Here is a 56,435-nt window from a genome sequence, read left to right as displayed (position 1 = left end):
GGCTAGGTAGTTCTTGACCAGTGTATAGGCCTCGGCCATCTTGCCTGTCCGGCTCAGCAGCATGACCTCCAGCGATCGGACTGAGAGGGCTGTCGGCTGGAGTTTTTTGCAGCGATCGAGGTATTCAAAGGCTTGCTTCATGGCTCCCATCTGGGCATATCCGCGGGCAATGTTGGTCATCAATGCCACTACGTACGGACGCGAAGCCACCACCGACTCCCAGATCCACACAGCGTTTCGCCAATCGCCCCACCGCGCAAGCTCGTCGGCGACCATGGGGGTCAGTTTTCGATAATGAGGGTTGATGTCGATGCCTTCGTTGATCAGTTCCAGCATTTTCAGTTTGGCGGGATCCCAGCGGGGGTTATTTACATCCTGGGATTGCGTAATAGTCAAGGCCAGTTTTACTGCGACGACGATTTTTCGCTCAGCAACGGCGGCCTGCTGGGATGTGTAAATCGCCAGCGCCAGGCCAAACATTAAGGTGATACCAAGTACTTTCGAATATACGGGTTTCCACGCAATGTTTTGGGCAGCGAGTTTGCCTTGAACTCCCAGCCGTGAATCGGAAGCGGCCAGAAGCGCCAGCGCGAGCGCAAATATCGCATCGGTACTGGCAAGGTGCCATGGAAATCCGATATTGCTGACGATCAAAAGCGCCAGCAAGCTGGACAGGACAAGCGCACGTTCCGGCGCTTCCTGCAACCACGCGGGCCCTCGATTCCTCAACGTTTTCCAGGCAGCCAGGCTCAGATAGCCAAAAAGGGCCAGCAGGAAAATCCAGCCCACCAGGCCATATTCGGCCAGCAATTGAAGAATTTCGTTGTGAACGTAATAGTCGGTTTCAAGCTGGGTGCCGTCAACCTGGTACAGGGGAATATCCACCTCCCAGGCGCCGGCGCCAATGCCTTTTAGCGGATGGGCCTGGATGATCCGGGACGTCGCCTTCCACATCACAAAGCGCACGCCCAGTGAGCTGTCATCCATGGAGATCGTGGCGGTTCGTTTAAAAGCCCGCTCGAATGGTGTGATGCCCCGTGCTTCTTCAATCAGTTTGGGATTTCCCGTATGGCTGAGACCCAAAGCCAGCACAGTTGTGACAAAAAACCCGCATGCCAGCGCTTTTTGATTCAGGCGCCACGAAGCGATTGGCAATTGCCGGCGATAAAGCGTTGCAATGAGCGGCAGCAAGAAAAACAGCAGGAGCCATAACGCCATGAGCGCCCCGCGGGTCCCCGTCATCATGAGCGCCACAATGACAAAGCCGTTGGTCAAGGACAGCAGGGAGATTTGCAGCGAGTCCCGCGCCCGCATCAGCAGGTAGAAGGAAAAAGGAATGGTGCAGACCGCAAATTCGGCAAAGAAGTTGCGATTGACAAAGGTGGATCCCGGATTCGGGCCTTGCGGAAAATAAGTGAAATCAAACCAGAACTGAAGTGCGGTCCACAGTGAAGCGATGAGGGCGCCCGCATGAATCCCCAGGGCCAAATGAGGCAGCCGGTCCCTTGACAGGGTATTGAGCCCCAGCCACAGCAACAGGCTGAAGACGAACCACCTGATTGCCTCCACCCCGCCGAGGTAGGCATGTGACCACAGCATGCTTGCCATGGCATAAAACATCAGCGCCAGAGGCAGCCACATGAGGGCATGCCAGCGCAGGGGTTCCTGCCGGTGGCGCTGCTGCCAGAAGAAAATCAGGCCCGCACCGATCGCCGAAAACGACACCACCATGGATTTCAGCGTGTCCTGCAGCATTTCTTCGTGGGGAACGCCAAGGGCGGGGGTAAGAAACATCATGCACGCAAGCAGGATGGCGACCCAGTTTCCCTGGGTGACCTCTTCGGGCAATGCGTTTCCCAGATCTGGGCGAACTGAACCGGCATGATCCGGCCCGATTGCCGCGTGGGCGTTTGTGGCGTGGTCCTGCTTGTCGGGGCGATTCTTTTTCTTGGCCATGAAAATCGGTCAGCTTTCTCAATCTTTGAAGCCGGCAGGATGCTCTCCCACGACCGGCGAAGCCATGATTGTCGTCTTTGTGGGCTTGCCGTTGCAGGGCTGTTGCGATGCTGTTACGCCGTTCTGGCCATTTCGATGTGGGAAATGCCGGCTTCGTCGAACGGTTGGCCGCGAACGTTGAAGCCAAGGCGGCTGTAAAAACCCTCAGCGCTACGCTGGGCGTGAAGCATGACCTCCCGATGTCCGCTCTCGCGGGCATCCTCCATGAGCGCCAGCAACAGATCCTGACCGACATGGGCGCCACGCAGCGCACGATGCACCGCCAGGCGCCCGATCTTCGCTGTGCCGTCAGCTTGCCGCACCAGTCGCCCCGTCGCGATGCCCTGCCCCAGGCCGTTGTAAGCGACGGCATGCACAGCCGTGCGGTCCGCTTCATCGCACGCCATTTCCATGGGAATGCCCTGTTCCTGCACAAACACAGTCGTGCGGATCCGGGCCGCGTCGCTGCCCAGGGTAGCCCAGTCGCCTTTTCGGATCTGAACCATGCTCTCGCCGGCCTCAAAGCGGGTTAGCAGGTGGCGCAACGCATCAGGCAGCGTTCTCGACGTTTGCGTGACGGGGTCCGCAAACACATAGATCAGCTCACAGCCAATCAGCAACTGTTCGTCCCTGAAAATTGCGCCGGTAAACGTCATCGAGGAATTGCCGATGCGCGCACACCGAAGCGCCACGTCAAGCCGATCGTCAAACCGTGCCGAGCCGTGGTACTCCACGCTCGCTTTCTTGACATACAGGTCTCCTCCCAGCTGATGCATGGATTCCTCGTAGGGCAAGGCCAGGTCGCGCCAGTAGTCGGTGATGGCGGTGTCAAAGTACATCAGGTAATGCGCGTTGAACACGATTTTTTGCATGTCCACTTCAGCCCAGCGGACCCGCAGACGGTGAAAAAACCGGAAGTCATGTCGTTTCATGGTTACGCCGTGGAGGAGTCTGGATGGAGGTTGAACGCCAGGCGCAGGGCCCGCGCCGCGTCGGCATGGGCCTGCCGCGCTTCGGGGATGATGCGCCCCATTTTGATGAACTCGTGTGTCACGCCGCGGTAGATTTCAAGGTCCACGGCGACGCCGGCCGTGCGCAGCTTGTCAGCGTACATGACGCCTTCGTCGACCAGTGGATCGCACTCTGCCAGGCCCACCCAGGCCGGCGCCACGCCATCGACATCGGGGGCGTTAAGCGGCGCAAAGCGCCAGTCATCGCGGTCTGCAGGGCTTCGCACATAGTGATTGAAGAACCAGGTGATATCAGTTTCTTCCAGCACAAAGCCCCTGGCAAAAATCCGGTGTGACGGCGTGTCCTGGTGGGCCGCACAGCCGGGGTAAAACAGTAGCTGCAGCGCCAGCGGCAGGCCCACATCGCGGGCCAGGATGGCGCACATGGCGGCCAGCGTGCCGCCCGCGCTGTCACCGCCCACGGCCAGCCGCGTGCCGTCCAGGCCCAGGCCCGCAGCCTGGGATGGCAACCACTGCATGGCATCCCAGGCGTCATTGGCTGCCACGGGGAACTTGTGGTTCGGTGCCAGCCGGTAGTCCACTGACACCACGGCACAGCCCGACAAATGGCTGAGCTGGCGGCACAGCACATCGTGCGTGGCCACGCTGCCTATATTGAAACCGCCGCCGTGAAAGTACATCAGCACCGGCAGTTTGTCTAACGAAGGCGCGTAAAGGCGTGCGGGCAAGGCATGGACGTCCCGCGCCGGAATGCGCAGCTCTTCAACCCGCCGCAGCGCGGGTTTGGGAATCTCCAGCACGCCCGCGCCGGCTTGATAGGCGGCCTTCGCCTCAGTTGGCGTGAGCGAATGAAACGGCGGTCGGTTGGCACGCGCCATGCGGCTGAGCACGTCTCGCATCGCAGGCGTCAGCAACGCCTCTGCAGAGCGGACCGCCATTATTTAAAAGACACCGATACGGGCTGCGCGCCCGCCAGACCCTGATAGGTTGCGGTGGCGGTGAGGCCGGCCTTGGGCGGCAGCAGCGGCGAGAACGATCCCAGGCTGATCAGGTCGCCCGGTTTCATGGCCAGGCCCTCTTTGGCCAGCGCGCCGGCCAGCCAGACCACGACGTTGAGTGGATGCCCGAGGATATCGCTGCCCTTGCCTTTGCCCAGCTCCACACCGCTGCCGTCTGCAAGCACAACGGTCATGTTCTCGAGGGCACTCAGCATGGAAAAGCGCTCTGCCCGGGTTGCGGGCACGGCCAAAGGTATACCGGCCACACCTAAGCGCGCACCGACATTGATGGCGCTGACCGCCGGGCCGCTAAGTTTGGGCGGCGCCTGTACCACCAGGTCAGGCAGCTCGATGAAGGGAATCACCTGATCGATCGCTTCAAGCACGTCCATCGGGGTTTTGGCCTGATTGATGGTCGCGCTCTTGACGCGCACCAGCATGTCGGCCTCAAACAGCGGACGGGCGCCAAATGCCGCCTCGACCGCCGAGCCGCTGGGCAACACCATGCCTTCGTAAAGCTTGCCCCACACGGGCTGGTCATAGTTAAAGCGTTTTTGCACCGCCGGATTCGTCAAGCCCGCCTTGTAGCCGACCACTTTGCCGTAACGTTTTTCAAGCAGCGCATTCAGTTTGGCGCGGGTGCAGGCGCCATCGGCTTCATTAAGGCCTTCCGGGTTGCTCGCAGGCAATCTGGCCGCCATCTTTTCTGCCATGTCGCTGACCTGTATGTCGCTGAGGCATTCGGCGCGGGCTTGCAGGCCCGCTATCGCCAAGGTGACCAGCATCAGGGTTTGCTTGCAATTCATGGACATCTCCAGCTATTAAAGTAAGGTCAAGCCGATTGCGGCAAGATGGACGGCACGGGAAAACCGCCCAGCATCGTACAACGCGAAAGACAGCAAAACCATGGCCTTTATCTATTACGTCACCCAGATCCAGTTTGAGTTTGGCGCCATCAAGCTGCTCAAACAGGAATGTGAGCGTGTCGGCATCACCCGCCCGCTCATCGTCACCGACCCCGGTGTCAAAGCTGCAGGCATTCTGCAAAAAGCGCTTGACGCACTGCCTGGCCTGCAGGTGGCGGTGTTTGACCAAACCCCTTCCAACCCTACCGAGGCAGCTGTTCGCGCAGCTGCGGCGCTGTACAAGTCCGCCGGCTGCGACGGCCTGATCGCCGTGGGGGGTGGCTCGGCGATCGACTGCGCCAAGGGCGTGGCGATTGCCGCCACGCATGAAGGCCCGCTCACCCGCTACGCCACGATTGAAGGCGGCTCCCCGCTCATTACAGACAAGGCGGCCCCGCTGATTGCCGTGCCCACCACCAGCGGCACGGGCAGCGAAGTCGCACGCGGCGCCATCATCATTGTGGACGACCACCGCAAGTTGGGCTTTCATTCATGGCACCTGGTGCCCAAAACAGCCATTTGCGATCCCGAACTCACGCTGGGCCTGCCCGCCAAACTGACAGCGGCCACCGGCATGGACGCCATCGCGCATTGCATGGAGACGTTTATGTCGGCCGCCTTCAACCCGCCCGCAGACGGCATTGCGCTGGACGGCCTGGAGCGCGGCTGGGCCCATATCGAGCGCGCTACCCGCGACGGCAGCGACCGCGATGCACGTTTTAATTTGATGAGTGCCTCGATGCAGGGCGCCATGGCTTTCCAGAAGGGCCTGGGCTGCGTACATTCGCTAAGCCACAGCCTGGGCGGCGTCGACCCGCGTCTGCACCACGGCACGCTGAACGCCATGTTTCTGCCGGCGGTCGTGCGCTTTAATGCCGCTGCTGAATCCGTGCAAAAAGACAACCGTCTGAACCGCATGGCGCGCGCCATGGGGCTGGCTTCAGGCAGCGACATTCCCGAGGCCATCAAGGACATGAATGCCCGTCTCGAGCTGCCCGCAGGCCTGTCGGCTATGGGGGTTCAGCGCAATCAATTCAGCCAAATCATCACTGGTGCACTGGCGGACCATTGCCACAAGACGAATCCGCGCATTGCAACGGCGCAGGAATACGAAGAGATGCTGGGAACCTCGTTGTAGGCAATTCAGGACGCTCGAGTACCGCTCGTCGCAACTTCGGTTGTGGCGACACAACCGGCCCACTCCGTCTATCGAGGCGGGCTACGGAGTCCATTCTGTCCATGTGCTTGCTGCCGGTGGTCAGCAGGACGATCTGGCCTGCCGGACCGCATTTAATTACTTTTTATAACCATAAACCAGGCAACTGGCAAGAGACTATTTACTTATTTTTTATAACTAAAAAACCACTAATCTTGCACCTGTGACTAGCGATTTCACGCAATGTTGGCATCGGCGAGCGGTGCGGCGGGAGACCGATTGGGGGTGGAGGCGTCAGGTCGATAGGCACACTTATATCAACAACCTTCAGGAGACCTGATGAAAACCAAATTGTTTGCACTTTCCGTGCTGTCGGTCGCATGTTGCGCCGCTCAGGCCCAAAGTTCCGTCACGCTCTACGGCGCGGTTGATTCCTATGTAGAGGTTGCATCCGCAGGCAATGGCAATGTGACGCGCGTCTCCAGCGGCGGGATGATGGGGTCGCGTTTCGGATTTCGTGGTTCGGAAGACCTTGGGGGTGGCCTGAAGGCGAACTTCGTGCTGGAGGCCGGCTTTCTGACAGACACGGGCGCGGGCACAGGCACGGCGACGGTCCCCACCAGCACGGTGCCTACCGGTAGCAATTACATGTTTCAACGGCTGGCCACCGTGGGCTTGAGTGGCAGCTTCGGCGCGGTCAATATCGGCCGCCAGTACACACCGCACTTTGGCGCCATGGCGGCGTTTGACCCCACGGGATTCACCATGTCAGGCGCCCTGAACTACTATGCGGGCCCGGGTGCAGGCATCAACGGTGGCAGCCTGGCTGACGCCACCACCCGCCGCGACAACTCCATCCAGTACACGACCCCCGTCATGGGTGGCTTCAAGGCAAACATCTTCTATGCCCTGGGCGAGTCAACAGGTGTGGGCCAACCCAAGTCGACCGGTAACCTCTTCAATATCTCGGGTCAGTACAACGGCAGCGCCCTGGCTGCCCAAGTCAGTTACCTGACCGAGAAGACCGTGTATCTCATCGGCAATACCGACAAATACACCGATTTTTCGATTTCCTATGATTTCGGCTTTATCAAGCCTTCCGCCATCTTTGTGCGCCGCCGGGGCGACATGACCGGCGCTCCAGCCATTGATGCTTACCAGATCGGCGCTTCGGCACCCGTCGGTGTGGGCAAACTGATTGCCACCTACGGCCAGCTCAAGAACAAGACAACCGCCAACGCGGATTCCAAGGCATTCGGCATCCGCTACGACTACCCCCTGTCCAAGCGAACCACCCTTTATGGCGGCGCCACCAAAATCAGCAACAACGCCAATGCGGGCTACACCATCAGCGGCGGCGGTGGAAGTTCGGCAGGGCTGGCGCTTAGCAGCGTGGGCCAGAGTCCTAGTTCGATATACGCAGGTATTGCGCACGTGTTCTGAGCGCATTGCGTCAGTTTGAATTCGGCCACGCGCCGAAAGGAGCCGCATGACAGCCTGTCATGCGGCTTTTTTGTTGCGGCGCCCTAGCCTCTCCACCCAAGCACACGTCCGGGCAACTTCATAAAGGATGGACCTGATTCATATCGGGGCGGCGCAGCCATTGGGCATATTCTTCCGCGAGCTGCCCGGCTTTCGATGTGGCGGCAGACCAGGCGCGTACGCGTGACGGGGTGTCGTGGCTGTAGCGAAGAAAGTCTTCACGGTCTGGCAGTTTGCCGGCTGGCAAGGTCTTGATCCATTGGGGATCCGGCGCCAGCAGCACCATGTTGTCCAGGAAATGGGTGGCACCGTGGCGCCATTTCAAACCTTTGTCGAGCCAGCCGGGCACGACCGCCTTTTGAAAATGCGGGTACAGCACCAAGCCAGGCGATGCGCCTGACGCCTGAGTCATTTCAGCGCGGTGGTAGTTCAGGTGCAGGTGGTAGTCGGTGATGCCGCCGTCCCAGTACGCACCGGGCGGTGCACCGGGAATGTTGCGAACGGAGCGGAGCACAAACGGGATGGAACAGCTGGCCTGCAATGCCGGCTGAAAATTCGCTTCGTCCATCGGAACCTGCCGCGTGCGGTAGTCGGCAGTGGCAAACGGCAAAGGTGCATTCCGGGCGGAGAACACCACACGCTCCAGCCACGCCCCCATCGCTTTGCGATGCACGCTGTTGGCAAGGAAGGCTCCCAGGTAGCCCAGGGGCGTGGCCACCTTGTGTTCCCGGCCCAGCATGTGGCGCCCTCGTGAGGTGACGATGTGCAGCCGATAGCGCGGGTTCCCAATCACCTCCCGCACCCGGTCTCCGTAAAATTCCTTCAGGTTCCTGCCAAACTGTTCACTGACAACATCGGCGGTGGGCCGCTTCTGCCCAGGCTTGAGCTCATAGTGCTGGTGGACGTAATCGCTTTCGAGACGCTGGAACCCGGCCACCGGGTTGTTCAGGCAGGCCGTGGCCATGCGCCAGGCACCTATCGATGCGCCGATCAGGTCCACCGGCTGGCTACTTTGCGCCAGCCAGGCGCCAAAAATGAAACGGTCAAGCGCACCGAGAATCAAGCCCTTCGGCCCGCCGGCCGCACCTGGGACCACGGAAATGTCCGCGGGGTTGAGACCGTTTTGCTCGATATGCCGGCGCGCCTTGGGGCCGGCGTAAATGCGGAGGGCTTGCATGAGGTTGGATTATTGCTATTATTTTGATAGCTGGTTGCGCCCGTCAGTCAAGCGCCAGAGCGTGATTTAACCCTAAAAATGATCAATTCGCATCTCTCTGGTGGCCCATTGTTGATTGCGAGCCTTATTTCTTTAGCGCCGACAGCTTGCTGAATGCCGACTCCATTGCTGTGGCCGTGGCCGGTTGCGGCGCGCCACCGCGCCCGCCGCCGAAGTTACCGCCGTAGTTGCCACCGCCGCGGCTCTGCCCACCGGGCCTCGCGCTTTCAAAGCGGTTGTCGCGCGGACCGTCTTTGCGGGCCGGTGCGGCGTCCAGCTTCATCGTGAGGCCGATACGCTTACGCGCCACATCAACCTCGGTCACGCGCACTTTCACGATGTCGCCCGTCTTGACGACTTCGCGCGCGTCGGTCACAAACTTGTTGGCCAGCTGGCTCACGTGGACTAGGCCGTCCTGGTGCACGCCGATATCGATGAAGGCGCCAAAGGCGGCCACATTGCTGACAGTGCCTTCCAGCGTCATGCCCTCTTTCAGGTCCTTGATGTCTTCCACGCCGTCGTTAAAGCGTGCCACCTTGAAGTCGGGGCGCGGGTCGCGGCCGGGCTTTTCCAGTTCAGTAATGATGTCCTTGACGGTGATCACGCCGAACTGCTCATTGGCAAACAGCTCAGGTTTGAGGGTCTTGAGCATCTCGGCGCGGCCCATCAGCTCAGCCACGGGCTTGCCGGTGTGGGCCATGATTTTTTCAACCACCGCGTAGGTTTCAGGGTGCACGCCGGTCATGTCCAGCGGGTTGCTGCTGCTGCGCAGGCGCAAAAAGCCGGCGCTTTGCTCAAAGGTCTTGGCGCCCAGGCCGGTCACCTTGAGCAAATCGGCACGGCTGGCAAAGGCGCCGTTGGCATCGCGCCAGCGCACCACCGACTTGGCGACCGTTTGCGACAGGCCCGAAACGCGGGCCAAAAGCGGCACGCTGGCGGTGTTCAGGTCCACGCCGACGCTGTTCACACAATCTTCGACCACGGTGTCCAGGCTGCGCGCCAGATCGCTCTGGTTCACATCATGCTGGTACTGGCCCACGCCAATCGACTTCGGGTCGATCTTGACGAGCTCGGCCAGCGGGTCTTGCAGGCGGCGCGCAATGCTGGCCGCCCCGCGCAGGCTGACGTCCACGTCGGGCATTTCCTGGCTGGCAAATTCACTGGCTGAATACACGGAAGCGCCGGCTTCACTGACGACCACTTTCTCCATCACCTGCTCAACCTTGGCCATGCCTTTGATCAGGTCGGCGGCGAGCTTGTCGGTTTCGCGGCTGGCCGTGCCGTTGCCGATGGCGATGAGGTTGACGCCGTGCTTTTCGCAAAGCTTGGCCAGGGTGTGCAGCGATCCTTCCCAGTCCTTGCGCGGCTCGTGCGGATAGACGGTGGAGGTTTCGACCAGCTTGCCGGTGGCATCAACCACCGCCACCTTCACGCCAGTGCGGATGCCCGGGTCCAGGCCCATCACCACGCGCGGGCCGGCGGGCGCGGCCAGCAGCAGGTCGCGCAGGTTGTCGGCAAACACCTTGATGGCGACTTTTTCGGCTTCTTCGCGCAAGCGGGTGAAGAGATCGCGCTCCAGCGAAAGGCTGAGCTTGACGCGCCAGGTCCACGCCACGGCCTTGCGGATCAAGTCGTCTGCCGGCCGGGCCTTGTGGCTCCAGCCCAGGTGCAATGCAATCTTGCCTTCAGCGATGCTCGGTTTGCCGGGCTCGGCCTGTTCGGGCAGCACCAGCTTGGCGTCCAGAATCTCAAGCCCGCGGCCTCGAAACACGGCCAGCGCACGGTGCGAAGGCACGCGGCCAATCGGCTCGTCGTAGTCGAAGTAGTCGCGGAACTTGCTGTTGTCGGCGTGGTTTTCGTCTTTGCCGGTGACCAGCTTGGAGCTGAACAGCCCTTCACTCCAGAGCCAGTTGCGCAGCGACTGCACCAGGCCGGCATCTTCTGCCCAGCGCTCGGAAAGGATGTCGCGTACGCCGTCGAGCACGGCCTGCACTGTGGTGAAGTCGTCGCCGCTTTCGTTCTTTTCGGCCTTCACAAAGGCGGCAGCTTCATCGGCGGGCACCAGCGAAGGGTCGGCAAACAGCTTGTCGGCCAGCGGCTCAATGCCGGCTTCACGCGCAATCTGGCCTTTGGTGCGGCGTCTCGGCTTGAAAGGCAGGTAAATATCTTCCAGGTCCTGCTTGGTGGCGGCAAATTCCACTGCCGCGCGCAGTTCAGGCGTGAGCTTTCCCTGCTCTTCAATGCTTTTGAGCACCGCTTCGCGGCGTTCTTCCAGCTCGCGCAGGTAACCCAGCCGGTACTCCAGTTCGCGCAGCTGGATGTCGTCGAGCCCGCCGGTGGCTTCCTTGCGGTATCGCGCGATGAAGGGCACGGTGGCGCCGCCATCGAGCAGCTCCACTGCGGTCTTGATCTGGTGTTCCTGGACTTTGATTTCTGCCGCGATCTGGCGGATGATTTTCTGCATATTGAAAGAAATGTTCAAAAGAGCTCGTAAGAAACAAAAAAATGAAGGGGGCAGATACCCAAAAGACGTGCCGGCTCGCTGCAAAACGCCGTAAATCTTGCGTCGAGGAGAAACTGACGCCAAGGGTCGGCATTGTCCCACAGCCCTGCCGCTGTTTTGCTTCTGATAATGGTCTGGATCGATAGCAATTTTTTACATTTTCAAGGGAGACCGTCATGCGAATTCGCACGATTTTTTTGGTAGTGGCGCTGCTGCTGCTGGCGGGGTTTGTAGCCCTTAATTTCGATGAGTTCAGCCGCGTGAGCCTGCTCAGCCTTGGCTTCACGACGGTCGAGGCGTCGATAGGCCTGGTCATGCTGCTTTTGCTGGTGGTGTCCACCGTGGTGTTTCTGGCCAGCACGCTCTACATACAAAGCAGCAACCTGCTGGAAACCCGCCGCTATGCGCGTGAGCTGAACACACAGCGTGAACTCGCCGACAAGGCCGAGGCCTCGCGATTTACCGAGTTGCGCAGCTACCTGGAAGTGCAGGTCCTGGCCGCGCAACACCGCGAAGCGGCCGCGGCCACTGTAATGGCTGAGCGGTTCTCCCAGCAGCAACAGGCATTGCTGGCGCGGCTGGAGCAGTCGGACAACGCGTTGGCTGCATACATGGGCCAGCTTGAAGACAGGATGGAGCGACGTGACCGGGTGATCCACCTTGAAAAAGATTCCGAAACCATGCCCCTTGTGTAGCGCGTGACCTGGCGCTGGCGCACCCGGACGGGATAAACATGCCTTTGTAAGAACCTGTGGCGTGGGCCGACCAATGGAAGTCTGCAATTACACGGGGATTTTTATGGTGCCAGCTGTCATTCCATCGCTTTTCCGGTTCGCCAGGCCGCTCGCCACGGCAACCGCCCTTTTCATGACTGCGTCCAGCGTTTTTTCCGCGCAAAACCCCTGCTCCGTCAGTTCCGGAGCCACCATCACCCCGGTGGTCGAGCTGTACACCTCGGAAGGCTGCAGCTCCTGTCCACCCGCCGACAAGTGGGTCTCCTCCCTGAAGGGCAGCGCAGCTGTGGTGCAGGCTTTTCATGTGGGCTATTGGGACTACATCGGCTGGGTAGACCGATTTGCCGCGCCGGCCTATACCAACCGGCAGCGCGAAATAGCGTCCAGGAATAATTTGCGCGGCATCTATACACCGCAGGCTGTGCTCAACGGCAAGGACTGGCCCCGCTGGGGCAGCAGCCCGCCCGACAGCAAAGAGCCTGCGCGCGCCCACATCGTGCTCAAGCAGCTCGGGCCGGACCAGTTTGAAGCCAGCGTCTCCCCGGTGCCTGCGTCGCAGGCGCCACCGTCCTGGTCGGCCTACTGGACCATCACCGAACATGGGCACAACTCGAAGGTGAAAAACGGCGAAAACGCCGGAGAATTTCTGCAGCATGATTTCGTCGTGCGCCAATACACCCAGGCAGGCGAGTACAAAAGTGGCGAAACCACCGCGCAGAAACTGTCCTTGCGCAGCATTGCCGCGACCCCGGGGCATGCGCGGCAGGTGAACCTGGTGGTGTTTGATTCACAGACCGGCAAAACCCTGCAAGCCGTGAGCCTGCAATGCGCGGCCTGAAGCCCTAACCTTCGTGCAAATCCCGCTGCGCGCGCCGCATCAGGAGCGACTACGGGTTTGCCGCACAATCATTCGATGGCCTCCGTGCAATCGCCGCATCCAGTCCCCCCTCCTCCGTTCTTGCGGACGCCTGAGGCCGCTGACTACGCGGCGCTGGGTATGTGGGTCGCCGACGCTGACAGCTGCCTGCGCTGGGCCGGTCCCAAACTGAAGTTTCCATTTGCGCCTGAGCGGCTGCCGGCACTGCTGGCTGAGCCGGGCGCCTTCAGCTTTGTACTGGCCGGTGGGTCGGCAGAAGCATTGGGATTCGGGCAGTTCTGGGTGCGTGAGGCGGGCGTTGCCCACCTGGCCCGCATCATTCTGGCGCCCAGTGCGCGTGGGCAAGGTCTGGGCTCAACCTTGTGCACCCTGCTGATGGCCCAGGCGACCTGCGAAACAGGAGCCCGGGCTTTCACGCTGCGTGTTTACCGAGACAACCTTCCTGCTCTTGCGATTTACCAAAACCTGGGGTTTTCGGCGGTGCCAGGTCTTTCGAATGACCGCATCTTTTCCATGCGAAGGGAAGCGGGCGGCGTCGTACAGTTCCCCTCTTCCTGAGCCTCGGCTCATCGCTCTTCGATAAACTGGCGTGCATTGCTGCGGCGATTGCGCCTTGCAGTTCTTTCATCTCCACGATGCTGTCGCTATTTCTTAAATGCCTGCTGGGCGCGTTGGCCGTGCTGGTCATCGCCCTTCTTTCCCGCTCACGCAGCTTTTACATCGCCGGGCTGGTGCCGCTGTTTCCGACCTTCGCACTGATCGCGCATTACATCGTGGGCAATGAGCGCTCCGCGGCTGACCTGCGCACCACGGCGCTGTTTGGCCTGTGGTCCCTTATTCCCTATGCGGTTTACCTGCTGGTGGTGTACTGGCTCAGCGTACGCGCCACGCTGACCATGACGCTGGCGTGCGCCACCCTGGCATGGGGGCTTGCAGCCGGCGCCTTGCTGATGGGCTGGAGCCGCGCCTACCCTTCTTCGCTTTAGGATGGCGGGCATGAACAGATTTAAAAAAGTGCTCCGGGCGGTCCTTCTTGCGCCCGTCGCTTTGTTCCTGCTATTCGAAGAATGGGGCTGGGAACCGCTGGCCGCCGCCTTTGCGGCCCTGGGGCGCCTGCCCTGGTGGGGGCGGCTGGAGCGTTGGATCACCCGCTTGCCGCCCTGGGCCGCCCTGCTCGCCTTCGGCGTGCCGGTGCTTGCGCTGATTCCGGTGAAGCTGCTGGCGCTTTACCTGTTCGGCCTTGGCCATGTCACTGTCGGCCTGGCGTTGATCCTGGCGGCGAAGCTCACCGGCACCGCGCTGGCCGCGCGCCTCTTTCAGCTGACCCAGCCTGCTCTCATGCAAATGCCATGGTTTGCGCGGCTGTACACCCCGTGGAAAGCCTGGAAAGACAAAATCATGGCCCAGGCTCGTGCGTCCTGGCCCTGGCGCACGGCCCGCCGTTTCAAGATGCGGATCAAGCTCGCGGGTGCGCGCTTCCTGGCCGCGCTGAAAGCCGCGTTGTCATGACAGCCAAGCCCACGGCATCCAACTGCCGCCGTTAAAAATGTTCGATTTCATCAAGCCACCGCTGTACATACGCTTGTCGCCCTACCGGTTGACGGTGCGCAATGTGAAGTCGGGCGCTTTCATTTCCGAAGTGCCAGAAATTGCGGTCTCTCGCGGCCTCAAGCCCAAGGTACTGGGCGCGGGCGACGAGGCTGCGCCGCACAAATCGAGCAAGTCCGCACAGGTCATCAATCCGTTCAGCCACCCACGCTCCATGGTGTCCGACTTCATCCACGGTCAGCAGGTATTGAAGGCCTTCGTCCGGAAACTTCAAGCCAATCATGTGCTGTCTCCCGCGCCGCGCATGGTTTTCCATCTTCTGGGCGAACCCGCGGGTGGATTTACCCAGGTGGAAATACGCGCCTTTCATGAAATGGCCCTGGGAGCCGGCGCTTCAGAAGTCACCCTATGGCAAGGCCCTGAATTGACAGACGAACAGGTGCTGTCACGCAACTACCCCTCCACAGGGCAGGTTCTGGAATGACACTCGCGGCCAACGTGGGCACCGGCGACCTGCGCGCGCTCACGCGGCAATTTCCCAACGAAGGGCGGCTTGAGCAAATTTTGCTGAGGCCCGCCCGCCGCAGCCCGGTGCAGCGCATTGCCACCGTGACGGCGCTGGCCGGCCGCGGGCTGGAAGGCGACCGCAGCGCGGCGGCAGTTGCAGTTCCCGCGGGCGGCAGCAAACGCCAGGTCACGCTGATTCAGGCCGAGCACCTGCCCGTGCTGGCTGCACTGGCCCGGTTGGGCACGGTGGATGCCGCGAGCCTGCGGCGCAACCTGGTGGTGTCGGGCCTGAACCTGCTGGCGGCAAAATCGCTTTTCAAGGACCAGGCCATGGTGCTGCGCATTGGCGGCGTGGTGCTGGAAATCACCGGCCCATGCGAGCCCTGTTCGCGCATGGAGGAAGTGCTGGGTGCCGGCGGTTACAACGCCATGCGCGGCCACGGCGGGCTGACGGCGCGTGTGCTGCAGGGCGGCTTGCTGCGCGTGGGTGATGCTGTTGTCTGTGAACCCGCCGGCCCCGACCGGGAGCCTCAAATCCAACCGCTATTGATTTGATAGCTGCTTGCGCACGGCCAGCAACGCCTGCGGCCCTATTTTCCATACTTTCAATGTCTCGGTGTCTGCCGCCCAACCGCGCACCAGCACGGGTATTTCGCTTCCCGCATACTTGTTCTTCATCCACTTTTTGGTGCAGCGGCTCTCCATGAACAAAACCTCGGTCGACAAGCAAAAAATCAAATTCCTGCTGCTGGAGGGGATTCACCCCTCTGCGATAGAGGTTCTCAAGGCCGCGGGCTACTCCAACATTGAAAGCCTGGCCGGCGCGCTGCCGGACGACGAGCTCAAGGCCAAAATCGCCGACACGCATTTTGTCGGCATCCGCTCCCGCACCCAGCTCACGGCCGAGGTGTTTACCCAGGCCGGCAAGCTGGCGGCGGTGGGCTGCTTTTGCATCGGCACCAACCAGGTCGACCTGAACGCCGCACGCGAGCGCGGCATTGCGGTGTTCAACGCGCCTTTTTCCAACACCCGCTCCGTGGCCGAGCTGGTGCTGGCCGAGGCCATTTTGCTGCTGCGCGGCGTGCCCGAGAAAAGTGCCGTGGCACACCGCGGCGGCTGGCTCAAGTCGGCCGAAAACGCCTACGAAATCCGCGGCAAGACGCTCGGCATTGTGGGCTACGGCTCCATCGGCACGCAGCTGTCGGTGCTAGCCGAAGCGCTGGGCATGCACGTGGTGTTTTTTGATGTGGTGACCAAGCTGCCGCTGGGCAACGCCCGCCAGGTGCCGCAGCTCAAGGACCTGCTGGCGCAGTCGGATGTGGTCAGCCTGCACGTGCCTGAAACCCAGGCCACCCAATGGATGCTGGGTGCGGCCGAGATCGCCGCCATGAAGCCTGGCAGCGTGCTGATCAACGCCTCGCGCGGCACGGTGGTCGAGATCGAACCCCTGGCCGAAGCTCTCAAGCAAAAACGGCTGCTGGGCGCGGCAATTGATGTGTTTCCGGTCGAACCTCGCAGCAACAAGGACACTTTTGAGTCCCCCCTGCGCGGCCTGGACAACGTGATCCTGACGCCACACGTGGGCGGCTCAACCATGGAAGCGCAGGAAAACATCGGCATTGAAGTCGCCGAAAAACTGGTGAAGTACAGCGACAACGGTACATCCACCTCGTCTGTCAATTTCCCCGAAGTGGCGCTGCCGGCTCACCCGGGCAAGCACCGCCTGCTGCACATTCACCGCAACGTGCCGGGCGTTCTGTCCGAAATCAACAAGGTGTTTGCGGCCAACGGCATCAACATCGCCTCCCAGTACCTGCAAACCAACGAGGCTGTGGGTTATGTGGTGATCGACATTGATGCAGCGCACTCCGACATCGCGCTGGCCAAGCTGGCCGAGGTGCCGGGAACCATCCGAAGCCGGGTTCTGTTTTGAACCAGGGCTGAGCGCACAGGGCGCAAGCGCTATTAATTAAGTAGCTGCTTGCGCTCTTCCTTATTGGGCTGCAGCCACTTTTCCTTCAAGAAAACGCCAAACCTACTGCGCCGGCGGAACCTGCAGACCGAGCAAGGTGGCAAGCGCTGCGGTGGGCAATGAACCTTCTTGCGACACCGTGGCGCCGGTCTGCGCGTGGGTCCCCACAATGGTTGGAATGGAAGCAAAGCCGAGCTTGGTCATGAGCTCGGTGTTTTTGGTGACGGCTTCTTTTTGCGCGTCAATATTGCTGGCGGCACTGATGCCGCCGCGCCGGGCCTGCAGCGAGGTTTCATGCTCATCCATGGCGGCCACCGGGTCGCTGGCCGCCAGCAGGGTTGCCCCTTGAGAGGTACTGGCGGCGTTGAGCAAACCGACGGGAATCCAGACAAACCGGGCCTGGGATTTCAGCGGTTTTGCCGCTTCCCACAGCGCTCCGCAATGCGGGCATTGCGCGTCAAAAAACACGTACACCGTGCGCTTGCTCATCAAGGCACCGGCCGAAAAGCCTTTGGCGCCGGCTTCGATGGCGGCCACGGATACCGGTTCGGTAGCCGCCTTTACGGGCGGGCTGCCGGCTGCGGTGCCCGGTGCGTCGTTGCAGCCGGCAAGCAGCAAGGCGGCCGCCAGAACGGCGGCCAGGGAAAGGCGGGACAGGAGTTTGGACATCATCAAAAGCCGTGAATGAAGGAGCGGCAAGGATAGCGCAGCGGCGCTACTTTGACAGCTTGCCGGCCAATTCCCCGGCCAGCATGAAGAACTCCGGTGCGCGCTGCACCGACACGTGCGTGGCGTTCATCGCGTACGTAACGCGGGTTTTGACGCCGCGCGCCTGCAGCGCCCTCACATAGGTTTCGCTGAACTGGGGCAAGGCGTTTTCGTCCTTGTTGCCGACCACGACGCTGATGAGCGCCGCCGAACCGATTTTTTCCACCTCGGTCAGCGGAGACAGGCTGCTGTCCGGCGCGCCTGCCCTGCCCGCCGGGACATTGCGCCACTTGCGCCATGCCGGTGCGTCGCAGGGACAGCCGGCCAGAAGGTAAGCGTCGGCGCTGCCGGGAAACCGGCCGGCCACCAAGGCGGCCATGGCGGCGGCGCCTGAGTGGCCCACCAGCAGTATTTTCTTGCCCGGGTTCAGGATGCGCAGGCTGTCGAGTGCGCCGGCAACGATTTCAACATTTCGGGCGGTGTAGTCATCACCGTTCGCGCCGGCCTGTCCGTCGGACGTGCCCAGATCGCTTCGGTAGCCCGGGCTTTGCATATCGATGGTGACGGCCTGGAGTTTTTCCGCGAGCATCGCGGCGGTGCCGCTGTCCGCTTTCAGGTCGGTGCGCCCGCCGTTGTCGCCGTGGAGGAAGACCACCAACACCTTGGCCGCGATGCGTTCGGGAGCCGTGCCCGGCGTGAGCTTGCGAACCACCAGGCAATGCCGGTTGTTTCCAGCCCGCACCACGCCATCCGCCGTCTTGCCGTCAGAGCATGCGGGTTGCTGGGCCCACGCAGCCATCCACGGCGAGCAGGCCAGCAACAGCCCGGCTGCCACACCCAAACTGCGCCGCATCAGGCTCCGCGCAATGCGGCCTTCAATTGCTGGCCAATTTCGGGCTTGTCGGCAAACGGATCTGTCGGGTTGCGCGCCTGCAGCACATCTTCCAGCCGGGTCTGCACCGAATGGATGGCCTTGGGGTGGCTGTAGATGTAAAACTGGTTGGCTGCAATGGCGTCAAACACCAGCTGCGCCACATCGGCGGCGGTCACCTTGCCCGAACCAACCGCCTTGCCCGTCATGGCTTGCTGGATGATCTGGCTCTTGGTCGGCTTGTCGCTGGCCAGGTCGGCCGGGCGATTGCGGTGGCTCATGCCGATGCCGGTGGCCACAAAAAACGGGCATAAGACTGAGGCACCGATCTGGTCAGTCACGAGGCCCAGGTCCTGGTACAGGGTTTCGCTCAACGCCACCACGGCGTGCTTGCTGACGTTGTAGACCCCCATGTTGGGCGGGTTCAACAACCCGGCCATGCTGGCGGTGTTGACGATGTGGCCTTGCCAGGCCGGGTCTTTCGCGGCGGCTGCGAGCATCATGGGTGTGAAGATGCGCACCCCGTGCACCACGCCCATGACGTTGACGCCCAGCACCCACTCCCAGTCCTTGACGCTGTTTTCCCAGATCAGGCCGCCCGAGCCGACGCCGGCATTGTTAAAGACGAAGTGCGGCGCGCCGAAGCGCTCGAACACCGCCTGGCCCATGGCTTCCATTTGCGCGGCGTTGGCCACGTCGAGCTTGAATGACAGCACCTGAGCGCCTGCGGCTTTCACCTCTTCACTGGCTTTGTCGAGCGCATCTTGTTGCACGTCGACCAGCACCAGGTTCATGCCCAGTTTGGCGCCCAGGCGGGCGCATTCCAGGCCAAAGCCTGAGCCCGCGCCGGTCAGCACCGCCGTTTTACCCTTGAAGTCCGTGATCATTGTTCGTGGTCCTTGATGCTTGATGCTTGATGCTTGAATGGAAAATTGTCGATGAGGCGCGCCGCTGTGGCTGTCGCTCAGGCAACTCGCAGCATTTCGATGTGCGGTATGCCGTCTTCGATGTAGGGCTGGCCGGTGTTGGCAAAACCGTGTTGCAGGTAAAACTGCTCAAGCCGTGCCTGCGCGCCTATGCGAATGGGCTGCGAACCCCATTGCTGCTGCAAGCGGCCAACGGCTTCTTTCATCAAGTGATGGCCGATGCCGCCGCCGCGCGCCGATGCGTGCGTGACCACACGGCCTATGCTGGCCTCGGCGAACTTCACGCCTGCGGCAAAGCAGCGCGCATAGGCCACCAGCTGCCCTCGCCTTGTTCCCAGCAAATGCATGGCCTGCGCGTCAGCGCCGTCCATGTCCTGAAAAATGCAAGCTTGCTCGACCACAAACACTTCGCTGCGCAGCTGCAGCACCGCGTAGAGCTCTGGTGGGGTCAGCGCGTCAAAGGAAAGAAAACGCCAGGAAATGCCGGGGTTGCTGCTCATGCCGGGGTTGCTGCCTTCAGGGTGTAGCCGATGCGCGGGAAGTGCACATGCACGGTGCCGGCGCGCGCGTCGGTGCGGCGCAGCGTGTAGTGCATGCGGGTAGCGGCGATCAGCTCGCCTTCGGTCGGCTCCGGGCCAAAACTCTCACCGCTGACCAGCACGTGGCTGCCCAGCGCAATGCCGTGCTCGTCCTGGAAAAGGTCGTCATGCAGCGGCGCCGGTGAGCACGCCGCGGCCACCGCCACGGCTTCGGCCGAGCTGAACTTTTCCACGTCGCCATGGCCGATGGCGGCCATGCGGTCCATCCACTCGAGCACAGCGGGCGTGATCTTGAAGATGTCTGCCAGCACCGGGGTTTGGGTCCGCGTGAACCACAGCGGGTGGTACATCGCAAAGTCGGCAATACAGGGGACCTCACCCAGCAGGAAGGGACGGTCGTCCAGCATGTCGGAAATGCGCCTCAGGTAGGACTTGTAGGCGGCGGTGGCGTCGCTGGGGCGCAGGCGCGGCATGCCGGCGCTCATGGCCTTGCGGTCTTCGCCGAACGCGCGGGCGGCTTCAGGCGGTGCTTTCGCGAAAATCTGGGCGATGCCCTTGGGCTGCGCGTTGTACGCCATGGCAGTCCAGAACAGCGTGCTGTCGGCCCAGTGCGCCAGCGTGCGTGCCATGCCCTTGCTGGGCTCAGGGTACACAGAGGGTTCGGGCTGCAGGTGTTCCAGCACATCGCTGATCAGCGCCGTGTCGCAGTAAATGTCGGCGCCTATCTGCAAAATTGGCGTCTTTCGGTAGCCGCCGGTCAGCGCGACCACGTCGGGCTTGGGCATGATCATCGGGATGATGACGGACTTCCAGGGCAGGTTTTTGTAGCCCAGTATCAGGCGCGTTTTTTCGGCAAAGGGCGACGAGGGGTAGTGGTGAAGAATCAGCTCGCTCATGGGTGTCTCCAGGTGTTTGTGCAGGGGTGAAATTCAACCGGGCATGGCGCGGTCGATGATGGTGTCGAAATCCGTGCCGGAGCCCAGCGTGCCAAAGGACTGGCCCCAGTTTCCGGTCAGGCGCGAATCGCAAAAGGCGTTGAAGACGGCCGCGGGCGCGGTCTGCAGCAGCAGCGCGGCCTGCACCGCGAGCGCGACGTCCTGCGCGAGGCGGCGTGCTTCTATTTCGGTCGCCATGTCTTCGATGCGCGTGGGCAAGGCGGCGGCCAGTTTGTCCAGCGCGGGGTGCGCGCCTTTGGCGGCGGCCAACTCCTGTGCCAGCGCGGCCACGGCATCGGCCTTGCGCAGGGCGCGCAGCAGGTCCAGGGCCATGATGTTGCCCGCGCCTTCCCAGATCGAGTTGAGCGGCATTTCGCGGTAGATGCGGGCCATGATGCCTTCGCCGCCCTCCTCAACATAGCCGTTGCCGCCCAGGCATTCCATGGCTTCCTGCGCGAAGTGGCTGCCGCGCTTGCAGATCCAGAATTTGGCGACCGGCGTCAAGAGGCGCGCCATGGCCGTCTCATGCGCATCACCCTGGCGGTCAAAGGCGCGCGCCAAGCGCATCGCCAGCGCCGTGGCGGCTTCTGATTCCAGCGCCAGGTCGGCCAGCACGTTGCGCATGAGCGGCTGTTCGATCAGCAGCTTGCCGAAGGCCTTGCGCTGCGAGGTGTGGTTCAGTGCCAGGGACAGCGCCTGCCGCATCAGGCCGCTGGTGCCCAATGCGCAATCCAGCCGGGTCATGGTGCCCATTTCGAGGATCTGTGCAATGCCGCGGCCCTCTTGTCCAACCAGCCAGGCCTGGGCGCCTTCGAATTCGACCTCCGAGCTGGCGTTGGCCTTGTTGCCGAGCTTGTCTTTCAGGCGCTGGATGCGGATGGCATTGAGGCCGCCATCAGGCAGCACGCGCGGCAGGAAAAAGCAGGAGAGACCGCTTTGCGTCTGGGCCAGCACGAGGAAGGCGTCGCACATGGGCGCCGAGAAAAACCATTTGTGGCCGGTGATGGCATAGCGTTCGCCCCAGCCGTCGCGGCCTGCGGGTTCGGCCCGCGTGGTGTTGGCCCGGACGTCCGAGCCACCCTGCTTTTCCGTCATGCCCATGCCCATGGTGAGGCCGGCCTTCGCTTGCCAGAGCTTGAGTTCAGGGTCATAGGCGCGGCTGGCGAGCCTGGGTCCCCAATCGGCATAAATAGCAGTGTTGCCGCGCAGCGCCGGGGTGGCCGCATAGCTCATGGAGATGGGGCACAAGGTGGAGGGCTCGAGCTCTGTGAAAAGCATGAAACCCGCTGCCCGCCGGACGTGGGGTGATGGATCCTCGTCAGACCAGGGCGTGCCGTGCAGGCCAGCACCCGTCGCCAACTTCATGAGCTCGTGATAGCTGGGATGAAACTCCACCTGGTCCACACGCCGGCCGAAACGGTCATGGCTGTGCAGCACTGGCCCGTGGACATTCGCCAAGCGCGCATGCGTCTGCATGGCGCTGCTGCCCAGGGTGCCGCCCAACCGGCTCAACTCGGCCGTGTCCAGCATGGGTGCGTTGAATTTCAGCGCATCGCGTAGCGGCCGGTTGGTCTCAAACAGGTTGTAGTCCGCCAGCGGCGCGGGCTGGTTGAAAACCTCATGGGTGGGGCTCATGGCAAACCTCCTGATCTACAGGGTGCAGAGCTAAATCAGCTTGACCAACTGTTTGCCGAAATTTTTGCCTTTAAGAAGCCCCAGGAAAGCCTCGGGCGCAGCGTCAATGCCCTGCGCCACGCTTTCACGCGGGCGCAGCTTGCCGGTGCCCACCAATGTGCCAAGTTCCTTGAGCGCCTCGGGCCAGACTTCCATGTGTTCGCTCACGATGAAGCCCTGCACCTTCAGGCGGTTGGTCAAGATCAGCGCCGGGTAGGTCAGCGGCATGGGCTTGCCGTCGTAGCCGGCGATCATGCCGCACAGCGCGATGCGGCCGAAAGCGTTCATGCGCGTCAGCACGGCGTCCAGCACCATGCCGCCCACGTTTTCAAAGTAGCCGTCAATGCCGTCCGGGCAGGCGTCTTTGAGGGCCTTGGAGAGCGATGCGGCATCAGCATGCACCTTGTAGTCGATGCAGGCGTCAAAGCCGAGCTCTTCAACCGCGTACCGGCATTTGTCGGGTCCGCCCGCGATACCGACCGCGCGGCATCCGCGCGCCTTGGCGAGTGCGCCAAAGGCACTGCCCACTGCCCCCGTGGCGGCGCTGACCACCACGGTCTGGCCGGCCTGGGGTTCGATGATCTTCACCAGGCCATACCAGGCGGTGACCCCGGGCATGCCCACAGCGCCAAGGTAATGCGACAGCGGCACATGGGTAGTGTCGACCTTGCGCAAGGCGCCGGGCTGCTCGACGTTGACCACGCTGTACTGCTGCCAGCCGCCCATGCCGACCACCTTGTCGCCGGGCTGGAATTTGGGCGAACGGCTTTCCACCACTTCGCCGGCCGTGCCGCCCTGCATCACCTGACCCAGCGGCTGCGGCGCGGCATAGCTCTTCGCGTCGTTCATGCGGCCACGCATGTAGGGGTCCAGGCTCAGGTAATGATGGCGGACCAGAACCTGGCCATCCTGCAGCGCGGGCGTGTCGCTGGACACCAGCATGAAATTGTCTGCAGTGGCTTCGCCGGTGGGACGGTTGTCGAGAAGTATTTGCTGGTTGACGGGCATGGAGGTCTCCTTCAATGGGTGGTTGTTGCTATTGATTTGATAGCTGGTGGCGCACATCCTAATTGGGCTGCCGCGTGTTTTTACTTAAAAATTCGGCTTTTCCCGCCGGGAATGGCTTTAATCCGTTGAAATTCCGCCTTCCGGCGCGTTCAGTGCATTGACACTTTTTGGTCCGGTCGCCAGGCGCCTGACGTATTTGAAGGTGCCGGTGGCATGCGCGCAAGCTCGGCCTTCAGCGTCATACAGCGTGGCTTCGGTAAACGCCATCGTGGCGGTACGGTGTATCAGGCGTCCTTTGCCGGTCAGCCGGCTGCCATCGCCGGGAGCCGGCCGCATGAAGCTGGTTTTCATCTCGATGGTGACCACACCCATGTCTTTTTGGACGCTGCGCGCTGCGGTGGCCATGGTCACGTCCAGCAGCGTCATGATGGCGCCGCCGTGCGTGACGGCGAAGGAGTTGAGATGCTCGGGCCTGGGCGCGTAGCCAATGGCCGAGGCACCACCTTCGAACAGTTCGAGCTCGAACCCAAGGTGGTTGACGAAAGGGATGTCCGCGCCGAAGTTCATATGTATATATCCTGCGGGCCCGGCGCAGTAAAAGTGACAAGCGTGGAGCCGCCCTCTTCACAAGCCGGGGCCGCGGAGCCGGCTTTGGCCCGTCCTGAGCTTGTCGAAGGGCCGGGCCGCAGGCGCAGCGCCCCCTCGGGGGGCAGAGAGCTACGCGCAGCGAGCGAACGTGGGGGCCAGGCTTTTCCGCCGGGCCGCCCCACCCTTCGATACCTCAGGACGATCGGAAGATTGAGTTCCCTGGCAAGAGTCCTTCGATACCTGAGGACGAACGGGAAGAAGATCGCAGCGGAGAGCGCGAACGCCATATCAACCACCGGTTACTACTGATACACCGCCGTCCACCGCCAGCCACTGGCCGGTAATGTGCTTGCCCGCGTCTGATGCGTACAGAACACACAGGCCTTTCAGATCCTCGTCGTCACCCAGGCGACCCAGTGGCGCGTGCGAGGCGAGCTTTTCCTCGCCCAGTGCCTTGAGGGTGCCGACGGTCATCCGGCTCGGGAAAAAGCCCGGGCAAATGGCGTTGACGGTGATGTTGTACTTGCCCCATTCGCAGCCCAGCGCGCGGGTGAAATTGACGACGGCGCCCTTTGACGTGTTGTAGGCCACGGTGGTCATCTCGCGCGGATTGCCTCCCAGGCCGGCGATGGACGCGACATTGATGATGCGGCCATAGCGCCGGTTGATCATGCTGTGTTTGGCGATGTGCTGGCTCAGGATGAAATAGCCTCGGATGTTGAGGTTCATGACCTTGTCCCAGGCTTCCACCGGGTGGTCCTCGGCGGGGGCGCCCCAGGCGGCACCGGCGTTGTTAACGAGGATGTCGACGTGACCCAGCCGCTTGATGGCTTCGTCGGCAAGCGCGCGAATGTCCTCTTCTTTGGAACAGTCGGCGGCGATCCAGTCGACGTCAATGCCGGCGGCTTTCAATTCCGCAGCGGACTCGATCAGGTCTTCGGCTTTGCGCGAGCTCAGGATGACTTTGGCGCCGGCTTCGCCCAGGGCATGAGCCAGCTGCAGGCCCAGGCCGCGTGAGCCGCCGGTGACGAGTGCGGTCTTGCCGGTCAGATCGAACAGTTGCTGGATGGTACGGGTCATGAAAACGGTCTCCTGAAGGTGTATGGGATGGCGGCGCCGCATCGGGACATCCGCCGGGGGTAGCTTGCGAAGTACTGGGTTGTACGGCTTTGCTGCGATGCAGCGGTCTGCCATATTGGCACAACATCAACGCTTTTGCAGCCAGTGCTGTCGTGGTGGTGACTGGACTATCAGGGGCTCACGTTGATGCGGGAGCGCACGTAAATCAGCGCCGCACCGATCGCCGCCACAACGGCGCCCAGCACGACCATGGACCAGCCGATGGCATCGTCCTGGCGCTGGACCGACAGGCCCAACACCAGTGTCAAAAGCCCGCCATAAAGCAGAACCCAGATCAGCGTCTGAAGACGCGCCACATTTTTGTTGGAAACAGGGTCTGCGGACGGTTTGAAAAAAGCCATTAAAACGCCTCCTCGGGCAAATCGGCGCAGGTCAGATCGCGGGTTTCAACCACCTTGAGCCAGGCGCCGATCTTGGGTAATTCGTAGCGGTAAAAATAGCGTGTGGCGCCCATCCGTCCTGCGTGAGCAGCTATCGAATGAATAGCGGATTTCTGCGCCGAGAGGCTTGCCAGCGCTACATCCAGCCAGACCCACGCCAGTACGGTATGGCCGAACGCCTGCATATAGGGTACCGCATTGGCCAGTGCCTGGCCGGGCTCACCGGTGGCCCAGGCAGCCTTGGTAGCGCTACCGACCTGCTGCAGGGCCTTGGCCAGTGCATTGGCATGCTCTGCCAGTTCGGGCGCCTGAGTGGCTTTTTCCACGGTGGCATTGATGCGCGCGGCCAGCAGTTGCAGTCCCCTGCCCCCTTCCATCAGCACCTTGCGGCCCAGCAAGTCCATGGCCTGGATGCCATGCGTGCCTTCATGGATCATGTTCAGGCGGTTGTCGCGCCAATACTGCTCTACCGGGAAGTCGCGTGTGTAGCCGTAGCCGCCGTGCACCTGGATAGCCAGCGAGTTCGCTTCCAGGCACCACTCGCTGGGCCAGCTTTTGGCAATGGGTGTCAGCACCTCGAGCAGCAGGCGTGCATCGTCGGCGGCCTGCGCGTCAGCGGTGTGATGTTCATCGACCAGGCGCGCGCAGTACAGCTCCAGCGCCAGCGCGCCTTCGCAATACGCTTTTTGCGCCAGCAGCATGCGCTTGACGTCGGCGTGCTCGATGATGCGGACCTGCGGCTGGGAGGCATCCTTGCCCACGGCGCCCGTGCCGTTTTTCGATCCGCCGCCGACCGGTCTGCCCTGTGGACGGTTTTTTGCGTAATCCAGGCTGGCGTAGTAGCCGGCCATGCCCAGCATGGTGGCGGCCGTGCCGACGCCGATACGCGCCTCGTTCATCATGTGGAACATGCAGCGCAGGCCTTCGTGCGGTTTGCCGACGAGATAGCCCACGGCGCCCGAAACCGCCTGTCCTGAGCCTGTCGAAGGGACCGGGTATTTGCCTTCGCCGAAATTGAGCAGCGTGTTGGTGGTGCCGCGCCAGCCCAGCTTGTGGTTCAGGCCCGCCAGCGCCACGTCGTTGCGTACTCCGGTGAGCGCGCCATGCGTATCGACCATTTTCTTGGGGACGATGAACAGCGAAATGCCGCGCGTGCCGGCAATCAGCTTGCCGTCCGGCCCCGGTATCTTGGCCAGCACCAGGTGGATGATGTTGTCGGTCAGCTCGTGCTCGCCGGACGAAATCCACATCTTGTTGCCCGTGAGGCGATAGCGCGGGCCCAGCGGGTCCGCCTCAAAGCCGTCGCCGTCCGGCACGGCGCGTGTCATGACATCGCTGAGCGACGAGCCGGCCTGCGGCTCCGACAAACACATGGTGCCGGAGAAGCGGCCGGAGAATTCATTTTTGGCGAAGACTTCTTTTTGCATCTCGGTGCCGTGCACCATCAGCAGATTGGCGTTGCCGGTGGTCAAAAGGCCCGAACCAATGCTGACCGATGCCATTGCAAAGAAGGCATTGGCCGCAGCCTCCACGGTATAGGGCAATTGCATGCCACCTACTTCGTAATCCTGCGCGGCGCTAAGCATGCCGGAGGCTGCATAGGCTTTGTGGGCATCATGCGTGGCCTGCGGCAAGATGACTTTTTCGCCGTCGAAGTGCGGCTCCTGCGTGTCAACAATGCGGTTGAACGGTGCGTATTTTTCACGTGCGATGCGCTCGCAGGTGTCAAACACCGCATCAAAGGTTTCGCGCGAATGGTCGGCGAAGCGGTCTCGCTGTTTCAGCGATTCGGCATCCAGCCAGTGGTAAAGCAGAAAGTCGAGGGTAGGCCTGAAGCTCATGACGAGCTCCCCGCCATACAGAAAAAGGAAGGCAAAGACGGCAGGGCAGCAAACACCTGCCCTTTCTGAAGGAGCAGGGTTTCATTCATCGCGACAGCCGGTTAGAGTACTTCGTAAATACCGGCCGCACCCATGCCGCCTCCAATGCACATGGTCACGCAGACCCGCTTGGCGCCGCGGCGCTTGCCTTCGATCAGCGCGTGCCCGGTCAGTCGTTGGCCGGTCACGCCGTAGGGGTGGCCGACGGCAATGGCGCCGCCATTGACGTTGAGTTTGTCCATGGGAATGCCGAGCTTGTCGGCGCAGTACAGCACCTGCACGGCAAAGGCTTCGTTGAGTTCCCACAAGTCGATGTCATCGACCTTCAGACCCAGCTTGGCCAGCACTTTGGGAATGGCAAAGACGGGGCCAATGCCCATCTCGTCAGGCTCGCAGCCCGCGACGGCAAAGCCGAGAAAGCGGCCTAGCGGCTTGAGGCCTTTTTTCTGGGCCACGGTTTCGCTCATGACAACAACAGCTCCGCCACCGTCCGAGAACTGGCTGGCGTTGCCGGCCGCGATCACGCCGCCGGGAATGGCGGGCTTGATGCCGCTGATGCCTTCCTTGGTGGTGCCTTCGCGAATGCCTTCGTCCTTGCTGACAGTGACTTCTTTGGTGGTCAGGCCCATGACCTTGTCGGCCACGCCGGCGGTCACGGTGATCGGTGCGATCTCGGCTTCAAAGAGGCCCGCAGCCAGCGCGGCCGTGGCTTTCTGCTGGCTCAGCGCGCCGTACTCGTCCATGCGATCACGCGAGATGTTGTAGCGCTTGGCAACCTGTTCGGCCGTCTGCAGCATGTTCCAGTAAATCTCGGGCTTGTTTTTCATGAGCCAGCTTTCCTGGAGCATGTGGGTGTTCATTTCCTGCTGCACACAGGAGATGCTTTCGACGCCACCGGCCACATAGATGTCGGCTTCACCGGCGATGACGCGCTGGGCCGCGATGGCGATGGTCTGCAGGCCGGACGAACAAAAGCGGTTGACCGTCATGCCGGATACGGTGACGGGGCAGCCGGCGCGCAGCGCGATCTGGCGCGCGATGTTGGCGCCGGTTGCGCCTTCTGGCGTGGCGCAGCCCATGATGACGTCGTCGACTTCACCGGCTTCAATGCCGGCGCGCTTTATGGCGTGCTCGACGGCGTGGCCGCCCAGGGTCGCGCCGTGCGTCATGTTGAAAGAGCCCTTCCAGCTTTTGGCCAGGGGGGTGCGTGCGGTTGAAACGATTACTGCTGAAGTCATGAAATTCTCCGGAATCTGGGGCGTTGATCTGTGCGGTCTGCTGGGCTTAGGTCGACAGGTTGAAGGTCTTGCCTTCAGCCGCCAGTTTGGCCAGCAGGGGCGCAGGCTTCCAGAATTTGGCGTCGTCCAGCGGGTTTTGCGCAAAGCGGTTCATGCTTTGCACCACGTTGAAGAGGCCGACCTGGTCGGCGTACAGCATGGGGCCGCCACGGTAGACCGGGAAGCCATAGCCCATGATGTAGACCATGTCGATGTCGCTGGCCTTGGAGGCAATGCCCTCCTCCAGGATGTGCGCGGCTTCATTGACCAGCGAGTACACAAGGCGCTGCACGATTTCTTCGTCGGAGATCTTGCGCGGTGTGATGCCCAGGGTCTTGCGGTGGTCCTCAATCATCTTGACGACCTCGGCATTCGGGATGGCGTCGCGCTTGCCGGGCACGTAGTCGTACCAGCCGGCGCCGGTCTTCTGGCCGAAGCGGCCTTTCTCACACAGCAGGTCGGCCGTCTTGCTGTATTTCATGTCGGGTTTTTCGGTGTAGCGGCGCTTGCGAATGGCCCAGCCGATGTCGTTGCCGGCCAGGTCGCCCATGCGGAAGGGTCCCATGGCAAAGCCGAATTTCTCGACCGCCTTGTCGACCTGCTCGGGTGTGCAGCCTTCGTCCAGCAGGAAACCGCCCTGGCGGCCGTACTGCTCGATCATGCGGTTGCCGATAAAGCCATCGCAAACGCCCGAAACCACCGCCGTCTTCTTGATCTTCTTGCCCGCGGCCATCACGGTAGCGAGCACGTCCTTGGCCGTCTTTTCGCCGCGAATGACTTCCAGCAGCTTCATCACGTTGGCCGGGCTGAAGAAATGCATGCCGACCACGTCCTGCGGACGCTTGGTGAAGGCCGCAATCTGGTTGACATCCAGCGTGGAAGTGTTGGACGCCAGAATGGCACCCGGCTTCATCACGCGGTCCAGCTCCTTGAAGACTTTTTCCTTGACGCCCATTTCTTCGAACACGGCCTCGATCACCATGTCTGCGTCCTTGAGGTCGTCGTAGCTCAGCGTGGTGCTCAAGAGGCTCATGCGCTGCTCGTATTTGTCCTGCTTGAGTTTGCCCTTCTTGAGCTGGCCTTCGTAGTTCTTCTTGATGATGCCAATACCTTTGTCCAGCGCCTCCTGCTTCATCTCCAGCATTTTCACGGGGATGCCGGCGTTGAGGAAGTTCATCGCAATACCGCCGCCCATGGTGCCCGCGCCGATGATGGCGACGGACTTGATCTCACGCTTGGGCGTGTCTTCCGGCACATCGGGAATTTTGGAGGCGGCCCGCTCGGCCATGAAAATATGGCGCAGTGCGCGGCTTTCGGGCGTCCACATCAGGTTGATGAAGAGCTCGCGTTCAAAAGCCATGCCGTCTTCGAATTTCTTCTTGGTAGCGGCTTCCACAGCGTCCACGCATTTGAGCGGCGCGGGGAAGTTCTTGGCCATGCCCTTGACCATGTTGCGGGCAAACTGGAAGTAAGCGTCGCCATTGGGGTGTTTGGCGCGCAACTCGCGTACCAGCGGCAGCGGGCGGGTGTCGGAAATCGACTGCGCGAAGGCCAGCGCCTCCTGGAGCAGCGATTCGGGCGAAGCGGCCAGCTTGTCGAACAGCTTCTGGCCGGGGATTTGCGCGAGCAATTCGCTCTTGACGGGTTCGCCGCTCACGATCATGTTCAGGGCGGCTTCCACGCCGAGTACGCGCGGCAGGCGCTGCGTGCCGCCGGCGCCGGGCAGCAGGCCCAGCTTGACTTCAGGCAATGCGATGTTGGTGCCGGGCGCGGCAATGCGGTAGTGGCAACCCATGGCCAATTCGAGGCCGCCACCCATGCAGACTGAATGAACCGCGGCGACGACGGGTTTGGCCGAGTTTTCGACCGCGCGGATCACGCTCAGCAGGTTAGGTTCGGTCAGCGCCTTGGGCGTGCCGAACTCCTTGATGTCGGCGCCGCCTGAAAAAGCCTTGCCCGCGCCGGTGACCACGATGGCCTTGATGGCGGCATCGTCATTGGCCTTCTGGATGTTGTCGGTCAGGCTCAAGCGCGTGGCGTGGCCCAGGCCGTTGACGGGCGGATTGCTCAGGGTAATGACGGCAACGCTGCCGTGAACTTCGTAAAGGGTGGTCATTGCGATGCTTCTTTCCTTGATGGAGTTTCAGTTGTCTCGGCTGGCGCTGCGGCCTTGCAAGCCCTGGATGGCCATACAAAAATAGTACGACCGTTCTTTTTCTATTGTAGGGCGGGTTTTTGACAGAACAAGGCCCAAGGCGGGCTGTTTGGGCGATTGTTGTCCCTGCGGTGACAAGGCCGGGCCGTGTTCACGGTGTTTTACACTTCCAGCCACTCTTTGCGGATGTAGGCGTCGGCCCGCAAGCTGTCGGGCGTGCCGTCAAACACGATGCTGCCGTGTCCCATGACCAGCGCGCGGTCGGAAATCGCCATGGCAATCGTGAGCTTCTGCTCGATCAGCAGCACCGAAATGCCCTTGGCCTTAAGCGTCTGCAGGTATTGGCCCACCAGCTCCACGATCTTGGGTGCCAGGCCTTCCGTGGGTTCGTCAATGATGATGAGGTCGGGATCGCCCATCAGCGTGCGGCACAGCGTCAGCATCTGCTGCTCGCCGCCCGAGAGCACACCGGCTTCGGTGTGCTGGCGTTCCCGCAACCGCGGGAACATCTGGTACATATCTTCGAACGACCAGCGCGAGCCTTTGCCCGAGCCCTTTTGGCCGAGCAGCAGGTTCTGGTGCACTGTGAGTTTGGGGAAGATGTCGCGGTTCTCGGGCACATAGCCGATGCCGAGATGGGCGATCTGGTAGGCCTTCTTGCCGACGATTTCCTGCTTTTCCCAGAGGATGGATCCCTGGCAGTCGACCAGGCCCATGATGGCCTTGGCCGTGGTCGAGCGTCCTGAGCCGTTGCGGCCCAGCAAGGCAACGATCTGGCCGGGCAGCACGTCGAAACTCACGCCGTGCAGTACGTGGCTTTTGCCGTAGAAGGCGTGGAGGTTTTTAATGTGAAGCATCAAAGGACTCCGACGGGCCGCCCCAAGGAGGCCAACGCTCCCTCGGGGGGCAGAGAGGACACGCAGTGCCGAACGTGGGGGCTCATGCTCTTTCTCCTGCCTGGGCATCGGCGACTGAAGAACCCAGGTAGGCTTCCTGCACGCGCTGGTCCGCCCTGACAGCCTCAGGCGTGTCGTAGGCAATGATTTCGCCGTAAACCACCACCGCAATCTTGTCAGCCAGGCCAAACACCACGCCCATGTCATGCTCGACCGTCAGCAAGGTCTTGCCCACAGTGACTTCCTTGATCAGGTTGATGAAGCGGCTGGTCTCTGACCGGCTCATGCCGGCGGTAGGTTCGTCCAGCAGGATAACGTTGGCGCCGCCGGCAATCGTGATGCCGATTTCCAGCGCGCGCTGCTCGGCGTAGGTCAGGTTAATGGCCAGCACGTCGCGCTTTTTGTCGAGCTTGATCATGGCCATCAGTTCATCGGCGCGCTGGTTGGCATCGTCCAGGTCGGCCAGGAAGCGGAAGACGGTGTACTTGTAGCCCAGGCTCCACAGCACACCGCAGCGCAGATTTTCAAACACGCTGAGCTTGGGGAAGATGTTGGTGATCTGGAAGCTGCGCGATAAACCCAGCCGGTTGATTTCAAACGGTTTTTTGCCGTCGATGCGCTGGCCGTTGAGAAGCACCTGGCCGCTGGTGGGCTCAAAGCGTCCGCTGATGAGATTGAACAGCGTGGATTTTCCTGCCCCGTTGGGGCCGATGATGGCAACGCGTTCGCCGGCATGCACCTGCAGGTTGGTACCGCGGATGATTTCGGTTTTGCCGAAGCTCTTGCGCAGGTCTTTCAGTTCAAGTGAGTACGTCATGATTTTTCCTGCCGAATCAGAGCGCCGTTCATCACGAGATGGGCGCACATTCCCGGCCAGCAGGGGCCGCGGAACCGGCTTTGCCGGGCCGCAGGCGCAGCGCCCCCCGGGGGGGCAGCGTTTACACGAAGTGAATTAGCGTGGGGGCTCACAATAACTCCCTCCGCTTGATCTCTTTTTCAATCTCATTTTGTATCTCGCCCCACTGCGTTAGGAACTGCCGGCGTGTGAGCTCGAACAGGCCCAGGCCGGTGGCCAACACAAAGCCCGCGCCCAGCCAGCTGTTGAGGTTGGTGGCGTTGAGCCGCACACCCATGAAGCCGAGTTCGGGGCCCAACGCCGCGTTGAGCTGCAGGTGGTAAATCATCTCGACCATGGCGGCCGCGCCTGCCAGCGCCGTCAGCGCGGTGAGCGCCAGGCCCAGATAGCCGACCCACAGCTCCTTGAGCTTGCCGAAGGAGGCGATGCGCAGGTTCATCATGATGAGGCTGGCGATGCCGCCCGGCGCATACATCACCATAAAGAGAAAGATCAGGCCTACGTAAAGCAGCCAGGCCATCGACAACTCGGAGAGCAGGATGAGCGCCAGCACCAGCAGACCGGCGCCGATGATGGGGCCGAAAAAGAAGGTGGCACCGCCCAGGAAGGTGAACAGCAGCAGGCTGCCCGATCGCACGCCACTCACGACTTCAGCTGTGACGATTTCCGAGTTGATGGCGGCCAGCCCGCCGCCTATGCCGGCAAAGAAGCCGGCAATGATGAAGGCGTAGTAGCGCACGCGTTGGGTGTTGTAGCCGATGAACTCCACGCGCTCGGGGTTGTCGCGCACGGCGTTCAAAATACGGCCCAGCGGTGTGCGGGTAAAGGCAAACATCGCCGCCGTGCAGATAAAGCAATAAAAAGCGATCAGGTAATACACCTGGATTTGCGGCCCAAAACTGATGCCGAAGACCGGTTTGCCATAAGCCCGATTGGTGGTGATGCCGCCCTCTCCGCCAAAAAACTCCGGGAACATCAGCGACATGGCAAACACCAGCTCACCGACACCCAAAGTGATCATGGCGAAAGTGGTTCCGGCCTTTTTGGTGGTGACATAGCCGAGCAAAATGGCAAAGAAAAGGCCGGAAAGACCGCCCACCAGCGGGATCAGCGGCAGCGGAATATAAAACGTGCCTTTGGCCGCCAGATTCATCGCATGCACGGCGAGAAAAGAGCCCAGCCCGGCGTACACCGCATGGCCGAAACTGAGCATGCCGCCCTGCCCCAGCAGAATGTTGTAGCTCAGGCAGATGATGACTAGGTAGCCGGCCTGGGACAGCATGGTCAGCGCCAGGCTGCTTTTGAACATCATGGGTGCGACGATCAGAAGCAGCGCGTACAGCGTCCACACGATCCATCGTCCGATATTGTAGGGTTTGAATTCGTAAAACTGTTTGGTCATGTTGATCGCCCGGCCTAGCCTTCGCGGGTTCCCAGAAGCCCCTTGGGTCTGAAGATCAGAATCAGCACCAGGAACAGGAATGGCAATATGGGCGCGACCTGCGAGATCGTGAGCTTGAGCAGCGGGTAGCCCAGAGTTTCGGGCGTTACCGTGTAGCTGAATTTGGCCAGCAGCGTCATGAGCGATTGGTCCATGGCCACCGCAAAGGTCTGGATCAGCCCGATCAGCAAGGACGCCAGGAAGGCCCCGCTGAGCGAACCCATACCGCCCACCACCACCACGACAAAGATGATGGCGCCGACCGAGCCTGCCATGGCGGGTTCGGTCACAAAGGTATTGCCGCCTATGACGCCGGCAAGGCCTGCCAGCGCTGCACCGCCGCCGAAGACCAGCATGAAAACGCGGGGCACGTTGTGGCCCAGCGCCTCCACCGTTTCCGGATGGGTCAGCGCAGCCTGGATGACCAGGCCAATGCGCGTGCGTGTCAGCAGCAGCCAGATGCCGGCCAGCATGGCCAGCGAAATAAACATGATGAACGCGCGCGACTTGGGAAAATTAGTGCCGAACACCGTGAAGAGCGGACCTTGCAAGCCTTCGGGCAGCACGTAGTTGACGGCCGAGCGGCCCCACACCAGTTGGACCAGTTCCAGCAACAGGTAGGACAGGCCAAAGGTGACCAGCAGCTCGGGTACATGGCCGAACTTGTGCACTTTGCGCAGGCAAAAGCGCTCAAAGGCCGCGCCGATCACAAACACCAGCAGCGGCGCCACCAGCAGCGACCACCAAAAGCCGATCACCTGCGAAGTGCTGTAGGCAATGTAGGCGCCGACCATGTAAAAGGAAGCGTGCGCAAAATTGAGCACGCCCATCATGCTGAAAATCAGCGTGAGCCCGGAGCTGAGCATGAACAGCAGCAAGCCGTAGCTCAGGCCGTTCAAAAGCGAGATGGTGAAAAATTCCAAATTCATCAGTGGCCGCCAGAAGCTGGAAGATAAATGGACACAAGCAGGAGACCTGCCCGGATAAAGAAAAAAGGCCCGAGTTGAGGGTCGGGCCTTCGCCGGATTGGGCGCTCCTCAGGTATTAGCCCGGGCGCTTCATCTGGCACGAGGTAGGCGTGCTGGCGACATAGGGCTCGTAGTATTTGACAGGCACAAAGGTGTAGCCGGTATTCTCCGCATCGTAGGGGTACTTGCCGCCGGCTTTTTCCCACTTGTCGATGTAAAGGCCTTGCTGCAGCTGGTGGTCGGTCTTGCGCATCTCGACATCGCCATTGAAACTCTTGAAGCGCATGCCTTCCATGGCCTTGGCCACCACGGCCGGCTCGGTTGACTTGGTTTTCGCCATGGCTTCGGTCAAGATGGTGAAGGCGTGGTAGATCGCGCCGGTGTAGAAGTCGTCGTTGAACTTCTTCTTGTACTCGGCCTGGATCCGCTGGATCTCGCCGCCCATGTTGAGATGGTTATACGACACCATGTAGACACGGCCTGCGGAGGCTGCGCCCAGCGCGGTTGGCGTGCCGGTGACGCCGGCGTAATAGGTGTAGAACTTGACGTTGTTCAGGCCCGCCTCGTTGGCGGCTTTCACCAGCAGCGAGAGGTCGGAACCCCAGTTGCCGGTGATCACGGTGTCGGCACCTGATTGCTTGATCTTGGCGATGTAGGGTGCGAAGTCGCGAACCTGGGCCAGCGGGTGCAGGTCTTCACCGACGATCTGGATGTCGGGGCGCTTGGCTGAAAGATTGGCCTTGGCAAACTTGGCGACCTGCTGGCCGTGCGAGTAGTTCTGGTTGATCAGGTAGACCTTCTTGATGTCCGACTGGTCCTTCATGAAGGCTGTCAAGGCCTCCATCTTCATGGAGGTGTCGGCATCAAGCCGGAAGTGCCAGTAATCGCACTTGCTGTTGGTCAGGTCCGGGTCCACAGCGGCGTAGTTGAGGTAGACGACTTCCTTGCCGGGATTGCGCTCGTTGTACTTGGACAGCGCATCCATAATGGCCAGCGCAGGGCCGGAGCCATTGCCCTGCACCACGTAGCGCGCGCCCTGGTCGATCGCCGACTTGAGCGCATTGGTGGTTTCCTGAGGGCTCAGCTTGTTGTCGATGCCGATGATTTCGAACTTCACGCCGGCCTTGTTCTTTTTGCTGAACTGCTCGGCCAGGAACTGGAAGCCCCTAAGCTGGTTGGTGCCGACGGCCGCCATCAGGCCGGACAGCGGGTCGAGCCAGGCGATCTTGACGGTCTGGTTCAGATTGACGGCGCCTGGTGCCGGTGCCGCTGTGGCAGCCTTGGCCGGCGCAGCAGCTTTGGCGGGCGCCTGGGCCAGCGTCATGCCGCTGTAGAGCATGGAAGACACCGCCAGGGCGATGCCTGCATGCCTTGCGAAAAATCGGGTCTGGGTTGTCATCCCTTGTCTCCTGAAAATTTATGAATTTACGAACGAAATCTCACGGGGGAACCGACAAAGGTTAGGTTAAAAAATGGTGCACTGCGTCAGGGAATGCCCTAGCCGATGTCACAGATGTGACCCTCGCCCTTCTCGCTCGCGCAGTGCATTGGCCATGCTATTGGCGGACTCTCCGTCCCCGTTCCCCCTGAGGTATCGAAGGGCTATTGCCTAAAAGGCTTCGATACCTCAGCCCGAGCGGGGAAATCAGGCTCTTCGCTATGGTTGGCGTAGTGAACGCGCAAGAGGCGCCCATCCGGCCCCTACTGACGAAGCTGGAGTTCAGGCTGGTGTCCATCAGCGACCACGACATGCCGGTGATTGCGTGGGCCATGGGGCGCAAGATCACCTGCAATTTTCTTGATGTCTGTCGGCTCCGGCCCGCAGGCGGTGGCGTTTCTTTGCGCAAGGTTCGCTCCGGCTTCCACAGTGTCAGCTGGGAAGAAGGGGCGAGAGGCTACGGCGCAGTCGCCCCCGGCACATAGGCATCGACCACCGCGGGTTCCTGGTCGCCCTGCGCTATGCGGGCCAGCTTGGACCAGGACCACGTCTCTACGTCGGGTGCGTCGTAGCTGCCGTAGGATTGTCCGCCCCAGGAAAAGTACGAGCCCTTGTTCCCGGTGGAGAGAGTGCGAGTGCCCACGGCCAGCGCACCATCCTTCAGCAGCGCCAGGCGAAAGCCCGGGAGAACGCGCGCGCCCCCGCCCGGGTTGTCGCTTGGCACATTCGTGGCCGCTACGTCGAGCATGCCGGAGGTGCAGTGGGCCTGCGCACGTCCATAGGTGACCAGACTCCATTGCCGGGTCAGCGGCGAACGCACATTGCGTGCGCGATTGACGGTGCGCGTGCGCAGGGTGGTCGCGCCACCCGCTTGCTGCACCCATATTTGCATCTCTGGCCCGTTCACGTAAAACGGCAACCCGCCCTCTCTTATCCTGCGGTTGGAGGGCCTGTTGCCGTGCACGCCGCTCTCCTCCACCGGCGGCCAGGCGTACACCCCTTGCAACGAAGGGCAGCCAAACCAGGTGCTCTGCAGAGGGCCGAATCCCTTGGGGGGTGTGGGCGACCCCTGCAACTCCGGCCCGCAAGCTGCTAGCACTAGACATGACAGCGCCAGCACGGCCCGCCAGGGCGTGCGCCCGGCACAGCGGTGCGCAGTGCAGGAGCCGTCATGAAGTGCTGGCCAGGGGGCGGAGGTCATTGGTCGGAGGTCTGCGTAGTGACGGGATGGTCGGACCGAAGGCGCTTTGGTCACGCTCTTTTTTTGATAGCCATAAACGCTTATACATCAGGCGCTGGAGGCCAAAAAAGCTTCGAAGTCTGGCAAAGCCAGCCCCGCGGCCCGGCTTGATTGAATACCCCCACCCTATGGCCGTGCTTAGGTCGGTGGCAATTTGTAATCTTTGAGCAGCTCTCGGAGTTTTGTCTTCAGCATCTTGCCGGTGGCGCCCAGGGGGATGGCGTCGACAAATACGACGTCATCGGGAATCTGCCATTTCGCGGTTTTTCCGTCGTAGAAACGGATCAGCTCATCGCGCGTGACGTCCATGCCGGGCTTCTTGACCACGGCAATGATGGGCCGCTCGTCCCACTTCGGATGCGCCACGCCAATACAGGCGGCCATGGCCACGGCCGGGTGCGCGACGGCGATGTTCTCGACGTCGATGGAGCTGATCCACTCTCCACCCGACTTGATGACGTCCTTGCTGCGGTCGGTGATCTGCAAATAGGCGTCCGGGTCTATCGTGCCGACGTCGCCCGTGGGGAACCAGCCGTCAACCAGCGGGTCTCCGCCCTCGCCCTTGAAGTATTCGCGCACGACCCACGGCCCTTTGACATACAGGTCGCCAAAAGTCTTGCCGTCCCACGGCAGCTCCTTGCCGTCCGGGTCAACAATTTTCATGTCGACGCCGTAGATGGCGCGCCCCTGTTTGAGGCGGATTTTCATTTTCTCCGCCTCGGGCAGCGCATCGTGCTTGTTCTTGAGCGTGCACAAGGTGCCCAGCGGGCTCATTTCAGTCATGCCCCAGGCGTGCAGTACTTCCACGCCATAGTCTTCGCGAAAGGCGTGGATCATGGCTGGCGGACAGGCCGAACCCCCGATGACCGTGCGGCGCAGGGTCGAGAACTTCAAGCCCCCGGGTTTCATGTGGGTCAGCATCATCTGCCACACCGTGGGCACGCCGGCTGCGTAGGTGACTTTCTCGGCTTCGATCAATTCATAGATCGACTTGCCGTCCAGCGCGGGCCCCGGAAACACCAGCTTGGCACCGGTGAGCGCAGCCGAGTACGGGATACCCCAGGCGTTGACGTGGAACATGGGAACGACCGGCAGAATGGCGTCGCGTGCAGAAACGCACATCACATCGGGTAGCGCGGCCGCATAGGCATGCAGCGTGCTGGAGCGGTGGCTGTACAGCGCGGCTTTGGGGTTGCCCGTGGTGCCGCTGGTGTAGCACATGCTGGAGGCCGTGTTCTCGTCAAAGCTGGGCCAGGCGTAGTCTGAAGTCTGTGCACTCACACAGCTTTCATAGCTTTGCAGGTTGGGAATGCCCGAATCCGCCGGCAGCTTGTCGGCGTCGCACAGCGCAATGTAGTGCTTGATGGTGGGGCACCGGGCGTGCACGGCTTGCACCAGCGGAAGAAAGCTGAGGTCAAAGCAGAGCACCTGGTCTTCGGCGTGGTTGGCGATCCAGGCGATCTGGTCAGGGTGCAGGCGCGGGTTGATGGTGTGCAACACGCGGCCGGAGCCGCTCACGCCGTAATAAAGCTCCAGATGGCGGTAGCCGTTCCACGCCAGCGTGGCAACACGATCACTGAAGGCCAGCTTCAGACCGTCCAGCGCATTGGCCACCTGGCGTGCCCGTTGGCCGACGTCCCGGTAGGTGTAGCGATGCAGGTCGCCCTCCACCCGGCGCGACACGATCTCGGCATCGCCGTGGTGGCGCTCCGCGAATCCGATCAGGCCGGAAATCAGCAGCGGCTGGCTTTGCATTAACCCAAGCATCGAAAAGTCTCCCATTGGTTGAATAGTGGTCGCAGGCGGTCATCATGCCGGAGCGCATCAGGGTGGTCATGCGGGATTGCCCGTGAATTCACGGGTTCATGTCAGGTAGGAGACAATTTGCCGATGACCTCTGCAAACCTTTCGGCGCCCGATGGTGCAGGCCCCTCTACCGGTATCACGCTGACCTGGAACAACAGCTTCGCCCAACTGGGTGGCGACTTTTCCACACGTTTGCGGCCACAGCCTCTGCCGGCTCCCTATTGGGTTGGCCGCAGCCGCAGCGTGGCGCGCGAACTGGGGCTGGATGCAGAATGGTTTGAATCGCAAGCGGCCCTTGACGCTTTGACCGGCAATAGTGTCCTGCCCGGCTCCGATCCGTTGGCCAGTGTTTACAGCGGCCACCAGTTTGGTGTCTGGGCCGGGCAACTGGGAGACGGGCGCGCATTGTTGCTGGGCGATATCAGTACCCCGCACGGTCTCCAGGAAATCCAGCTCAAGGGTGCGGGTAAAACGCCCTATTCCCGAATGGGCGACGGCCGGGCCGTACTGCGCAGTTCGATCCGGGAGTTTTTGTGCTCCGAAGCCATGCACGGCCTGGGCATTCCGACCACACGGGCACTGTGCGTCACGGGCTCAAACGCAGCCGTACGGCGCGAAGAAATCGAAACCGCCGCCGTGGTAGCCCGCGCCGCGCCCAGCTTCATCCGCTTCGGTCATTTCGAGCATTTCAGCTATAACGGCCAGCATGCGCAGCTGAAGGTGCTGGCCGACTATGTCATCGACCGGTTTTATCCAGATTGCCGCGAAGCGCCGCAACCTTATGCGGCCTTGCTGGAGGCTGTCAGCGAAAAGACGGCCCACCTGATGGCCGCCTGGCAGTCCGTGGGCTTTTGCCACGGCGTCATGAACACCGACAACATGAGCATCCTGGGGCTGACCATCGACTATGGCCCGTTCCAGTTTCTGGATGCTTTTGACCCCGGTCACATTTGCAACCACTCAGACGCCCAGGGCCGCTACGCCTACAACAAGCAACCCAATATGGCCTACTGGAACCTGTTTTGCTTGGGGCAGGCCTTGCTGCCGCTGATTGAAAACCAGGAACAGGCTCTCGCCGCTTTGGAACCCTACAAAACCCTGTTTCCCGAAGCATTGCAGGCCCGCATGCTGGCCAAGCTCGGGCTGCCGGATGTACGCGCCGACGACAAGGCGCTGGTGGAAAGCACGTTCAAACTGTTGGCCAGCAACAAGGTGGACTACACCATCTTCTGGCGGCGCCTGAACGGTTTCACGGCGCAAAGCGGCCATGAACCTCTGCGCGACCTGTTTTTTGACCGGGAATCCTTCAATGCCTGGGCGCTACAGTATTCAGAGCGCCTTGCGCACGTGGATCAAGGGCTGCGGGCCGATTTGATGCTCAAAAGCAATCCCAGGTTCGTGCTGCGCAACCATTTGGGCGAAGAAGCCATACGTGCTGCGAAACTAAAAGACTTTTCAGGGGTCGACACCTTGCTTGCCCTTCTGCAGGCCCCATTTGATGAGCATGCCGGTTATGACAGCTTTGCCGGCTTTCCGCCTGATTGGGCGGCATCCATTGAGATCAGTTGCAGTTCGTAACATCAACTTAGCAGGACCCGAGATGAGCACCAAAATCCAGAAGACCGACGCCGAGTGGAAAGCCCTGCTGGCCGAAAAAGGAGCCGAGCCTGCGGCCTTTGAAGTCACGCGCCACGCCGCTACCGAACGGCCTTACACCGGCAAATACGAAGCCGTGTGGGCCGACGGCAGCTACCACTGCATCTGCTGCGGTGCCAAGCTGTTCGAGTCTGAAACCAAATTTGACGCAGGTTGCGGCTGGCCCAGTTTTTCCGAAGAAGCCGTGCCAGGCACCATCGAAGAAATTGTGGACCGCAAGCACGGCATGGTTCGAACCGAAACTGTGTGCGCCAGTTGCGGCGCGCACTTGGGTCACGTCTTTCCTGACGGACCCAGCCCTACCGGCCTGCGCTACTGCATGAACTCGGCTTCGCTGGATTTCAAACAAAAATAGGGCCCCCACGGTCGCTCACTTCGTGTAGCTCCCTGCCCCCGAGGGGCCGCTGCGCCTGCGGTCTGGCGAAGCCAGTCCCGCGGCCCCTGCTTGCAGGACCCGAGACCCCGGTCAAGCCTGCTGTTTTTCTTTCTTTGCCCCCGATAATCAGCCCATGAAAATTCTTTTTGACTTTTTGCCAATCGCCCTCTTCTTCGGCATGTTCAAGTACGCTGAAGGCAACAAGGACTGGGCCGCCGCGACAGCGACCGAGTGGCTGGGTTTCATGGTTTCCGGCGGTGTGGTGGGTGCTTCCGAGGCTCCGGTGCTGCTGGCCACGGTGGTGGTGATTGTCGCCACGCTCGGTCAGATCCTCTGGCTCAAGGTCAGCGGCAAGAAGGTTGACACCATGCTGTGGATCAGCCTGGGGCTGGTCACCGTACTCGGCGGCGCCACCATCTACTTCCACAGCGAAAGCTTTATCAAATGGAAGCCGACAGTCCTGTACTGGGTGATGGGCGGTGCATTGCTGCTGGGGCAGCTGGTGTGGAAGAAAAACGGCATCAAATCTCTGATGGGCGCGCAGATGAACCTGCCTGATCCGATCTGGCGCGTGGTCAATTTCAGCTGGGTGGGGTTTTTCGCCGTGATGGGCCTGCTCAACCTCTGGGTGGCCTTCACCTTTCCAACGAGTACCTGGGTGAATTTCAAGCTGTTTGGCGGCTTGGGCCTGATGGTGGTGTTTGTGCTGGTGCAAGCGGTTTATCTGAACAAACATATCAAACCGGGCGCCACGCCTTGAAGGCAGTCATGTCCACAGCTGCACCGCGCCCTGTTCTTCTCCGCGAGATAGAGCAACAACTGCAAGCCAGTCTTCAGCCCACCCAGCTGGAGGTGCTGGACGAAAGCGCGGCGCATGCGGGTCATGCGGGGGCCAATGAGCAAGGCTTCGGTACCCATTTCCGTGTACGCATCGCGAGCCCGGCGTTTGCGGGCAAGAGCCGCGTCGCGCGTCACCGCCTTGTGTATGATGCAATGCAAAATTTCATCGATCAGGGGCTTCATGCCCTGGCCATTGAAATCATCGAATCACCCTGAATTGCGCTGTTTGCCCCCAGACGCTCGCTGAATCAGAGCCAGTCGGCATATCTCCAGCGCCAACCGTTTTCGACCATTACCAATAGGACTACAAAAACATCATGAAGAAACATCTGTTACTCAGCACGGCGGTAGCGGCGCTGCTGGCATTGGGCGCACAAGGCGTCATGGCGCAGAACCTGGCCATCGTCAATGGCAAGGCCGTTCCCAAATCGCGTATGGATGCACTGGCACAGCAGGTCGCCAAGTCCGGCCGCCCGGTGACGCCCGACATGGAAGTCCAGCTTCGTGAAGAAGTGATCGCGCGTGAAGTGTTTATGCAGGAAGCGGAGAAGCGCGGCCTGGGCGCCACCGATGACGTCAAGGTGCAAATGGAACTGGCCCGCCAGACCATCCTGATCCGTGAGCTGTTTGCCGACTATCAGAAGAAAAATCCGGTCACCGACGTCGAGTTGAAGGCCGAATACGACAAGTTTGCGGCAGCCAATGGCGGCAAGGAATACAAAGCCCGTCATATCCTGGTCGAGAAGGAATCGGAAGCCAAAGACATCATCGCCAGCCTGAAAAAAGGCGGCAAATTCGACGACATCGCCAAGAAGAAATCCAAGGACCCCGGATCTGGCGCCAAGGGCGGCGACCTGGACTGGGCCAATCCTTCCAGCTATGTGCCTGAGTTCACAGAGGCGCTGGTCAAGCTCAACAAGGGCCAGACCACCGAGACCCCTGTGAAAACCCAGTTCGGCTATCACATCATTCGTGTAGACGACATCCGTACGGCCCAGCTCCCCTCCTTCGAGGAAGTCAAACCCCAGATCGCCCAGCAGATGCAGCAGCAAAAGCTGGCAGCGTTCCAGGAAGACCTGCGCAAAAAAGCCAAGGTCGAATAAGCAGCCGACCCGGCAAAAATGCGGCCCATGGGCCGCATTTTTGTTTCAGCTTCATTTTTATGGCCGCCGCAGGTCCGCCTCAAAAGCAGGGGGTTTCCGGTTGACTGGAACGGCTGGCACCGATCAAATGGCCCACACTTTTCTGGAGGTCCCATGCCCAAGCACCTTGCTTTTCCCCTGTCTCCCGCCGCACAGTCGAGGGGCGTATGAACAACCCCAATCCTGTTCCCGCTCCTCCCGGTGGCGCTCCCGCCCCTACCCTTCCCCAACCGGTGCAGGACGCCTTGCAGCGCGGTAACCTGGTCGAAGCCATCAAGCTGATGCGCGCCGACACGGGCCTGGGCCTGAAGGAAACCAAGGACGCGCTGGAAGCCTATATGCGCGGCGAACCGCCAGCCCCGGGTTTTGCACCCAAGGCATTGTCCGCAGAGGCACCCCTGCCCGCGCAGGTGCAAGAGGCGCTGGACCAGGGCAACAAGATAGAGGCTGTACGGCGCTTGCGGAGCCTGACGGGCCTGGGCCTCAGTGAAGCCAAGGATGTGGTGGATGCCGCGAGCACAGGCACGAGCCGGGGTCCGAGCGCGGGACCGCGCGCGAGCGACGGGCTGTCCCCGGGCCAGGTGCGCGGCACAAACGGCTTGTCGCGCTGGCCGTGCTGGCGCTGGCTGCTTTTGTGCTGCTGGGTTGCGCCTTTACGCCATCGGCTCCGGTTGCCGAACTGACGCCTTCGGGCAAGCGCAAGGCAGCCATCAATGTCGGCAATCCCATTCTGGCGGTGAAAGACACCGCCGGCGGCGAGCCGCGCGGCGTGTCGGTGAATCTCTCGCGTGAACTCGGCAGGCGGCTGGGCGTGCCGGTGGAGTTGAGCTGAAGGCAGCCAGGCCGGTCAAGGCGCCCACCTCACCGGCGGTGACGGATGTCATGGTGGCGGCCGGCGTCAAGCAACAGCTGGAGGCTGACGCCAAACGCGTGCCGGGCATGCGCCTGCTGCCGGGGCGTTTATGGTGATCAACCATGCCATGGGCCTGCCCAGGGGGCGTGAAGCTGTCGTCCGTTACCTGACGGCCTTTATCGAAGAAATGAAAGCTTCGGGTTTTGTCGCGACTGAGCTTGCGCGCCATGGCATTGAAGGCGCTGCGGTAGCACCGCCTTCGTCCCCCTAAAAAAGAAGACTCAACCCACCCACTTGCGCGCGTTATGCCAAAGGCTCATCCACGGGCTTAGCTCGCTGGGGTGTCCTGAAGTCCAGCTCTTCTGGATGTTGCGGAAGACGCGTTCGGGATGCGGCATCATGGCTGTGAATCGACCGTCGGCCGTGGTCACGGCAGTGAGGCCACCGGCGCTGCCGTTGGGATTGGCCGGGTAGGCTTCCGTAGGTTTGCCGAGGTTGTCGGTAAACCGCATCGCGGGGATCACCTTGGCGGCATCGCCCCGGAACGCGAAATTGGCGTATCCCTCACCATGAGCGACCGCGATCGGCAGGCGGCTGCCGGCCATGCCCTGCAGGAAGATGCTGGGTGATTCCAGCACCTCGACCATGCTCAGGCGCGCCTCAAAGCGTTCGCTACGGTTGGTGGTGAAGCGCGGCCAGGCTTCTGCGCCCGGAATGATGTCGGCGAGTTCGGCAAACATCTGGCAGCCATTGCATACGCCCAGACCGAAGGTGTCCTGGCGCGCGAAGAAGGCCTTGAACTCTTCGGACAGCACCGGATTGAACGTGACAGAGCGCGCCCAGCCTATGCCGGCCCCCAGGGTGTCGCCGTAGCTGAAGCCGCCGCAGGCCACGATGCCCTTGAAATCGGCCAGCTTGGCGCGGCCGGTCTGCAGGTCGGTCATGTGCACGTCGCAGGCCTCAAAACCTGCCTGCGTGAAGACATAAGCCATTTCCACGTGCGAGTTGACGCCCTGCTCACGCAGCACCGCCACGCGGGGCCTCGCCGAGAGGTTCAGCGCAGGGGCTGCGGGTGCCTTGACGGGATCAAACGTGAGTTGCACGTGCAGACCCGGATCGATCGGATTGCCGGTGGACGCATGTTCGGCGTTAGCGCAGTCAGGGTTGTCGCGTTGTTGGCAGATCTTCCAGCTGACCGAATCCCAGACCTGATGCAGGTCTTGCAGCTTGGCCGAGAACACGGACTTGGTGTCGCGCCAGACCTGGACCTCGCCCTTGCCCACTTCGAGCGAAGCATGCTGTGGGCGGGTCTTGCCGATGAAGTGGCTGAATTTTGAAAGGCCGTGCTCGCGCAGGGTTTGCATCACCTCGTTGCGCGCGGAGGTCGCCACCTGGATGACGGCACCCAGCTCTTCATTGAACAACGCCTTCAGCGTGAGTTCTTCGCGGCGCGCGCCGACCTGGCTTGCCCAGTTCTTGCTGTCGCCGGTGTCCATGCGGCTGTCGGAAATGCCATCGCCTTCGACCAGCAGCATGTCGATGTTGAGTGACACGCCGACGTTGCCGGCAAAGCCCATTTCACACACGGCGGCAAAGAGGCCGCCATCACTGCGGTCGTGATAGGCCATGAGCTTGCCTTCCTTGCGCAGCGCATTGACGGCATTGACGAGATTGACCAGGTCTTTCGGGTCGTCCAGATCGGGCACGTCGCCTTCTTCCTTGTCCAGCGTTTGCGCCAGGATGGAGCCGCCCATGCGGTTCTGGCCTTTGCCCAGGTCAATCAGGATCAGCGTGCTGTCGGCCTCATCGCCGTTGAGCTGCGGCGTTAGCGTGCCGCGCACGTCAGGCAACGTGGCGAAGGCGGTCACGATCAGCGACACGGGTGAGGTCACCTTTTTGCTGTCAGCGCCCTCACTCCACACGGTACGCATGGAGAGCGAATCCTTGCCGACGGGGATTGACACGCCCAGCGCCGGGCAGAGTTCCATCCCCACAGCTTTGACGGTTTCATACAGCGCGGCATCCTGGCCGGGCTCACCGCAGGCGGCCATCCAGTTGGCCGACAGCTTGACGCGCGGCAACTCGATCGGGGCGGCCAGCAGGTTGGTGATGGCCTCAGCGACCGCCATGCGGCCGGATGCGGCGGCATTGACGGTGGCCAGCGGCGTGCGTTCGCCCATGCTCATCGCTTCGCCGGCAAACCCGTTGTAGTCGGCCAGCGTGACGGCGCAGTCGGCCACCGGCACCTGCCAGGGGCCGACCATCTGGTCGCGGTGCGTGAGGCCGCTCACGGTGCGGTCGCCGATGGTGATCAAGAAACGCTTGGAAGCCACCGTCGGGTGGCTGAGCACGGCGATCGCGCTTTTCTGCAAGTCGACGCCGGTCAGGTCTATGGGCTTGATCGCCTGCTTGACGGACTTGACGTCGCGGTGCATCTTGGGCGGCTTGCCCAGCAGCACATTCATCGGCATATGAACTGGAGCCCCCAAGCTCCCCACTTCGTGTGGTTCGCTGCCCCCCGAGGGGGCCGCTGCGCCTTCGGCCCGGCTAAGCCGGTTCCGCGGCCCCGGCTGGTAGGGAAGCCCTGAGCTTGCTTCATCTGTGAGGATCAGCTCTCGTTCTTCCGTGGCCACGCCTATCACGGCAAACGGGCAACGCTCGCGTTCGCAAAAAGCCTGGAACTGCGGCAGCGACTCGGGCGCGATCGCCATGACATAGCGCTCCTGGCTCTCGTTGCTCCAGATTTCCTTGGGCGAGAGGCCGCTTTCTTCCAGTGGCACGGCACGCAGGTCAAACTTCGCGCCTCGCCCGGCGTCGTTCACCAGCTCAGGGAAAGCATTGGACAAACCACCGGCGCCCACGTCATGGATCGCCAGGATCGGGTTGGCGACGCCCAGCTGGGCACACTGGTTGATGACTTCCTGGGCACGGCGCTCGATTTCGGGGTTGCCGCGCTGCACCGAGTCAAAGTCGAGCTGGGCCGCATTGGCGCCCGAGGCCATGGAGCTGGCGGCGCTGCCGCCCATGCCGATGCGCATGCCGGGGCCGCCCAGCTGGATCAGCAAGGTGCCCGCCGGGAACAGAATCTTCTTGGTCAGCGCCGCATCAATCGTGCCGACGCCGCCCGCGATCATGATGGGCTTGTGGTAGCCCCAACGCTGGCCGCCTACCGTCTGTTCATATTCGCGAAAATAGCCAGCCAGGTTCGGCCGACCGAATTCATTGTTAAAGGCTGCGCCGCCCAGCGGGCCTTCGGTCATGATCTGCAGCGGGCTGGCGATGTGCTCAGGCTTGCCGTAGGCGCCGTCAAACAATTTGGATACCGTGAAACCTGTCAGGCCCGCCTTGGGCTTGGAACCGCGGCCGGTCGCGCCTTCGTCGCGGATCTCGCCGCCTGCGCCGGTCGAGGCGCCGGGGAAGGGAGAAATCGCCGTGGGATGGTTATGCGTCTCGACCTTCATCAGGACATGCATCTGCACGTCGTCGGTAGCGCTATAAGTTTGATAGCTGCTTGCGCTGGCCCCTCCTGGGCTGGAGGCCGATTTGGCATAAAAACGCTGGGTTTTGTAGCCTTCCATGACCGACGCGTTGTCAGAGTAGGCCACCACCGTGTGCTGGGGGTGCAGCTTCTCGGTGTTGCGGATCATGCCGAACAGGCTTTTTTCCTGGGCCTCGCCGTCAATCGTGAAGTCGGCGTTGAAGATCTTGTGGCGGCAATGCTCGCTGTTGGCCTGGGCGAACATCATCAACTCGACGTCGGTGGGGTTACGCTTGAGCTGGGTGAAGGCGTTGACGAGGTAGTCGATTTCATCGGCGGCCAGCGCCAGGCCGAACTCGACGTTGGCTTTTTCGAGCGCTGCTTTGCCGCCCGTCAGCACGCCAATGGTTTGCAAGGGTGCGCCCTGCAATTCGGTGAAAAGACCGGCGGCTTGCGCACGATCAAACATCACGCTCTCGGTCATGCGGTCGTGCAGCAGGCCGGCGACCTGCTCGCGTTGGGCATCAGTCAATGCCGTCTTGCTGAAAAAGCCGGATTTCAGCGTAACGCGGTATTCGGTGATGCGCTCAACGCGCTTGACCGCCAGCCCGCAGTTGTGGGCGATGTCGGTGGCTTTGGAGGCCCAGGGCGACACAGTGCCAAAGCGCGGGGAAACAATAAAAACCAGGGCCTCATCGGCCTTGCCGGTGACTACAGAGGAGGGCTCGCCATACGTGAGCAGTGCTGCGAGCTGGCTTTTGACCGTGTCCGAAGGCGGTGCCTCGGTCGCCACGAGGTGCACAAACCGGGCGCTGATGCCCGCGATCTTGTCGTGGATGGCTTGCAGGCGAGGAAGGAGTTGCTGGACGCGGAAGTCGCTGAGGGCGCTGATCCCGTGGGGTTCGCCCTCAAAAGTCGTCAGGTGCAGGGTCACGGTAGTGGTGGCCTTGTAATGGGAAGTAGGCAGCTCATGGCTGTTTAGAACAGGTTCTTAGGGATTAACACCGCCTGCAAGTGCCTGATCGGGCCGGGCCCTGCGGGGTACGCGTTAACCCGCAATTTTATCAGTGACTGGATGCCCGCCGGGTTTCGCGAGCGCCGGCGACGGGCACTTTCCCGATTCGTTCAGGCCAAAAACCAAAAGCCCTGCCCTTCATGCTGAAAATGCATGTGCTTGGGAGCAGTGGGATAATCGGGGTCATGAGTATTACTTACAAAGATGCGGCAGGAATTGAAGGCATGCGCCTGGCCGGACGGCTGGCTTCCGAGGTGTTGGATTACCTCACCCCCTTCGTAAAACCCGGCGTCACCACCAACGAAATCGACCGGCTGGCCCATGACTACATGACCCAGGTCCAGGGCACCATCCCCGCGACGCTGGGTTATGGCCCTCCGGGCTACATCCCTTACCCCAAATCGCTCTGCACTTCCGTCAACCACCAGGTGTGCCACGGCATTCCCAACGACAAGCCGATGAAAAAAGGCGACATCGTCAACATTGACGTCACCGTGATCACCAAGGACGGTTGGCACGGGGACAACAGCCGCATGTATCTGGTCGGCGAGACTTCCATTGCGGCCAAGCGGCTGTGCCATGTCACCTTCGAAGCCATGTGGCAGGGCATCATGCGCGTCAAACCCGGCGTCAGGCTGGGCGACATCGGTTTTGCGATCCAGACCTTTGCGGAAAAGCAGGGGTTTTCGGTGGTTCGCGAGTTCTGCGGCCACGGGATTGGTAAGAACTTCCATGAAGAGCCGCAGGTTCTTCACTATGGCCGCCCCGGCACTCTGGAAGAACTCACGCCGGGTATGACATTCACCATCGAACCCATGATCAACGCCGGCAAGCGCGACATCAAGGACGGCCCCGAAAAGGACGGCTGGAGCATCGTGACGCGCGACCACTCCTTGTCCGCCCAGTGGGAACACACCATCCTTGTGACCGAAACCGGTTATGAGGTGCTGACCCTGTCCGCCGGCAGCCCGCCAATTCCGGCGTTCGTCCCCCAAAACAGCCCTGCCCTAGCCGCTGTCAGTGCCTGAGCAGGCGTTTGTCGCCACGCGCACCTCATGAACCGGCCAGCGCTGCCATGATCGAGCTCGCCCAGGTCCGCGAACAATACAAAGCAGGGAAAGCCGCGCTGCTCGCTTCGTTGGCCGCCAGCGGCGCTTCTTCACGCGGCATTCACAGCCTGCTTCAAAAGCTGGCTCGCCACGCCGATGCAACCTTGCAGCTTCTCTGGCAGCGGGCCGACTTTCCGGCCTCTGCCTGCCTGGTGGCTGCGGGAGGATTCGGCCGCGGCGAACTGTTCCCTCATTCAGATGTGGACGTATTGCTGCTGTTGCCGGACGATGCCCACGTGGATGCCGACCCGGCCCTCAAGGCCAAGGTCGAAGGCTTTATCGGCGGTTGCTGGGATGTCGGTCTGGAAATCGGCTCGAGTGTGCGGACGGCGTCCGATTGCGTGGAAGAAGCTTCCAAGGACGTCACCGTTCAAACATCGCTGCTGGAAGCCCGCCTGATTGCCGGCTCCAAGAAGCAATTCCAGCATCTCAAACAGCAACTCGACGCCGTGCTGGACCCCCAGGCGTTTTATGTGGCCAAAACCCTCGAGATGCGCCAGCGCCACAATAAATTCGAGAACACGCCCTACTCGCTCGAACCCAACTGCAAGGAGTCCCCGGGCGGCCTGCGGGACCTGCAGGTGATCTTGTGGGTGGCGCGTGCTGCGGGCCTGGGTAAATCCTGGGACGACCTTTCCCGCAACGGACTGGCCACCCCCTTCGAGGTGCGCCAGATCAAAGCCAATGAGGCGCTTTTGAGCCTCATTCGCGCCCGCCTGCACCTGATTGCGGGCCGGCGCGAAGATCGGTTGGTATTCGATCTGCAGACCGCCGTGGCCGAATCGTTCGGTTATTCCGCCGAGGCAGACGATGGCAGCAAACTGCCGCGCCGGGCCAGCGAGGCCGTGATGAAGCGCTATTACTGGGCGGCCAAGGCTGTGACCCAGCTTAACCAGATTTTGCTGCTCAACATTGAAGAGCGCCTGAACCCGAACACCTATCCGCTCCATCCCATCAACGAGCGCTTTTACGACAAGGCCGGCATGCTCGAGGTCGCCAGCGACGACCTGTATGTACGCGAGCCGCACGCCATCCTCGAAACCTTCCTGCTCTACGAAACCACCGTGGGCATCAAGGGGCTGTCGGCGCGCACGCTGCGCGCGCTCTACAACGCCCGCGGGCTGATGAACAGCAAGTTCCGGAGCGACCCCGTCAACCGCGACACCTTCCGCCGCCTCTTGCAGCAGCCCGAAGGCATCACACATGCCATGCGGCTGATGAACCAGACTTCGGTGCTGGGCCGCTACCTCTGGATTTTCCGCAAGATCGTCGGGCAAATGCAGCACGACCTGTTCCACGTCTATACGGTGGACCAGCACATCTTGATGGTGCTGCGCAATGTGCGGCGCTTTTTCATGGCCGAGCATTCGCACGAGTACCCGATGTGCTCCCAGCTGGCAGCCGGCTGGGACAAGCCCTGGATTTTGTATATTGCCGCGCTGTTCCACGACATCGCCAAGGGCCGCGGCGGCGACCACTCGGAGCTGGGCTGCAAGGATGTGCGCGTGTTCTGCCGCCAGCACGGCATTGGCACCGAAGATTCAAAGCTCATCGAATTCCTGGTGGGCGAACATCTCAGCATGAGCCGCATCGCCCAGAAGGAAGACCTGAGCGACCCGGAAGTGATTGCAGCATTTGCCAAACGGGTGGGCAATGAGCGTTACCTGACGGCGCTGTACCTGCTGACGGTGGCCGATATCCGCGGTACCAGCCCCAAAGTCTGGAACGCCTGGAAGGGCAAACTGCTCGAAGACTTGTACCGTTACACACTGCGCGTGCTGGGCGGCCGCGCGCCGGATGCCGACGCCGAAGTGGAAGCCCGCAAGCGCGAAGCGCTGACCACGCTGGCCCTGCACGCCGAACCTTTCGAGGCGCACAAGGCGCTGTGGGACACGCTGGACGTCAGTTATTTCATGCGTCATGAAGCCGCCGACATCGCCTGGCATGCGCGGCAGCTCTCGCGCCACGTGGGCAAGGCCAAGGCGATTGTCCGGGCGCGCCGTTCGTCGGCGGGCGAAGGCATGCAGGTGCTGGTCTATACGCCTGATGCGCCCGACCTTTTTGCCCGGATCTGCGGCTACTTTGACGAAGCCGGCTTCAGCATCCTGGACGCCAAGATCCACACGGCCAAAAATGGCTATGCACTGGACACATTTCAGGTGGTCAGTCCCACGCTGGCCGACCACTACCGCGAGTTGGCGGCCATGGTGGAGGCCGAGCTGGACCGCACGATCGAGAACCCAGGCCCGCTGCCTCCCCCCAGCAAAGGCCGCGTATCACGGCGCGTCAAGAGTTTCCCGATTGCGCCGCGCGTGGACCTGCGTCCCGACGAAAAAGCCCAGCGCTGGTTGCTCAGCGTCTCGGCCAGCGACCGTGCCGGCCTCCTGTACCGCATTGCCCGCGTGCTGGCCCGGCACCGGATCAACCTTCAACTGGCCAAGGTCAGCACGCTGGGTGAGCGCGTGGAAGATACCTTCCTGATCGACGGCCCAGAGCTGCAACATAACAAGGCGCAAATCGCCATTGAGACCGAGATTCTCGAAGCGCTGGCTGTGTGACGACTCTGATGCGCATCCAGGCTTCAAGTATTAATCAACATATTTATCATATAAATCAATTTATTACGCGTTATTTTTAAAGTAAATTGTCATCAATGTTGGCGCGTGCATCGACCGTTTGAACCGTCACCAAGGTCGGACCGTTGAAAGCACTCGCCGCCTCCAGGCGCCCGATTCAGGATTTTTCCAGCAGGCTTTTCAGGAATGCCTCGGTGTTCTTGCGGTCTCCTGGCGGGATTTCGCGGCCCCGTTGATGGCGGCCCATTAACTGGATGGACTCATCCAGGCTGTCCATGGCGCCACGGCCCAATAAATGGCCTTGAACTCGGAAATCATGGCGGGATCGATCGCAAGAACCTTGAGGACCTGGCCCCGGTCGTGGGCTATGGTGTCGGCGTTGCCGACGCATCCAGAAATCTGGCTGTCCAGGTCCTTGGCGCGGCCCGTCCAGTTCAACCCCTTCAAATTCAGTTTCCAGCCATCAAGCCCTCTGCAGTCGTCACCAGACCCGCGGTGCAGGAACCGGTGCTACGCAACACGTCGGCAATGTTTCGGTGAATTTCCTGGATCAACCCGCAACGCGATCGCTATTGTTCTCAGTCGTCGGCGTCACCCAGGCCGGGAAATAGTACCTCGGTGAAGCCAAACTGCGTGAAGTCGCGAATGCGCATCGGATAGAGCTTGCCAATCAGATGGTCGCACTCGTGCTGCACCACCCGGGCATGAAAGCCGTCCACCGTTCGGTCAATCGGGTCGCCATAGGGGTCGAAACCGGTGTAACGGATGCGTGAAAAACGCGGCACCACGCCACGCAGGCCGGGCACCGACAGGCAGCCTTCCCATCCGTCTTCTTCTTCGTGCGAAAGCGGCGTGATCACCGGGTTGAGCAACACAGTGCGCGGCACCAACGGCGCGTCCGGATAACGCGGGTTGACCGCGTCGGTGCCAAAGATCACCAGCTGCAGGTCGACGCCGATCTGCGGCGCGGCCAAGCCGGCGCCGTTGACAGAACGCATGGTGTCGAACATGTCGGACACCAGCAGATGGATTTCATCGGTGTCGAATTCGGTAACGGGCGCTGCGATGCGCAGCAGGCGCGGATCGCCCATTTTGAGAATTTCGCGAATGGTCATGCGCCATTATCGAGGCGCACGACCGGTTTGGGATATGCCTTAACGCCAATGCCTGTAGCCCCGGTAATAGCCCGGCGCAGGCACCACCACGACGGGCGCAGGTTCGACATAGACGGGACGCGCTGGATAAACCGCCACTGGGCGTGGCGCTATGGGCGCCACGATGCAACCCGACACCAAAGCAGCCAGGCCGGCCACGGCCACTACGGCAGATAAACGCTTGCAGTTCATGAAAAGCTCCTGTGTGTACAGGTCTTTCCAACGCCTGACCGGGCCACTAGCCTGACATCTGGCGTGCAAACTCCGGTAACGTCATGTAAGTCGCAGGCAGATGGATACCGGGGTGCTGTCCGATCGTACTGAGGAGCCCAGCCCCCTCAGACATCACGTTGCGCTGTCGATGAGTTGATCGCCTATGGCATCTCAGCGGCATAGGGCACGCCAAAGAACCCCCTGCGCACATAGAACGTGGCGAATTTTTGATCCAGATCCGTGTGAAAGATCCGCACGTCCTGCCTTGCCTTCACGACTTTTCCTGAATTGTCGGCACCCCAGTGCGCGAGATGCAAGGTCGCCCCCCGCCTGCTCCCTGGCTGGGAAGGCACTATCCGGACAATCTGCGTGGTGACCCTGATCGCAGGGGACGAATCAAAGTGCACGTTGGCGCCTTCCACGATGGCCTGGGCGCAGCACAAGCAAACTCCGCTGAACAGCAAAGACCCCGCCGCAAGCTTGCCGATGTCACTGCCCGCCCTGCGCACCCGCTCGAGCACGGCGGAAACAATGCCGGTGAAAGCGCCGGCTACGAGACACTTGATTCCCCAGCCAGCCAGGGGCAAAAACGACCATCCGCCCAAAAATGTCGTGTAAACGGGCGTGGTGAACTTGCTGCCGAAAGCCACCGCCAGCATCACCATGCCAATGGTCAAGCCCATGTACCACTCAAAAAGCCGCTGGCGCCGCAGGCGGGCTAGGCTATCAGCGATGTCGGCGCCCGGCAAAGGCTTTTCCGCCGCCATCCTTATTCACTCGCCAGCATGGCCAGCAGGGCTGCCTCGTCAATCACTGGCACTCCCAGCGCATGCGCCTTGACCAGCTTGCTGCCGGCCTCCTCGCCCGCCACGACGTAGTCGGTCTTTTTGCTGACCGAGTCGGCCACCTTGCCGCCCGCGGCCTCGACCTTGTCCTTGGCCTCGTCGCGGCTCAAGGTGGGCAAGGTGCCCGTAATGACAAAGGTTTTGCCCGACAGTGGCTGCGGCGCCCTGGCGGCCGGCTCGCCCTCCTTCCAGGTCACGCCGCAAGCGCGCAGCTGCTCGACCACTTCGCGGTTGTGCGGCTGCTCAAAGAAGGTGCGAATGCTTCGCGCGACGATGGGGCCGACGTCGCTGACTTCCAGCAGCTGTTCCTCGGTGGCGTCCATGACGGCATCCAGCTTGCCGAAATGGCGGGCCAATTCCTTGGCAGTGGCTTCGCCTACATGGCGTATGCCCAAGCCAAACAGGAAGCGTGGCAGCGTCGTCTGCTTGGATTTTTCGAGCGCCTCCAGCAGGTTGTTGGCCGATTTTTCTGCCATGCGGTCCAGGCTGGCCAGTGCGGTCAGGCCGAGTTTGTACAGGTCAGGCAAAGTGCGGATGACGTTGGCGTCCACCAGTTGCTCGACCAGCTTGTCACCCAGGCCTTCGACTTCCACGGCGCGGCGATGCGCGTAATGCAGGATGGCCTCTTTGCGCTGGGCGCCGCAAAAAAGGCCTCCGGTACAGCGGTAGTCGGCTTCGCCTTCTTCGCGCACGGCGTCCGATCCGCAAACGGGGCATTTGCGCGGCATGGTGAACTGCGGCGCGTCCTGCACGCGTTTGTCCGGCAGCACGCTGACAACCTCCGGGATCACATCGCCCGCGCGGCGCACGATGACGGTGTCGCCCACGCGCACGTCTTTGCGGCGCGCTTCATCTTCGTTGTGCAGCGTGGCATTCGTCACCGTGACCCCGCCCACAAACACCGCTGCCAGCTTGGCCACAGGCGTCAGCTTGCCGGTGCGACCGACTTGCACTTCAATCGCCAGCACCGTGGTGAGCTGTTCTTGCGCCGGGTATTTGTGCGCCACGGCCCAGCGCGGCTCCCGCGTGACAAAGCCCATTTTTTTCTGCAGCGCCAGGCTGTTGACCTTGTAGACCACGCCATCAATGTCGTAAGGAAGGCTGTCGCGCTGCTTGCCTATGGCCTGATGAAACGCTATTAATTCAGGAGCGCCTTGCGCAAGCTGCGTCTGGGTTGCGACCGGAAAACCCCATGATTTAAGGGTCAGAAGAAGCTGAAAATGGGTATCAAACACCGGGCCGCCCTCTTCCGCCGGCGTGACCTCGCCGACGCCGTAGGCAAAAAAGCTCAGGCGCCGCCGCGCGGCCAGCGCCGGATCCAGTTGACGCACGCCGCCAGCCGCCGCATTGCGCGGATTGACGAAGGTTTTCTCACCCTTGGCGCCTTGTGCGATCTTCTCGCGCTGCTTTTCATTGAGTGCCTCGAAGTCAGCACGGCGCATGTAGACCTCACCCCGCACTTCCATGACCGGCGGAGCGTCGGCGGGCAAGCGAAGTGGGATTTGGTTGATGGTCCGGATGTTTTGCGTCACGTCTTCACCGACTTCGCCGTCGCCGCGCGTAGCAGCCTGCACCAGAATGCCGTTTT

52 protein-coding genes and 1 pseudogene (2 of these 53 running past the window's edge) are annotated in these 56,435 nt (G+C 61.5%); 20 read left to right on the top strand and 33 right to left on the bottom strand.

Annotation, left to right across the window (positions count from 1 at the left end):
* The 4 genes from ABI546_RS04210 to ABI546_RS04195 all read right to left on the bottom strand — a co-directional run.
* On the bottom strand, positions 1-1,956 hold the 5' portion of the coding sequence (locus ABI546_RS04210) for an O-antigen ligase family protein (protein WP_348044416.1). It extends 279 nt beyond the left edge of the window; only the first 1,956 of its 2,235 coding nucleotides appear in the window; the start codon lies at positions 1,954-1,956; its stop codon lies beyond the left edge, outside the window.
* A gap of 113 nt (positions 1,957-2,069) precedes the next feature.
* Entirely contained in the window at positions 2,070-2,927 is an 858-nt protein-coding gene (locus ABI546_RS04205) for a YbgC/FadM family acyl-CoA thioesterase (protein ID WP_348044414.1), read from the bottom strand.
* 2 nt (positions 2,928-2,929) lie between these two features.
* A complete protein-coding gene (locus ABI546_RS04200; RefSeq protein WP_348044412.1) occupies positions 2,930-3,904 on the bottom strand; it encodes an alpha/beta hydrolase in 975 nt (324 codons plus the stop codon).
* Positions 3,904-4,770 (bottom strand): fumarylacetoacetate hydrolase, encoded by an 867-nt coding sequence (locus tag ABI546_RS04195; RefSeq protein WP_348044410.1) that lies wholly within the window; start codon positions 4,768-4,770, stop codon positions 3,904-3,906. Before ABI546_RS04195 ends, ABI546_RS04200 begins: the two co-directional genes overlap by 1 nt.
* Positions 4,771-4,870: 100 nt before the next feature.
* Here ABI546_RS04195 and ABI546_RS04190 point away from each other — a divergent pair, with 100 nt between their 5' ends.
* Positions 4,871-6,007, top strand: a complete 1,137-nt coding sequence (locus tag ABI546_RS04190) for an iron-containing alcohol dehydrogenase (RefSeq protein WP_348044409.1) — start codon at positions 4,871-4,873, stop codon at positions 6,005-6,007.
* A 357-nt stretch (positions 6,008-6,364) separates the two neighbouring features.
* Entirely contained in the window at positions 6,365-7,468 is a 1,104-nt protein-coding gene (locus ABI546_RS04185; RefSeq protein ID WP_348044408.1) for a porin, read from the top strand.
* Between the two features lie 118 nt (positions 7,469-7,586).
* Here the strand turns inward: ABI546_RS04185 and ABI546_RS04180 are convergent, their stop codons facing one another.
* Together ABI546_RS04180 and ABI546_RS04175 are read right to left on the bottom strand one after the other, a co-directional pair.
* Positions 7,587-8,684: a phospholipase gene (locus tag ABI546_RS04180; protein WP_348044406.1), complete on the bottom strand. Its 1,098-nt coding sequence runs from the start codon at positions 8,682-8,684 to the stop codon at positions 7,587-7,589.
* 124 nt (positions 8,685-8,808) lie between these two features.
* Positions 8,809-11,187, bottom strand: a complete 2,379-nt coding sequence (locus tag ABI546_RS04175; RefSeq protein WP_348044405.1) for a Tex family protein — start codon at positions 11,185-11,187, stop codon at positions 8,809-8,811.
* A 215-nt stretch (positions 11,188-11,402) separates the two neighbouring features.
* On the opposite strand from ABI546_RS04175, the gene ABI546_RS04170 reads away from it, so the two are divergent.
* From ABI546_RS04170 to ABI546_RS04140, 7 genes are all read left to right on the top strand, one after another.
* The gene (locus tag ABI546_RS04170) at positions 11,403-11,921 is read left to right on the top strand and encodes a hypothetical protein (protein WP_348044404.1); all 519 of its coding nucleotides are present in this window, start codon (positions 11,403-11,405) and stop codon (positions 11,919-11,921) included.
* A gap of 172 nt (positions 11,922-12,093) precedes the next feature.
* Entirely contained in the window at positions 12,094-12,798 is a 705-nt protein-coding gene (locus ABI546_RS04165; RefSeq protein ID WP_348044402.1) for a DUF1223 domain-containing protein, read from the top strand.
* A gap of 75 nt (positions 12,799-12,873) precedes the next feature.
* Positions 12,874-13,395: a GNAT family protein gene (locus ABI546_RS04160; protein ID WP_348044400.1), complete on the top strand. Its 522-nt coding sequence runs from the start codon at positions 12,874-12,876 to the stop codon at positions 13,393-13,395.
* A 77-nt stretch (positions 13,396-13,472) separates the two neighbouring features.
* The gene (locus tag ABI546_RS04155; protein ID WP_348044398.1) at positions 13,473-13,823 is read left to right on the top strand and encodes a GlpM family protein; all 351 of its coding nucleotides are present in this window, start codon (positions 13,473-13,475) and stop codon (positions 13,821-13,823) included.
* Positions 13,824-13,833: 10 nt separating this feature from the next.
* Positions 13,834-14,346 carry a hypothetical protein gene (locus tag ABI546_RS04150; protein WP_348044396.1) on the top strand — a complete coding sequence of 171 codons (513 nt, stop codon included), beginning with the start codon at positions 13,834-13,836 and terminating at the stop codon, positions 14,344-14,346.
* Positions 14,347-14,383: 37 nt separating this feature from the next.
* Positions 14,384-14,869, top strand: coding sequence for a rod shape-determining protein (locus ABI546_RS04145; RefSeq protein ID WP_348044394.1), 486 nt, complete (start codon positions 14,384-14,386; stop codon positions 14,867-14,869).
* Positions 14,866-15,447, top strand: a complete 582-nt coding sequence (locus tag ABI546_RS04140; protein ID WP_348044392.1) for an MOSC domain-containing protein — start codon at positions 14,866-14,868, stop codon at positions 15,445-15,447. Before ABI546_RS04145 ends, ABI546_RS04140 begins: the two co-directional genes overlap by 4 nt.
* Here the strand turns inward: ABI546_RS04140 and ABI546_RS04135 are convergent.
* On the bottom strand, positions 15,436-15,597 hold the full coding sequence (locus tag ABI546_RS04135) for a hypothetical protein (protein ID WP_348044390.1): 162 nt from the start codon (positions 15,595-15,597) through the stop codon (positions 15,436-15,438). The genes ABI546_RS04140 and ABI546_RS04135 overlap by 12 nt on opposite strands.
* Between ABI546_RS04135 and serA the strand changes: the two genes are divergently transcribed.
* Positions 15,596-16,825, top strand: a complete 1,230-nt coding sequence (serA, locus tag ABI546_RS04130) for a phosphoglycerate dehydrogenase (protein WP_348044388.1) — start codon at positions 15,596-15,598, stop codon at positions 16,823-16,825. The two genes, ABI546_RS04135 and serA, sit on opposite strands and share 2 nt — an antisense overlap.
* Positions 16,826-16,927: 102 nt before the next feature.
* Here the strand turns inward: serA and ABI546_RS04125 are convergent, their stop codons facing one another.
* From ABI546_RS04125 to ABI546_RS04040, 18 genes are all read right to left on the bottom strand, one after another.
* Positions 16,928-17,533 (bottom strand): thioredoxin fold domain-containing protein, encoded by a 606-nt coding sequence (locus ABI546_RS04125; protein WP_348044386.1) that lies wholly within the window; start codon positions 17,531-17,533, stop codon positions 16,928-16,930.
* A gap of 46 nt (positions 17,534-17,579) precedes the next feature.
* Complete coding sequence (locus ABI546_RS04120) at positions 17,580-18,425, bottom strand: alpha/beta hydrolase (protein WP_348044384.1); 846 nt, start codon at positions 18,423-18,425, stop codon at positions 17,580-17,582.
* Complete coding sequence (locus ABI546_RS04115; protein ID WP_348044382.1) at positions 18,425-19,330, bottom strand: SDR family oxidoreductase; 906 nt, start codon at positions 19,328-19,330, stop codon at positions 18,425-18,427. The genes ABI546_RS04120 and ABI546_RS04115 overlap by 1 nt, the downstream gene beginning before the upstream one ends.
* Positions 19,331-19,407: 77 nt before the next feature.
* Positions 19,408-19,869, bottom strand: a complete 462-nt coding sequence (locus ABI546_RS04110) for a GNAT family N-acetyltransferase (protein WP_348044380.1) — start codon at positions 19,867-19,869, stop codon at positions 19,408-19,410.
* Positions 19,866-20,804, bottom strand: coding sequence for a glutathione S-transferase family protein (locus ABI546_RS04105; protein ID WP_348044378.1), 939 nt, complete (start codon positions 20,802-20,804; stop codon positions 19,866-19,868). Before ABI546_RS04105 ends, ABI546_RS04110 begins: the two co-directional genes overlap by 4 nt.
* Positions 20,805-20,837: 33 nt before the next feature.
* The gene (locus tag ABI546_RS04100; protein WP_348044376.1) at positions 20,838-22,478 is read right to left on the bottom strand and encodes an isovaleryl-CoA dehydrogenase; all 1,641 of its coding nucleotides are present in this window, start codon (positions 22,476-22,478) and stop codon (positions 20,838-20,840) included.
* 30 nt (positions 22,479-22,508) lie between these two features.
* Entirely contained in the window at positions 22,509-23,525 is a 1,017-nt protein-coding gene (locus tag ABI546_RS04095; protein ID WP_348044375.1) for an NADP-dependent oxidoreductase, read from the bottom strand.
* Between the two features lie 117 nt (positions 23,526-23,642).
* Positions 23,643-24,092 (bottom strand): PaaI family thioesterase, encoded by a 450-nt coding sequence (locus tag ABI546_RS04090; RefSeq protein WP_348044374.1) that lies wholly within the window; start codon positions 24,090-24,092, stop codon positions 23,643-23,645.
* 309 nt (positions 24,093-24,401) lie between these two features.
* Positions 24,402-25,193, bottom strand: a complete 792-nt coding sequence (locus tag ABI546_RS04085) for an SDR family oxidoreductase (protein ID WP_348044372.1) — start codon at positions 25,191-25,193, stop codon at positions 24,402-24,404.
* A 170-nt stretch (positions 25,194-25,363) separates the two neighbouring features.
* Complete coding sequence (locus ABI546_RS04080; RefSeq protein ID WP_348044370.1) at positions 25,364-25,594, bottom strand: hypothetical protein; 231 nt, start codon at positions 25,592-25,594, stop codon at positions 25,364-25,366.
* Positions 25,594-27,474: an acyl-CoA dehydrogenase gene (locus ABI546_RS04075; protein ID WP_348044368.1), complete on the bottom strand. Its 1,881-nt coding sequence runs from the start codon at positions 27,472-27,474 to the stop codon at positions 25,594-25,596. Before ABI546_RS04075 ends, ABI546_RS04080 begins: the two co-directional genes overlap by 1 nt.
* 101 nt (positions 27,475-27,575) lie before the next feature.
* A complete protein-coding gene (locus tag ABI546_RS04070; RefSeq protein ID WP_348044366.1) occupies positions 27,576-28,751 on the bottom strand; it encodes an acetyl-CoA C-acyltransferase in 1,176 nt (391 codons plus the stop codon).
* A gap of 46 nt (positions 28,752-28,797) precedes the next feature.
* The gene (locus tag ABI546_RS04065) at positions 28,798-30,906 is read right to left on the bottom strand and encodes a 3-hydroxyacyl-CoA dehydrogenase NAD-binding domain-containing protein (RefSeq protein WP_348044364.1); all 2,109 of its coding nucleotides are present in this window, start codon (positions 30,904-30,906) and stop codon (positions 28,798-28,800) included.
* A 200-nt stretch (positions 30,907-31,106) separates the two neighbouring features.
* Positions 31,107-31,802 carry an ABC transporter ATP-binding protein gene (locus ABI546_RS04060; RefSeq protein WP_348044362.1) on the bottom strand — a complete coding sequence of 232 codons (696 nt, stop codon included), beginning with the start codon at positions 31,800-31,802 and terminating at the stop codon, positions 31,107-31,109.
* Between the two features lie 82 nt (positions 31,803-31,884).
* Positions 31,885-32,658, bottom strand: a complete 774-nt coding sequence (locus ABI546_RS04055) for an ABC transporter ATP-binding protein (RefSeq protein ID WP_348044360.1) — start codon at positions 32,656-32,658, stop codon at positions 31,885-31,887.
* 148 nt (positions 32,659-32,806) lie between these two features.
* A complete protein-coding gene (locus ABI546_RS04050) occupies positions 32,807-34,099 on the bottom strand; it encodes a branched-chain amino acid ABC transporter permease (protein ID WP_348044358.1) in 1,293 nt (430 codons plus the stop codon).
* A gap of 14 nt (positions 34,100-34,113) precedes the next feature.
* Positions 34,114-35,067: a branched-chain amino acid ABC transporter permease gene (locus tag ABI546_RS04045; RefSeq protein WP_348044357.1), complete on the bottom strand. Its 954-nt coding sequence runs from the start codon at positions 35,065-35,067 to the stop codon at positions 34,114-34,116.
* A 115-nt stretch (positions 35,068-35,182) separates the two neighbouring features.
* A complete protein-coding gene (locus ABI546_RS04040) occupies positions 35,183-36,445 on the bottom strand; it encodes a branched-chain amino acid ABC transporter substrate-binding protein (RefSeq protein ID WP_348044455.1) in 1,263 nt (420 codons plus the stop codon).
* Between the two features lie 320 nt (positions 36,446-36,765).
* On the opposite strand from ABI546_RS04040, the gene ABI546_RS04035 reads away from it, so the two are divergent.
* On the top strand, positions 36,766-37,029 hold the full coding sequence (locus ABI546_RS04035) for a hypothetical protein (protein WP_348044356.1): 264 nt from the start codon (positions 36,766-36,768) through the stop codon (positions 37,027-37,029).
* Here ABI546_RS04035 and ABI546_RS04030 read toward each other — a convergent pair.
* A complete protein-coding gene (locus ABI546_RS04030; RefSeq protein WP_348044355.1) occupies positions 37,002-37,745 on the bottom strand; it encodes a hypothetical protein in 744 nt (247 codons plus the stop codon). The two genes, ABI546_RS04035 and ABI546_RS04030, sit on opposite strands and share 28 nt — an antisense overlap.
* Positions 37,746-37,922: 177 nt before the next feature.
* Entirely contained in the window at positions 37,923-39,551 is a 1,629-nt protein-coding gene (locus ABI546_RS04025; RefSeq protein ID WP_348044354.1) for a 3-(methylthio)propionyl-CoA ligase, read from the bottom strand.
* Positions 39,552-39,674: 123 nt separating this feature from the next.
* Between ABI546_RS04025 and ABI546_RS04020 the strand changes: the two genes are divergently transcribed.
* The 7 genes and pseudogenes from ABI546_RS04020 to ABI546_RS03990 all read left to right on the top strand — a co-directional run bounded on the left by ABI546_RS04020 (position 39,675) and on the right by ABI546_RS03990 (position 44,728).
* A complete protein-coding gene (locus tag ABI546_RS04020; RefSeq protein WP_348044352.1) occupies positions 39,675-41,168 on the top strand; it encodes a protein adenylyltransferase SelO in 1,494 nt (497 codons plus the stop codon).
* Between the two features lie 22 nt (positions 41,169-41,190).
* The gene (gene msrB / locus ABI546_RS04015) at positions 41,191-41,601 is read left to right on the top strand and encodes a peptide-methionine (R)-S-oxide reductase MsrB (RefSeq protein ID WP_348044350.1); all 411 of its coding nucleotides are present in this window, start codon (positions 41,191-41,193) and stop codon (positions 41,599-41,601) included.
* 154 nt (positions 41,602-41,755) lie between these two features.
* Positions 41,756-42,382: a septation protein A gene (locus tag ABI546_RS04010; RefSeq protein ID WP_348044348.1), complete on the top strand. Its 627-nt coding sequence runs from the start codon at positions 41,756-41,758 to the stop codon at positions 42,380-42,382.
* Positions 42,383-42,390: 8 nt separating this feature from the next.
* The gene (locus tag ABI546_RS04005; RefSeq protein ID WP_348044346.1) at positions 42,391-42,678 is read left to right on the top strand and encodes a BolA family protein; all 288 of its coding nucleotides are present in this window, start codon (positions 42,391-42,393) and stop codon (positions 42,676-42,678) included.
* A gap of 101 nt (positions 42,679-42,779) precedes the next feature.
* Positions 42,780-43,565, top strand: a complete 786-nt coding sequence (locus ABI546_RS04000; RefSeq protein ID WP_348044344.1) for a peptidylprolyl isomerase — start codon at positions 42,780-42,782, stop codon at positions 43,563-43,565.
* Between the two features lie 206 nt (positions 43,566-43,771).
* Positions 43,772-44,287: a 50S ribosomal protein L7/L12 gene (locus ABI546_RS03995; RefSeq protein ID WP_348044342.1), complete on the top strand. Its 516-nt coding sequence runs from the start codon at positions 43,772-43,774 to the stop codon at positions 44,285-44,287.
* Positions 44,245-44,728, top strand: a pseudogene (locus ABI546_RS03990) (hypothetical protein). Before ABI546_RS03995 ends, ABI546_RS03990 begins: the two are co-directional and overlap by 43 nt.
* A gap of 10 nt (positions 44,729-44,738) precedes the next feature.
* Here the strand turns inward: ABI546_RS03990 and purL are convergent.
* Complete coding sequence (purL, locus tag ABI546_RS03985; protein ID WP_348044340.1) at positions 44,739-48,869, bottom strand: phosphoribosylformylglycinamidine synthase; 4,131 nt, start codon at positions 48,867-48,869, stop codon at positions 44,739-44,741.
* Between the two features lie 266 nt (positions 48,870-49,135).
* Between purL and map the strand changes: the two genes are divergently transcribed.
* Positions 49,136-49,978, top strand: a complete 843-nt coding sequence (gene map / locus ABI546_RS03980; RefSeq protein WP_348044338.1) for a type I methionyl aminopeptidase — start codon at positions 49,136-49,138, stop codon at positions 49,976-49,978.
* A gap of 47 nt (positions 49,979-50,025) precedes the next feature.
* Positions 50,026-52,617: a [protein-PII] uridylyltransferase gene (locus tag ABI546_RS03975; protein WP_348044336.1), complete on the top strand. Its 2,592-nt coding sequence runs from the start codon at positions 50,026-50,028 to the stop codon at positions 52,615-52,617.
* A 264-nt stretch (positions 52,618-52,881) separates the two neighbouring features.
* Here the strand turns inward: ABI546_RS03975 and ABI546_RS03970 are convergent, their stop codons facing one another.
* The 5 genes from ABI546_RS03970 to ligA all read right to left on the bottom strand — a co-directional run.
* Complete coding sequence (locus ABI546_RS03970) at positions 52,882-53,082, bottom strand: hypothetical protein (RefSeq protein WP_348044334.1); 201 nt, start codon at positions 53,080-53,082, stop codon at positions 52,882-52,884.
* Between the two features lie 131 nt (positions 53,083-53,213).
* Positions 53,214-53,750: a peptide deformylase gene (def, locus tag ABI546_RS03965; protein ID WP_348044332.1), complete on the bottom strand. Its 537-nt coding sequence runs from the start codon at positions 53,748-53,750 to the stop codon at positions 53,214-53,216.
* A 39-nt stretch (positions 53,751-53,789) separates the two neighbouring features.
* The gene (locus ABI546_RS03960) at positions 53,790-53,981 is read right to left on the bottom strand and encodes a hypothetical protein (protein WP_348044330.1); all 192 of its coding nucleotides are present in this window, start codon (positions 53,979-53,981) and stop codon (positions 53,790-53,792) included.
* Between the two features lie 182 nt (positions 53,982-54,163).
* Positions 54,164-54,667, bottom strand: coding sequence for a hypothetical protein (locus ABI546_RS03955; protein ID WP_348044328.1), 504 nt, complete (start codon positions 54,665-54,667; stop codon positions 54,164-54,166).
* A 104-nt stretch (positions 54,668-54,771) separates the two neighbouring features.
* Positions 54,772-56,435: the 3' portion of an NAD-dependent DNA ligase LigA gene (gene ligA / locus ABI546_RS03950; RefSeq protein WP_348044326.1), read on the bottom strand. 436 nt of this gene lie beyond the right edge of the window; the window shows 1,664 of its 2,100 coding nt (coding positions 437-2,100); the start codon falls outside the window, past its right edge — the gene reads right to left on this strand; its stop codon occupies positions 54,772-54,774.

Origin of the sequence: Polaromonas sp., assembly GCF_039932935.1 — a bacterium.
In the GTDB taxonomy this organism is placed as follows: Bacteria; Pseudomonadota; Gammaproteobacteria; order Burkholderiales; family Burkholderiaceae_C; genus Polaromonas.
Note: the sequence above shows the minus strand (reverse complement) of the source record. Positions and strands in the feature narration are given on the sequence as shown.

Bases quoted from the DNA above. Each gene is read 5' to 3' on its own strand.
- ABI546_RS04075 (WP_348044368.1), bottom strand. From the start codon at position 27,474: ATGAGCTTCAGGCCTACCCTCGACTTTCTGCTTTACCACTGGCTGGAT.
- ABI546_RS04010 (WP_348044348.1), top strand. From the start codon at position 41,756: ATGAAAATTCTTTTTGACTTTTTGCCAATCGCCCTCTTCTTCGGCATG.
- ABI546_RS04200 (WP_348044412.1), bottom strand. From the start codon at position 3,904: ATGGCGGTCCGCTCTGCAGAGGCGTTGCTGACGCCTGCGATGCGAGAC.
- ABI546_RS04065 (WP_348044364.1), bottom strand. From the start codon at position 30,906: ATGACCACCCTTTACGAAGTTCACGGCAGCGTTGCCGTCATTACCCTG.
- ABI546_RS04105 (WP_348044378.1), bottom strand. From the start codon at position 20,804: ATGAGCGAGCTGATTCTTCACCACTACCCCTCGTCGCCCTTTGCCGAA.
- ABI546_RS04115 (WP_348044382.1), bottom strand. From the start codon at position 19,330: ATGATCACGGACTTCAAGGGTAAAACGGCGGTGCTGACCGGCGCGGGC.
- def (WP_348044332.1), bottom strand. From the start codon at position 53,750: ATGACCATTCGCGAAATTCTCAAAATGGGCGATCCGCGCCTGCTGCGC.
- msrB (WP_348044350.1), top strand. From the start codon at position 41,191: ATGAGCACCAAAATCCAGAAGACCGACGCCGAGTGGAAAGCCCTGCTG.
- ABI546_RS04180 (WP_348044406.1), bottom strand. From the start codon at position 8,684: ATGCAAGCCCTCCGCATTTACGCCGGCCCCAAGGCGCGCCGGCATATC.
- ABI546_RS04120 (WP_348044384.1), bottom strand. From the start codon at position 18,425: ATGCGGCGCAGTTTGGGTGTGGCAGCCGGGCTGTTGCTGGCCTGCTCG.
- ABI546_RS04030 (WP_348044355.1), bottom strand. From the start codon at position 37,745: ATGACCTCCGCCCCCTGGCCAGCACTTCATGACGGCTCCTGCACTGCG.
- ABI546_RS04160 (WP_348044400.1), top strand. From the start codon at position 12,874: ATGGCCTCCGTGCAATCGCCGCATCCAGTCCCCCCTCCTCCGTTCTTG.
- ABI546_RS04020 (WP_348044352.1), top strand. From the start codon at position 39,675: ATGACCTCTGCAAACCTTTCGGCGCCCGATGGTGCAGGCCCCTCTACC.
- ABI546_RS04150 (WP_348044396.1), top strand. From the start codon at position 13,834: ATGAACAGATTTAAAAAAGTGCTCCGGGCGGTCCTTCTTGCGCCCGTC.
- ABI546_RS04140 (WP_348044392.1), top strand. From the start codon at position 14,866: ATGACACTCGCGGCCAACGTGGGCACCGGCGACCTGCGCGCGCTCACG.
- serA (WP_348044388.1), top strand. From the start codon at position 15,596: ATGAACAAAACCTCGGTCGACAAGCAAAAAATCAAATTCCTGCTGCTG.
- ABI546_RS04135 (WP_348044390.1), bottom strand. From the start codon at position 15,597: ATGGAGAGCCGCTGCACCAAAAAGTGGATGAAGAACAAGTATGCGGGA.
- ABI546_RS04100 (WP_348044376.1), bottom strand. From the start codon at position 22,478: ATGAGCCCCACCCATGAGGTTTTCAACCAGCCCGCGCCGCTGGCGGAC.
- ABI546_RS04040 (WP_348044455.1), bottom strand. From the start codon at position 36,445: ATGCTCTACAGCGGCATGACGCTGGCCCAGGCGCCCGCCAAAGCTGCT.
- ABI546_RS04185 (WP_348044408.1), top strand. From the start codon at position 6,365: ATGAAAACCAAATTGTTTGCACTTTCCGTGCTGTCGGTCGCATGTTGC.
- ABI546_RS04060 (WP_348044362.1), bottom strand. From the start codon at position 31,802: ATGCTTCACATTAAAAACCTCCACGCCTTCTACGGCAAAAGCCACGTA.
- ABI546_RS04025 (WP_348044354.1), bottom strand. From the start codon at position 39,551: ATGCTTGGGTTAATGCAAAGCCAGCCGCTGCTGATTTCCGGCCTGATC.
- ABI546_RS04050 (WP_348044358.1), bottom strand. From the start codon at position 34,099: ATGACCAAACAGTTTTACGAATTCAAACCCTACAATATCGGACGATGG.
- ABI546_RS04145 (WP_348044394.1), top strand. From the start codon at position 14,384: ATGTTCGATTTCATCAAGCCACCGCTGTACATACGCTTGTCGCCCTAC.
- ABI546_RS04195 (WP_348044410.1), bottom strand. From the start codon at position 4,770: ATGAATTGCAAGCAAACCCTGATGCTGGTCACCTTGGCGATAGCGGGC.
- ABI546_RS04000 (WP_348044344.1), top strand. From the start codon at position 42,780: ATGAAGAAACATCTGTTACTCAGCACGGCGGTAGCGGCGCTGCTGGCA.
- ABI546_RS04175 (WP_348044405.1), bottom strand. From the start codon at position 11,187: ATGCAGAAAATCATCCGCCAGATCGCGGCAGAAATCAAAGTCCAGGAA.
- ABI546_RS04165 (WP_348044402.1), top strand. From the start codon at position 12,094: ATGACTGCGTCCAGCGTTTTTTCCGCGCAAAACCCCTGCTCCGTCAGT.
- map (WP_348044338.1), top strand. From the start codon at position 49,136: ATGAGTATTACTTACAAAGATGCGGCAGGAATTGAAGGCATGCGCCTG.
- ABI546_RS04170 (WP_348044404.1), top strand. From the start codon at position 11,403: ATGCGAATTCGCACGATTTTTTTGGTAGTGGCGCTGCTGCTGCTGGCG.
- ABI546_RS04085 (WP_348044372.1), bottom strand. From the start codon at position 25,193: ATGACCCGTACCATCCAGCAACTGTTCGATCTGACCGGCAAGACCGCA.
- ABI546_RS04055 (WP_348044360.1), bottom strand. From the start codon at position 32,658: ATGACGTACTCACTTGAACTGAAAGACCTGCGCAAGAGCTTCGGCAAA.
- ABI546_RS04155 (WP_348044398.1), top strand. From the start codon at position 13,473: ATGCTGTCGCTATTTCTTAAATGCCTGCTGGGCGCGTTGGCCGTGCTG.
- ABI546_RS03995 (WP_348044342.1), top strand. From the start codon at position 43,772: ATGAACAACCCCAATCCTGTTCCCGCTCCTCCCGGTGGCGCTCCCGCC.
- ABI546_RS04125 (WP_348044386.1), bottom strand. From the start codon at position 17,533: ATGTCCAAACTCCTGTCCCGCCTTTCCCTGGCCGCCGTTCTGGCGGCC.
- ABI546_RS04045 (WP_348044357.1), bottom strand. From the start codon at position 35,067: ATGAATTTGGAATTTTTCACCATCTCGCTTTTGAACGGCCTGAGCTAC.
- ABI546_RS04205 (WP_348044414.1), bottom strand. From the start codon at position 2,927: ATGAAACGACATGACTTCCGGTTTTTTCACCGTCTGCGGGTCCGCTGG.
- ABI546_RS04095 (WP_348044375.1), bottom strand. From the start codon at position 23,525: ATGCCCGTCAACCAGCAAATACTTCTCGACAACCGTCCCACCGGCGAA.
- ABI546_RS04110 (WP_348044380.1), bottom strand. From the start codon at position 19,869: ATGAGCAGCAACCCCGGCATTTCCTGGCGTTTTCTTTCCTTTGACGCG.
- ABI546_RS03955 (WP_348044328.1), bottom strand. From the start codon at position 54,667: ATGGTGATGCTGGCGGTGGCTTTCGGCAGCAAGTTCACCACGCCCGTT.
- ABI546_RS03975 (WP_348044336.1), top strand. From the start codon at position 50,026: ATGATCGAGCTCGCCCAGGTCCGCGAACAATACAAAGCAGGGAAAGCC.
- ABI546_RS04190 (WP_348044409.1), top strand. From the start codon at position 4,871: ATGGCCTTTATCTATTACGTCACCCAGATCCAGTTTGAGTTTGGCGCC.
- ABI546_RS03960 (WP_348044330.1), bottom strand. From the start codon at position 53,981: ATGAACTGCAAGCGTTTATCTGCCGTAGTGGCCGTGGCCGGCCTGGCT.
- ABI546_RS04090 (WP_348044374.1), bottom strand. From the start codon at position 24,092: ATGAACTTCGGCGCGGACATCCCTTTCGTCAACCACCTTGGGTTCGAG.
- ABI546_RS04080 (WP_348044370.1), bottom strand. From the start codon at position 25,594: ATGGCTTTTTTCAAACCGTCCGCAGACCCTGTTTCCAACAAAAATGTG.
- ABI546_RS04005 (WP_348044346.1), top strand. From the start codon at position 42,391: ATGTCCACAGCTGCACCGCGCCCTGTTCTTCTCCGCGAGATAGAGCAA.
- ABI546_RS04035 (WP_348044356.1), top strand. From the start codon at position 36,766: ATGGTTGGCGTAGTGAACGCGCAAGAGGCGCCCATCCGGCCCCTACTG.
- ABI546_RS04070 (WP_348044366.1), bottom strand. From the start codon at position 28,751: ATGACTTCAGCAGTAATCGTTTCAACCGCACGCACCCCCCTGGCCAAA.